Origin of the sequence: Streptomyces sp. NPDC059454, from assembly GCF_042749965.1 — a bacterium.
In the GTDB taxonomy this organism is placed as follows: domain Bacteria; phylum Actinomycetota; class Actinomycetes; order Streptomycetales; family Streptomycetaceae; genus Streptomyces.
Genome location: NZ_JBHYVC010000017.1, coordinates 1 through 55,455, shown reverse-complemented (window position 1 = coordinate 55,455; position 55,455 = coordinate 1). Strand labels below are relative to the sequence as shown.

The 55,455-nt window shown below is 72.8% G+C and carries 52 protein-coding genes and 5 pseudogenes (1 of these 57 only partly in view); 18 read left to right on the top strand and 39 right to left on the bottom strand.

Annotated elements, in window-relative coordinates; translation table 11 throughout:
• Positions 1 to 605: the 5' portion of a (2Fe-2S)-binding protein gene (locus ACFXAE_RS14735; protein ID WP_384713411.1), read on the bottom strand. It extends 133 nt beyond the left edge of the window; only the first 605 of its 738 coding nucleotides appear in the window; the start codon lies at positions 603 to 605; its stop codon lies off the left edge, out of view.
• 228 nt (positions 606 to 833) lie between these two features.
• On the opposite strand from ACFXAE_RS14735, the gene ACFXAE_RS14730 reads away from it, so the two are divergent.
• Complete coding sequence (locus tag ACFXAE_RS14730; RefSeq protein WP_384713408.1) at positions 834 to 1,952, top strand: DMT family transporter; 1,119 nt, start codon at positions 834 to 836, stop codon at positions 1,950 to 1,952.
• On the opposite strand, the gene ACFXAE_RS14725 is transcribed toward ACFXAE_RS14730, so the two are convergent.
• Complete coding sequence (locus tag ACFXAE_RS14725) at positions 1,942 to 3,162, bottom strand: transglycosylase family protein (protein ID WP_384713406.1); 1,221 nt, start codon at positions 3,160 to 3,162, stop codon at positions 1,942 to 1,944. The genes ACFXAE_RS14730 and ACFXAE_RS14725 overlap by 11 nt on opposite strands.
• 365 nt (positions 3,163 to 3,527) lie before the next feature.
• Here ACFXAE_RS14725 and gndA point away from each other — a divergent pair, with 365 nt between their 5' ends.
• Positions 3,528 to 4,967, top strand: coding sequence for an NADP-dependent phosphogluconate dehydrogenase (gndA, locus tag ACFXAE_RS14720; RefSeq protein ID WP_384713403.1), 1,440 nt, complete (start codon positions 3,528 to 3,530; stop codon positions 4,965 to 4,967).
• Positions 4,968 to 5,464: 497 nt separating this feature from the next.
• On the opposite strand, the gene ACFXAE_RS14715 is transcribed toward gndA, so the two are convergent.
• From ACFXAE_RS14715 to panD, 6 genes are all read right to left on the bottom strand, one after another.
• On the bottom strand, positions 5,465 to 6,229 hold the full coding sequence (locus ACFXAE_RS14715; RefSeq protein ID WP_384713400.1) for a DUF899 family protein: 765 nt from the start codon (positions 6,227 to 6,229) through the stop codon (positions 5,465 to 5,467).
• 32 nt (positions 6,230 to 6,261) lie between these two features.
• Entirely contained in the window at positions 6,262 to 6,597 is a 336-nt protein-coding gene (locus ACFXAE_RS14710; RefSeq protein ID WP_384713397.1) for an ArsR/SmtB family transcription factor, read from the bottom strand.
• Positions 6,594 to 7,091: an SRPBCC domain-containing protein gene (locus ACFXAE_RS14705; protein WP_384713394.1), complete on the bottom strand. Its 498-nt coding sequence runs from the start codon at positions 7,089 to 7,091 to the stop codon at positions 6,594 to 6,596. Before ACFXAE_RS14705 ends, ACFXAE_RS14710 begins: the two co-directional genes overlap by 4 nt.
• 133 nt (positions 7,092 to 7,224) lie before the next feature.
• Complete coding sequence (locus ACFXAE_RS14700) at positions 7,225 to 7,908, bottom strand: aspartate/glutamate racemase family protein (protein ID WP_384713392.1); 684 nt, start codon at positions 7,906 to 7,908, stop codon at positions 7,225 to 7,227.
• Positions 7,909 to 7,915: 7 nt separating this feature from the next.
• The gene (locus ACFXAE_RS14695) at positions 7,916 to 8,260 is read right to left on the bottom strand and encodes a GNAT family N-acetyltransferase (protein ID WP_384713389.1); all 345 of its coding nucleotides are present in this window, start codon (positions 8,258 to 8,260) and stop codon (positions 7,916 to 7,918) included.
• Positions 8,261 to 8,295: 35 nt separating this feature from the next.
• Positions 8,296 to 8,718 (bottom strand): aspartate 1-decarboxylase, encoded by a 423-nt coding sequence (gene panD, locus ACFXAE_RS14690; RefSeq protein WP_384713386.1) that lies wholly within the window; start codon positions 8,716 to 8,718, stop codon positions 8,296 to 8,298.
• 561 nt (positions 8,719 to 9,279) lie between these two features.
• Here panD and ACFXAE_RS14685 point away from each other — a divergent pair.
• Together ACFXAE_RS14685 and ACFXAE_RS14680 are read left to right on the top strand one after the other, a co-directional pair.
• A complete protein-coding gene (locus tag ACFXAE_RS14685) occupies positions 9,280 to 10,674 on the top strand; it encodes a hypothetical protein (protein WP_384713383.1) in 1,395 nt (464 codons plus the stop codon).
• A 65-nt stretch (positions 10,675 to 10,739) separates the two neighbouring features.
• A pseudogene (locus tag ACFXAE_RS14680) lies at positions 10,740 to 11,189 on the top strand (5-methyltetrahydropteroyltriglutamate--homocysteine S-methyltransferase); the annotation flags it as partial.
• Positions 11,190 to 11,258: 69 nt separating this feature from the next.
• On the opposite strand, the gene ACFXAE_RS14675 reads toward ACFXAE_RS14680, so the two are convergent.
• The gene (locus ACFXAE_RS14675) at positions 11,259 to 11,969 is read right to left on the bottom strand and encodes a (2Fe-2S)-binding protein (protein ID WP_384713381.1); all 711 of its coding nucleotides are present in this window, start codon (positions 11,967 to 11,969) and stop codon (positions 11,259 to 11,261) included.
• Between the two features lie 33 nt (positions 11,970 to 12,002).
• Here ACFXAE_RS14675 and ACFXAE_RS14670 point away from each other — a divergent pair.
• Both ACFXAE_RS14670 and rpsR read left to right on the top strand, forming a co-directional pair.
• Positions 12,003 to 12,560 (top strand): annotated as a pseudogene (locus ACFXAE_RS14670) (GTP-binding protein); the annotation flags it as partial.
• A gap of 65 nt (positions 12,561 to 12,625) precedes the next feature.
• Positions 12,626 to 12,832 (top strand): 30S ribosomal protein S18, encoded by a 207-nt coding sequence (rpsR, locus tag ACFXAE_RS14665; RefSeq protein ID WP_384713606.1) that lies wholly within the window; start codon positions 12,626 to 12,628, stop codon positions 12,830 to 12,832.
• Between the two features lie 117 nt (positions 12,833 to 12,949).
• Here rpsR and ACFXAE_RS14660 read toward each other — a convergent pair whose 3' ends face one another.
• The 3 genes and pseudogenes from ACFXAE_RS14660 to ACFXAE_RS14650 all read right to left on the bottom strand — a co-directional run.
• A complete protein-coding gene (locus tag ACFXAE_RS14660; RefSeq protein WP_384713603.1) occupies positions 12,950 to 13,261 on the bottom strand; it encodes a hypothetical protein in 312 nt (103 codons plus the stop codon).
• Between the two features lie 237 nt (positions 13,262 to 13,498).
• A pseudogene (locus ACFXAE_RS14655) lies at positions 13,499 to 14,315 on the bottom strand (chorismate-binding protein); the annotation flags it as partial.
• Positions 14,316 to 14,382: 67 nt separating this feature from the next.
• Positions 14,383 to 14,472 (bottom strand): annotated as a pseudogene (locus ACFXAE_RS14650) (ATP-binding cassette domain-containing protein); the annotation flags it as partial.
• Between the two features lie 395 nt (positions 14,473 to 14,867).
• Between ACFXAE_RS14650 and ACFXAE_RS14645 the strand changes: the two are divergent.
• From ACFXAE_RS14645 to ACFXAE_RS14630, 4 genes are all read left to right on the top strand, one after another.
• Positions 14,868 to 15,329, top strand: a complete 462-nt coding sequence (locus tag ACFXAE_RS14645) for a Fur family transcriptional regulator (protein ID WP_384713378.1) — start codon at positions 14,868 to 14,870, stop codon at positions 15,327 to 15,329.
• Positions 15,330 to 15,520: 191 nt separating this feature from the next.
• The gene (locus tag ACFXAE_RS14640; RefSeq protein WP_384713375.1) at positions 15,521 to 16,546 is read left to right on the top strand and encodes a permease; all 1,026 of its coding nucleotides are present in this window, start codon (positions 15,521 to 15,523) and stop codon (positions 16,544 to 16,546) included.
• Positions 16,543 to 17,295, top strand: a complete 753-nt coding sequence (locus ACFXAE_RS14635; protein WP_384713372.1) for a TIGR03943 family putative permease subunit — start codon at positions 16,543 to 16,545, stop codon at positions 17,293 to 17,295. The genes ACFXAE_RS14640 and ACFXAE_RS14635 overlap by 4 nt, the downstream gene beginning before the upstream one ends.
• Positions 17,296 to 17,347: 52 nt before the next feature.
• A complete protein-coding gene (locus ACFXAE_RS14630) occupies positions 17,348 to 17,908 on the top strand; it encodes a GNAT family N-acetyltransferase (RefSeq protein WP_384713369.1) in 561 nt (186 codons plus the stop codon).
• Between the two features lie 60 nt (positions 17,909 to 17,968).
• Here ACFXAE_RS14630 and ACFXAE_RS14625 read toward each other — a convergent pair whose 3' ends face one another.
• The 15 genes from ACFXAE_RS14625 to ACFXAE_RS14555 all read right to left on the bottom strand — a co-directional run bounded on the left by ACFXAE_RS14625 (position 17,969) and on the right by ACFXAE_RS14555 (position 35,690).
• A complete protein-coding gene (locus tag ACFXAE_RS14625) occupies positions 17,969 to 18,769 on the bottom strand; it encodes a class I SAM-dependent methyltransferase (protein ID WP_384713366.1) in 801 nt (266 codons plus the stop codon).
• Between the two features lie 80 nt (positions 18,770 to 18,849).
• A complete protein-coding gene (locus ACFXAE_RS14620) occupies positions 18,850 to 20,073 on the bottom strand; it encodes an aminotransferase class V-fold PLP-dependent enzyme (RefSeq protein ID WP_384713363.1) in 1,224 nt (407 codons plus the stop codon).
• On the bottom strand, positions 20,070 to 21,407 hold the full coding sequence (locus ACFXAE_RS14615) for a pyridoxal-phosphate dependent enzyme (protein ID WP_384713360.1): 1,338 nt from the start codon (positions 21,405 to 21,407) through the stop codon (positions 20,070 to 20,072). The genes ACFXAE_RS14620 and ACFXAE_RS14615 overlap by 4 nt, the downstream gene beginning before the upstream one ends.
• The gene (locus tag ACFXAE_RS14610) at positions 21,404 to 22,900 is read right to left on the bottom strand and encodes a Y4yA family PLP-dependent enzyme (RefSeq protein WP_384713357.1); all 1,497 of its coding nucleotides are present in this window, start codon (positions 22,898 to 22,900) and stop codon (positions 21,404 to 21,406) included. The genes ACFXAE_RS14615 and ACFXAE_RS14610 overlap by 4 nt, the downstream gene beginning before the upstream one ends.
• A 118-nt stretch (positions 22,901 to 23,018) precedes the next feature.
• The gene (locus tag ACFXAE_RS14605) at positions 23,019 to 24,779 is read right to left on the bottom strand and encodes an ABC transporter ATP-binding protein (RefSeq protein WP_384713354.1); all 1,761 of its coding nucleotides are present in this window, start codon (positions 24,777 to 24,779) and stop codon (positions 23,019 to 23,021) included.
• Positions 24,776 to 26,515 (bottom strand): ABC transporter ATP-binding protein/permease, encoded by a 1,740-nt coding sequence (locus ACFXAE_RS14600; RefSeq protein WP_384713351.1) that lies wholly within the window; start codon positions 26,513 to 26,515, stop codon positions 24,776 to 24,778. Before ACFXAE_RS14600 ends, ACFXAE_RS14605 begins: the two co-directional genes overlap by 4 nt.
• Positions 26,512 to 27,645 carry a SagB/ThcOx family dehydrogenase gene (locus ACFXAE_RS14595; RefSeq protein WP_384713348.1) on the bottom strand — a complete coding sequence of 378 codons (1,134 nt, stop codon included), beginning with the start codon at positions 27,643 to 27,645 and terminating at the stop codon, positions 26,512 to 26,514. Before ACFXAE_RS14595 ends, ACFXAE_RS14600 begins: the two co-directional genes overlap by 4 nt.
• An 8-nt stretch (positions 27,646 to 27,653) precedes the next feature.
• Positions 27,654 to 29,033, bottom strand: a complete 1,380-nt coding sequence (locus ACFXAE_RS14590; RefSeq protein WP_384713346.1) for a YcaO-like family protein — start codon at positions 29,031 to 29,033, stop codon at positions 27,654 to 27,656.
• Positions 29,030 to 30,511 (bottom strand): CocE/NonD family hydrolase, encoded by a 1,482-nt coding sequence (locus tag ACFXAE_RS14585; protein WP_384713343.1) that lies wholly within the window; start codon positions 30,509 to 30,511, stop codon positions 29,030 to 29,032. The genes ACFXAE_RS14590 and ACFXAE_RS14585 overlap by 4 nt, the downstream gene beginning before the upstream one ends.
• A complete protein-coding gene (locus ACFXAE_RS14580; protein WP_384713340.1) occupies positions 30,508 to 31,362 on the bottom strand; it encodes a hypothetical protein in 855 nt (284 codons plus the stop codon). Before ACFXAE_RS14580 ends, ACFXAE_RS14585 begins: the two co-directional genes overlap by 4 nt.
• 92 nt (positions 31,363 to 31,454) lie before the next feature.
• Positions 31,455 to 31,568: a streptamidine family RiPP gene (gene amiA, locus ACFXAE_RS14575; RefSeq protein WP_240449383.1), complete on the bottom strand. Its 114-nt coding sequence runs from the start codon at positions 31,566 to 31,568 to the stop codon at positions 31,455 to 31,457.
• 57 nt (positions 31,569 to 31,625) lie between these two features.
• On the bottom strand, positions 31,626 to 32,447 hold the full coding sequence (locus tag ACFXAE_RS14570) for an ABC transporter ATP-binding protein (RefSeq protein ID WP_381220779.1): 822 nt from the start codon (positions 32,445 to 32,447) through the stop codon (positions 31,626 to 31,628).
• Between the two features lie 20 nt (positions 32,448 to 32,467).
• The gene (locus tag ACFXAE_RS14565) at positions 32,468 to 33,475 is read right to left on the bottom strand and encodes a FecCD family ABC transporter permease (protein ID WP_384713335.1); all 1,008 of its coding nucleotides are present in this window, start codon (positions 33,473 to 33,475) and stop codon (positions 32,468 to 32,470) included.
• A complete protein-coding gene (locus tag ACFXAE_RS14560; protein ID WP_384713600.1) occupies positions 33,472 to 34,608 on the bottom strand; it encodes a FecCD family ABC transporter permease in 1,137 nt (378 codons plus the stop codon). Before ACFXAE_RS14560 ends, ACFXAE_RS14565 begins: the two co-directional genes overlap by 4 nt.
• 104 nt (positions 34,609 to 34,712) lie before the next feature.
• Positions 34,713 to 35,690, bottom strand: coding sequence for an ABC transporter substrate-binding protein (locus tag ACFXAE_RS14555; protein ID WP_384713332.1), 978 nt, complete (start codon positions 35,688 to 35,690; stop codon positions 34,713 to 34,715).
• An 85-nt stretch (positions 35,691 to 35,775) separates the two neighbouring features.
• Here ACFXAE_RS14555 and ACFXAE_RS14550 point away from each other — a divergent pair, with 85 nt between their 5' ends.
• Complete coding sequence (locus tag ACFXAE_RS14550; protein WP_384713329.1) at positions 35,776 to 36,975, top strand: hypothetical protein; 1,200 nt, start codon at positions 35,776 to 35,778, stop codon at positions 36,973 to 36,975.
• A gap of 564 nt (positions 36,976 to 37,539) precedes the next feature.
• Here ACFXAE_RS14550 and ACFXAE_RS14545 read toward each other — a convergent pair.
• Both ACFXAE_RS14545 and ACFXAE_RS14540 read right to left on the bottom strand, forming a co-directional pair.
• Entirely contained in the window at positions 37,540 to 37,935 is a 396-nt protein-coding gene (locus ACFXAE_RS14545) for a (2Fe-2S) ferredoxin domain-containing protein (protein WP_384713326.1), read from the bottom strand.
• Positions 37,932 to 39,911 carry a heavy metal translocating P-type ATPase gene (locus tag ACFXAE_RS14540; protein WP_384713323.1) on the bottom strand — a complete coding sequence of 660 codons (1,980 nt, stop codon included), beginning with the start codon at positions 39,909 to 39,911 and terminating at the stop codon, positions 37,932 to 37,934. Before ACFXAE_RS14540 ends, ACFXAE_RS14545 begins: the two co-directional genes overlap by 4 nt.
• A 134-nt stretch (positions 39,912 to 40,045) precedes the next feature.
• Between ACFXAE_RS14540 and ACFXAE_RS14535 the strand changes: the two genes are divergently transcribed.
• Together ACFXAE_RS14535 and ACFXAE_RS14530 are read left to right on the top strand one after the other, a co-directional pair.
• A complete protein-coding gene (locus tag ACFXAE_RS14535; protein WP_384713319.1) occupies positions 40,046 to 40,492 on the top strand; it encodes an ArsR/SmtB family transcription factor in 447 nt (148 codons plus the stop codon).
• A gap of 574 nt (positions 40,493 to 41,066) precedes the next feature.
• Positions 41,067 to 41,477, top strand: a complete 411-nt coding sequence (locus ACFXAE_RS14530; protein ID WP_384713316.1) for an FKBP-type peptidyl-prolyl cis-trans isomerase — start codon at positions 41,067 to 41,069, stop codon at positions 41,475 to 41,477.
• A 261-nt stretch (positions 41,478 to 41,738) separates the two neighbouring features.
• On the opposite strand, the gene ACFXAE_RS14525 is transcribed toward ACFXAE_RS14530, so the two are convergent.
• The 9 genes from ACFXAE_RS14525 to ACFXAE_RS14485 all read right to left on the bottom strand — a co-directional run bounded on the left by ACFXAE_RS14525 (position 41,739) and on the right by ACFXAE_RS14485 (position 48,488).
• The gene (locus ACFXAE_RS14525) at positions 41,739 to 42,101 is read right to left on the bottom strand and encodes a hypothetical protein (protein ID WP_384713313.1); all 363 of its coding nucleotides are present in this window, start codon (positions 42,099 to 42,101) and stop codon (positions 41,739 to 41,741) included.
• Positions 42,102 to 42,734: 633 nt separating this feature from the next.
• The gene (locus ACFXAE_RS14520; protein ID WP_384713310.1) at positions 42,735 to 42,923 is read right to left on the bottom strand and encodes a hypothetical protein; all 189 of its coding nucleotides are present in this window, start codon (positions 42,921 to 42,923) and stop codon (positions 42,735 to 42,737) included.
• Positions 42,920 to 43,291: a hypothetical protein gene (locus tag ACFXAE_RS14515; protein WP_384713307.1), complete on the bottom strand. Its 372-nt coding sequence runs from the start codon at positions 43,289 to 43,291 to the stop codon at positions 42,920 to 42,922. Before ACFXAE_RS14515 ends, ACFXAE_RS14520 begins: the two co-directional genes overlap by 4 nt.
• Before the next feature lie 106 nt (positions 43,292 to 43,397).
• Positions 43,398 to 43,727 (bottom strand): SDR family oxidoreductase, encoded by a 330-nt coding sequence (locus tag ACFXAE_RS14510; RefSeq protein WP_384713304.1) that lies wholly within the window; start codon positions 43,725 to 43,727, stop codon positions 43,398 to 43,400.
• Complete coding sequence (locus ACFXAE_RS14505; RefSeq protein WP_384713301.1) at positions 43,636 to 43,878, bottom strand: DUF5302 domain-containing protein; 243 nt, start codon at positions 43,876 to 43,878, stop codon at positions 43,636 to 43,638. The genes ACFXAE_RS14510 and ACFXAE_RS14505 overlap by 92 nt, the downstream gene beginning before the upstream one ends.
• A gap of 210 nt (positions 43,879 to 44,088) precedes the next feature.
• Positions 44,089 to 45,498: a DEAD/DEAH box helicase gene (locus tag ACFXAE_RS14500; RefSeq protein ID WP_384713299.1), complete on the bottom strand. Its 1,410-nt coding sequence runs from the start codon at positions 45,496 to 45,498 to the stop codon at positions 44,089 to 44,091.
• A 265-nt stretch (positions 45,499 to 45,763) separates the two neighbouring features.
• Positions 45,764 to 46,108, bottom strand: coding sequence for a hypothetical protein (locus tag ACFXAE_RS14495; RefSeq protein ID WP_384713296.1), 345 nt, complete (start codon positions 46,106 to 46,108; stop codon positions 45,764 to 45,766).
• A gap of 527 nt (positions 46,109 to 46,635) precedes the next feature.
• Entirely contained in the window at positions 46,636 to 47,274 is a 639-nt protein-coding gene (locus ACFXAE_RS14490) for a response regulator (protein ID WP_384713293.1), read from the bottom strand.
• Positions 47,271 to 48,488, bottom strand: a complete 1,218-nt coding sequence (locus tag ACFXAE_RS14485) for a sensor histidine kinase (RefSeq protein ID WP_384713290.1) — start codon at positions 48,486 to 48,488, stop codon at positions 47,271 to 47,273. Before ACFXAE_RS14485 ends, ACFXAE_RS14490 begins: the two co-directional genes overlap by 4 nt.
• Positions 48,489 to 48,658: 170 nt before the next feature.
• On the opposite strand from ACFXAE_RS14485, the gene ACFXAE_RS14480 reads away from it, so the two are divergent.
• The 4 genes from ACFXAE_RS14480 to ACFXAE_RS14465 all read left to right on the top strand — a co-directional run bounded on the left by ACFXAE_RS14480 (position 48,659) and on the right by ACFXAE_RS14465 (position 53,531).
• Positions 48,659 to 49,747, top strand: a complete 1,089-nt coding sequence (locus ACFXAE_RS14480) for an ABC transporter permease (protein WP_384713287.1) — start codon at positions 48,659 to 48,661, stop codon at positions 49,745 to 49,747.
• Positions 49,744 to 50,442 (top strand): ABC transporter ATP-binding protein, encoded by a 699-nt coding sequence (locus tag ACFXAE_RS14475; RefSeq protein ID WP_384713285.1) that lies wholly within the window; start codon positions 49,744 to 49,746, stop codon positions 50,440 to 50,442. The genes ACFXAE_RS14480 and ACFXAE_RS14475 overlap by 4 nt, the downstream gene beginning before the upstream one ends.
• A gap of 645 nt (positions 50,443 to 51,087) precedes the next feature.
• Complete coding sequence (locus ACFXAE_RS14470) at positions 51,088 to 52,029, top strand: oxygenase MpaB family protein (protein WP_384713282.1); 942 nt, start codon at positions 51,088 to 51,090, stop codon at positions 52,027 to 52,029.
• Positions 52,026 to 53,531 carry an aldehyde dehydrogenase family protein gene (locus tag ACFXAE_RS14465; protein WP_384713279.1) on the top strand — a complete coding sequence of 502 codons (1,506 nt, stop codon included), beginning with the start codon at positions 52,026 to 52,028 and terminating at the stop codon, positions 53,529 to 53,531. The genes ACFXAE_RS14470 and ACFXAE_RS14465 overlap by 4 nt, the downstream gene beginning before the upstream one ends.
• Before the next feature lie 56 nt (positions 53,532 to 53,587).
• On the opposite strand, the gene ACFXAE_RS14460 is transcribed toward ACFXAE_RS14465, so the two are convergent.
• Positions 53,588 to 54,214 (bottom strand): TetR/AcrR family transcriptional regulator, encoded by a 627-nt coding sequence (locus ACFXAE_RS14460; RefSeq protein ID WP_384713277.1) that lies wholly within the window; start codon positions 54,212 to 54,214, stop codon positions 53,588 to 53,590.
• Positions 54,215 to 54,340: 126 nt separating this feature from the next.
• Between ACFXAE_RS14460 and ACFXAE_RS14455 the strand changes: the two are divergent.
• Positions 54,341 to 55,418 (top strand): annotated as a pseudogene (locus tag ACFXAE_RS14455) (acyl-CoA dehydrogenase family protein).
• The last annotated feature ends 37 nt before the right edge of the window (positions 55,419 to 55,455 follow it).

The following is a 55,455-nucleotide window of genomic DNA, read 5'->3' as shown; positions in this document are numbered from 1 at the left end:
GTCCCGGCGAGCAGGGGGTGCGCGAGGAGTGCGGCCGTCAGGGAGCCGACGCGGGCGACGACGTCCGTACGGCCGTGGCGGCGCCCCCAGCGGTCCAGTTCCCGGGCGGCGCCCGCGAGCGCGGAGGCGGCGTTGCCGCGCAGCAGGCCCGGTGCGAGGCGGTGGCGGGAGCGCAGGGCCGCGGCGAGGGGTTCGAGGTGGCCGTGCAGCACCAGCTCCGCGATCGTCGCCGCGTCGCCGGGCAACGGCCGTACTTCGGTCAGCCACAGGTCGTCGGGGGCGACGCCCTCCGGGTCCCAGCGCAGCAGCGACGGGGCGAGGTCGGGGACCGCGCCGTAGAGGGCGGCGGAGCCGAGGGCCACGGACCACAGGCGGGCGGCGAGCCCCTGCTGGGCCACCGACGCGGCGACCCGCGCCTCGGGGGTGCGCAGGGCACCGGCGACCCGGCGGACCCGCGAGGCCAGGAAGTCACCCTGAACATCCGGGGGCCGCGGCCCGTATGCCCGGGCGAGCGTGGGCAGGCGGCGGTCGGCCGTTCCCGCCGTGCGCAGTACGAAGAAACCACCGAGACGGTGAAGGGCGGTGAGAGACGGGTCGAGGTCCACGACGTGCAGGAGTACCAGAACCCTTAGGGGTGGCAACCAGGGGACCTCCGTCCGCGGACACCCACCCTGGGGATGACGGGGTCGTCGCCGTACTCCATCGGCAGTAGGACTCATTGAGTGCTCAGGGACGACGACGGGAACACTCTGGCACGGCATCGTGTTGGTTATGGAAGCCGACCGTTCGCCGCGCCGGGTACACCGCCCCGGCCTCACGCAGAGGAGCAGCCGATGAGCGCCCTCGCGTTGTCCGTGCTGCTGTCCTTCGTCTCTGCCGTGGCGTACGCCGGCGGAGCGATCGTGCAGGAGCAGGTCGCGGTGTCCTCACCCGGCGCACAGCAGTACGCACCGCTGCGCCGGCCGGGCTGGTGGGCGGCGGTCGCGCTCAACGGCTTCGGCGGAGTACTGCACGTGGCGGCGCTGGCCTACGGCCCGCTGAGCCTCGTCCAGCCGCTGGGCGCGCTGACCATCGTCTTCGCCCTGCCCATGGCCGCGCTGTTCGTCGGCCGGAAGGCCGGGGCGACCGCGTGGCGCGGCGCCGTCATGGCGACGGTGGGCCTCGCGGGACTGCTCTCCCTGGTCGGCGCGTCCGACGCGCAGTCGCTGGACACCGCGCAGCGGGTGGCGGCGGCGCTGGGGACGGCCGGGGCGGTCGTGGCGCTGATGATCGCGGCCCGCGCCGTGCACCGGCATCCCGCGGTGCGCAGCATCCTGCTGGCCACCGCGTCCGGCGTCGCGTTCGGCATGTCCTCCGTCTTCACCAAGACCGTCGCGGTCGACTGGACCGGCGGGGTCTCGGCGGCGGACCTGCCGTCCCTGGCGGTGATCGGCGTCCTGGCCACGGCCGGCATGCTGCTCTCCCAGGCCTCCTACCGGGGCGCCGGCCTCGCGGCACCGCTGGCCACGCTGACGGTGGTCAACCCGATGGTGGCGGCCGCGGTCGGCATCACGATGTTCGGCGAGACCTTCCGCTACGGCACGACGGGCACGGCGCTCGCGCTGAGCTGTGGCGTGGTGGCGGCCGGCGGTCTGATCCTGCTCACGACGGAGCGGCTGGCACGCGAGCACCAGGAGACGCGGGCGGCGGAAGCCTCCGCGCCGGAGCCCGCGCCCGAGGTGGTTCCCGCGGGGGCCGACGAGCAGCCGGCCGCCGACCCCGCCGAGCGACTGCTGGCCGCACTCGAACTTCCCGCGGACGTACGGGTGCCGGCCCCCGTGCCGGCACCGGACGGGGCGCCGGACGACGCGGATCCCGTCCCGGTGCCGCTGGTGTCGTACGCGCCCTTCTACGGCGGCCCGTACATGCCGGCGGCGGTGGTGGACCGGCACCGGACGCGCGTCAAATCCTGACGCCGCCCGCCCTCAGGTAGGCGACCGGATCGACGTCCGATCCGAAGCCGGGCCCCGTCCGCACCTCGAAGTGCAGATGCGGGCCCGAACTGTTTCCGGTCGAACCGGAACGGCCGATGCGCTGGCCCGCGCCGACGGACTGCCCGCTCTTCACGGAGATCGCCGACAGATGCGCGTACTGGCTGTAGCGGCCGTCGGCGTGCCGGACCACCACCTGGTAGCCGAACGACCCCTCCCAGCCCGCGCCGACGACGGTGCCGGCCCCGACCGACTTCACGGACGTGCCGGTGGGGACGGGGAAGTCGACGCCCGTGTGGTAGCCCTTCGACCAGGCGGATCCGGCCTTGTGGTACGGCGTGCCCAGCGCGGCGCTGACCGGGGCGACCAGATCGCCGGTGGTCTTGGTGGCGCGGTCCGCACGGTCCTCGGTGCGCTGGGAGGATGCCTTCTTCTCGGTCTTCTTCTCGCTCTTTTCGGCTTTCCCGGCCTTCTTCCCGGCCGACGCGGCCGGTTTCTCGACCGCCCTCGTCGTCCCGTCGGGCAGGGCGAGCCGCTGGCCCGGCATGATCAGGTCGGGGTCGCCGCCGATGGTGGAGCGGTTGGCGTCGTACAGCTTCCGCCAGCCACCGCCGACCCGTTCGTCCGCCGCGATGCCGGAGAGGGTGTCGCCGCGGACGACGGTGTACATCTCGGCGCGGCCCGCGCGGGACTGGGGTGTGGTGTGCGGTTTGACGTCCTCGACGGAGGACCCACCGGTCTTCTTGCCGCTCGTGCCGCCCTTTTCGTTTCCGTCCGGCTTGTCGGCGGCCGGCCGGATGTCGGGGGTGTCGCCGCCCCGGGTCAGTCCGGCCCGTACCGAGCACACCGGCCAGGCGCCGGGCCCCTGCCCGTCGAGGACCTTCTCGGCGACGGCGATCTGCTGGTCCTTGGTGGCCAGATCCGCGCGCGGCGCGTACCGGGTACCGCCGTACGCCTCCCAGGTCGACCGGGTGAACTGGAGCCCGCCGTAGTACCCGTTGCCGGTGTTGATGTCCCAGTCGCTGGTGGACTCGCAGGCGGCGACCTTGTCCCAAATCTCCACGTCGGCCGCCTGGGCGGCTCCGGTGCCCAGCAGCGGGAGCGCCATTCCGGCACCGCCCGCGGTGACGGTGAGCGAGGCCCGGTTGATCCTGTTCGGCTGATACCGGCGGTGCCGGCCGCGCACGGCCATGGAAATCCCCCTCGACAATGCGTCAGGAGGGGCAAAAGTAAGCGGTGCGAACCAGCCGTGACAAGACGGCTATCGGCCGCACGGATGCGCCAAGTGGCCGGGATTCTTCGCCCGTTGCGCCCCCGTCGGCGCCACGGGCGGAGCGTGCGCGGGCGGGTGCGTCCGCCCGCCGGGGCACGCGGGTGCGTGCGCCCGGTGAGTCCGCGAGGGGCATCCGCGCGTATGTGCCTGAGCGGTGTCGTACGACCCGCGCGTGCACACGCGAGTACGGCACGTCAGGATGGTCGATGGCAGGACTGGCGGGCATCGACCGGCAGCACCGAGACTCGGCAGTACCGATACCAAGGTCACTAGGAGCCACCCCAATGAGCAGTTCAGCGCAGATCGGCGTCACGGGGCTCGCGGTCATGGGCCGCAACCTCGCGCGCAACTTCGCCCGCAACGGCTACACGGTCGCGGTGCACAACCGGACGGCGGCACGCACGCACGCGCTGGTGGAGGAGTTCGGGCACGAGGGCGGCTTCGTGGCGGCCGGGACGGCCAAGGAGTTCGTGGCGGCACTGGAGCGGCCGCGGCGGCTGGTCGTCATGGTGAAGGCCGGTGAGCCGACGGACGCGGTGATCGAGGAGTTCGCTCCGCTCCTTGAGCCCGGCGACATGATCATCGACGGTGGCAACGCGCACTTCGCGGACACCCGCCGCCGGGAGAAGGCGCTGCGCGAGCAGGGCATCCACTTCGTCGGCATGGGCGTGTCCGGCGGCGAGGAGGGCGCGCTGAACGGGCCGAGCATCATGCCGGGCGGCCCGAAGGAGTCGTACGACTCCCTGGGGCCGATGCTGGAGAAGATCTCCGCGAAGGCGAAGGACGGCTCCCCCTGCGTCACGCACGTCGGCCCGGACGGCGCCGGACACTTCGTGAAGATGGTGCACAACGGCATCGAGTACGCCGACATGCAACTGATCGGTGAGGCGTACCAGCTGCTGCGCGACGTCGCCGGCTACTCCCCCGCGCGGATCGCGGAGATCTTCCGCACCTGGAACACCGGCCGGCTGGACTCCTACCTGATCGAGATCACGGCCGAGGTGCTGTCCCACGTGGACGCGGCCACGGGCGAGCCGTTCGTGGACGTGGTGGTGGACCAGGCGGAGCAGAAGGGCACGGGCCGCTGGACCGTGCAGATCGCGCTCGACCTGGGCGTGCCGGTGTCCGGCATCGCCGAGGCCGTCTTCGCGCGCTCCCTGTCCGGTCACGCGGCGCTGCGCGAGGCCTCGCGCTCCCTGGCCGGTCCGAAGGCCGCGCCGCTGGGCGAGTCGGAGGCGGCGGCGTTCGCCGACCGGGTGGAACAGGCGCTGTACGCGTCGAAGATCGTGTCGTACACGCAGGGCTTCCACGAGATCGCGGCCGGCAGCGAGGAGTACGGCTGGGACATCGACCTCGGCGCGGTCTCCGCCCTCTGGCGCGGCGGCTGCATCATCCGCGCGGCCTTCCTGGACCGCATCCGCGCCGCCTACGACGCCCGCGCCGACCTGCCGAGCCTGCTCTCGGACGAGACGTTCGCCCGCGAGATCGCCGACGCCCAGGACGACTGGCGCGAGGTGCTGATCGCCGCGACCCGCCAGGGCGTGCCGACCCCCGGCTTCGCCGCGGCCCTCGCCTACTACGACGCCCTGCGCGCGGAGCGCCTGCCGGCCGCGCTCACCCAGGGCCAGCGGGACTACTTCGGTGCGCACACCTACCGGCGCACGGACCGCGAGGGCTCGTTCCACACGCTGTGGGGCGGGGACCGGTCGGAGGTCTCGGCGTAGGACCGCTGTGACAGGACGGTGGACGGCCGACCGGCCGTCCACCGTCCTGCTTCCTTTCTCGTTGTCTTGTGCGGATCAGCTCAACGGCGGGCCGGGTTCCGGGTTCGGCACCGGCTCGGGGCCCGGCGGGATCGGCGACGGGGACGGCTCCGGCGGACCCGGATGCGGCGGGGGCGGCTGCGGGGTCGGCTCCGGGCCGGGGCCCGGTGGCGGGGGCGGAGGGGTGGGGGCCGGGTAGGGCTCGGGGTGCGAGGGGTCCGGGCCCGGGGTGGGGCCCGGCGGGACGGGGTCCGGGTACGGGTTCGTCATGGCGCGTGTCCTCCGGCCTGTCGCTCGACGTCGGCTCTGGACTATTCCCCCGCCTACCCGGGGGCCGCTTCCCCAGTCACCCGTCCGGGTGACGGCCCGGGGCCGGTCGGCGCCACCTGCCCGGCCGGACACGCGGTGTGCCTCCGACGCCGAGCCTCAGGAAGGAACCGGCCCGGCCGGCTGGAGGATCAGGGGCGCGGGGTGAGGGTGTCGGAGCGGCCGGCCTCGAGGCGCGACCACTGGGGGATGGGGCGTCCGTCGCTCCGCAGCCGCACCTCATCGACGGGCGTGCCCTGTACGGTGGGCCAGTCGGGGGGCGAGTCCTCCCACAGCTCCTGACGTCCGTACACGGTGAGGTCCATGAGCGCGTAGCTGTAGTCCATCGCCTCCACGCCGCGCCGGGTCGTCCAGTACGTCTCGAACACGCGGTCGCCGTCCCGCAGATAGCACACGATGTGCATCATGCCGACGTGGCGCCCGGTCAGCAGTTCGTCCTGCGACGGGAGGGCCGAGTACCACGGCACCTCCCAGCCCATGAAGTCGCGGTAGCGGCGGCTCTCCTCGTACGGGCCCTGGCAGAAGACCGCGTAGGTGATGTCGCGCGAGTGCAGGTACGACAGCTCCTGGACCTGGGTGGTGACCCAGGTGCAGCCCTCGCACTGCCCGGCCGCGTCGTGGCCGGGGTGCCACATGAAGTAGTACGCGACGAGCTGCCGGCGCCCTTCGAAGGCTTCGAGCAGGGTGACCGGCCCGTCGGGTCCGGTCAGTTCGAGGTCGGCGGCCACCTCGACCATGGGCAGGCGCCGCCGGGCGGCGGCGATCGCGTCACCTTCCCGGGTGTGCGCCTTCTCCCGGATCCGCAGGCGGTCCAGTTCGGCCTGGAAGGTGGCACGGTCGGCCGTCGGAGGCAGCGCCGGTGCGTGGTCCGTGGGCCTGTTGTCGTGGTCGGTCATGGTTTCGCCCCATCCTGGTGAGTCGCTGTCCGTCAGGTGGCCGCGTCGGGTCCGGGGCGCTCCGCCAGTCCCTTGAGGCGCAGCAGACGCGTCTCCCAGGAGCGGCCGATCCGGTCGAGTTCACGGGCCAGCGCGCCGAGCCGGGCGCCGACAGCGAGGTACACGACCTCACGCCCGCGCTGCTCGGACTCGACCAGCCCGACCTCGCGCAGCACCTCCAGGTGCTTGCCGATCGCCTGCCGGCTCACCGGCAGGACCCTGGCCAGCGCGGACGCCGACATGGGGCCCTCGCCGAGCCGGGTGAGTATCTCCCAGCGCGTGGCGTCGCCGAGCGCGGCGCACATGACGGGAAGAGCGGAAGCGGTCACAGCCGCCCCGCCGGGGCCGACGCGTTCTTCTCGACGAACGTCTTCGCGGCCGCCAGCTCGGCGAGCCAGCCCTTGTCGTTGCCCTCGCGCTCCTTCAGCCACGCCGCCGGGTCGTCGGCGAGACCGGAGAACCCGCTCTCCACGACGCGCAGGGTCACCCCGCCGCCGTCCCTCTCGTCGATCCAGAACTCGACCAGGGTCGAGGGCGTCGAGCCGTCCCGGTGCGGGGTGCCGATCCAGCGGAACGCCGCGTAGCGCGGCTTGTCCAGCTCCACCGTCCGGAACCGGAACTCGCCCAGCGACGGATGGCGCACCACGGTCACCTCGCCCTCGTGGCGCAGGTCCGGCTCGGCCTCGACCACTCCGTCATTGATGTACCAGCCGGGCCGTACGACCAGCTCCCATACCCGCTCGGCGGGGGCGTCGATGTCGATCTGCCGCGCGATCCGGTCGAGCTCGGCCAGCTCCGCGTCGGTGTGGGTGGCGTTGTTCACGGTGTACCTCCATCGCCCATCAGTATGCAACTGAACGATTGCACATCTCGGCAGTACATACAACCCGAAGGTTGCATCGAAGGGTCCGTGTGCGGCGCACGCGTCCGTCCGCATGACACGTGCCGGCGAAGTCTCACGCCTCCGGCCGGAGCGCCTCCCGGTCCGGCGCGGCCCCGCCGGGGCCCTTCCGGCACAGGCGGGCCGCCGCCGCGAGTCCCGCACGGGGACTGGACAGCACGGGCACCGGCGTGGCGGTGAGTGTTCCGGCCGGGGCCATGGACGCCTGGGCGAGGACGATGACATCCGCACCGGTGACCGCGTCCGCGGCCTCGGCGACCCGGCGGACGTACCCGGCCGGATCGCCCGCCTCGAAACACTCCCAGGCACCTCGGACCAGTACGGTCCTCACCTCGGCGGACCGCCCGGCGCGACGGGCCTCCTCCTCGATCAACGCCACCGTCGGCCGAAGCGTGCTCTCCAGGGCGGCGAGGACGACGACACGCGGCCCGGCCGCCACGGCCTCGGCCGCCATCGGCCGGTCGACCCGCAGCACGGGGACACCGGCCCCGGCGGCGGCCGCCTCCGCGACCCCGCCGATGGTCGAGCAGGTGCACAGCACGGCCCGGGCGCCACGGTCGACGGCCTCACGCACCCTCGCCCGTACGTCGTCGGCGACCGCCGCGGGGCCGTCGGCGCGGGCACGCTCCAACAGGTCCTCGGCGACCAGGTGCCGCAGCTCCAGCCCGGGATGGGTCTCGTCGCGCAGCGCGTCGAAGACGGGCACGTGGACGGGTGAGGTGTGCAGCAGCGCGAGCACGTGGACCTCAGAACCGCTCGGGGTGCGCCGCCAGCCACTCCTTCGCCGCCCGGATCAGCTCCGGCCCGGCCGCCGGGGCCTGGTCGGGGTGGCGCTCGGCCCACTTGGCGACGTACGGGCAGAGCGGGACGACGGCGCCGTCCTCGCGGGCGGCGACGGCGTAGAGCTCACGGGCGAGGGAGCCCGCGATGCCCTTGCCCTCGTGGGCGGGCCCGACGACGGTGTGCACGGGCACGAGCGCGCGCCCCGGGGTGTCGAGCGGGAAGTACTCGATCCGCCCGACGACCTCGCCGTCCGCCACTGCCTCGAGCCGGCCCGCCGCCCGGTCGTCACGAATCTCGATGTCACCCATGGCCACCGTCACGCTCCTGCCTCGGTCCGCCCCGGTCAGGCCCTGGTGACGGCCCCCGGGCTGCACTCCTGGTCCGACCCCGGCACCGGCTCGGACGGGTCGGCCCCCAGGGCCACGATGCGGTTGTCGCCGTCCACGTGCACCACCCGGGGTTCCAGCGCCCGCGCCTCGGCGTCGGTCACCTGAGCGTAACTGATGATGATCACCAGATCACCGGGCCGGACGAGATGGGCGGCGGCCCCGTTGATCCCGATCACCCCGGACCCGCGCTCGCCCTCGATGACGTACGTCTCCAGCCGGGCCCCGTTGGTGATGTCGACGATGTGCACCAACTCACCGGGCAGCAGATCGGCCGCGTCGAGCAGCTCGGCGTCGATCGTCACGGATCCCACGTAGTGCAGGTCGGCCTGGGTGACGGTGGCTCGGTGGATCTTGGACTTGAACAGAGTGCGCAGCACTGTGGACTCCTCTAAGACGGCTCCCTGCCTGCTTTGTGCAGGTCAAGGGCGGTCTCGACTTTACACCGACACGCCCGTCCGATGTTTGTGAGGAACATCGCTCCGGCCTGGCTGGACGGCTTCCTGCCTGGGGTTTCCCTTCGCACCGGCGCCTGTTGGGGCGACCGTCCCGGAACGCGCGGGGACTCATGCTGACCGAATGCTGACTTACCTGATGATCTATCAGGTAAGCGGGAGACCACTCTGCACACACGGACGACGTACGCACGCACACCACCGCCCTGCCGAGCACGGCATCGCTCCGGTTCACGGAACACGGCTCCTTCGGCCATCAGCCGGTCGACGCTCGGCCGCCTCGGAAGCCAGCTCGCTGCCTGCCACCCGACCAAGGCCCCTCGGCAGCGCGGAACTCGCGAGCGAGGCGGGTCCAAGGCGCCCACGCCAGCCCGCCCGGCACGAAGCCAAAGTCACACGCCCCTGCGCACTCGCGTGCGCCGCTCCTCCCTTCCATACGGTCTAGCCCGATGGCGAACCGCCCGCGCACACCGTGAAGGAGAGCTGTTGAAGCCGACCGAGGAAGTGCTCCAGGACCTGACTCAGCCCTCGAACGTCTCCGTGCACTCCGATGACGCGCTCGTCGGAAAGGTGAAGGCCGCCATCGCGGCGGACGACGAGAAGCGCAAGGAGAACGAGAACGAGCCGCTCCGCCGGAAGCCCGCCCTCGTCCCGATCCTGCCGACGGAGCTGCCCCGGCAGTTCAAAGTGACCCTCTGGGACGTGCTCCACACCCTCGCCCGGGCCACTGCCCTGTCGTGGCGTGGTGCGGGCCGGGGGCTGGCTGAGCACTGGGGCGCACTCAAGTACGCCCAGGCCCTGTCCGGCGGTCGTGACTCCTTCCTCGGCCTCACCGACGAAGGCCACCGCATCGCGGACCACTACAAGTCGCTGCAGTCCGGCGAGCTCGGCATCGGCTTCGCGCTCACGCTCACGCTCACCGAGCACATGCTGCGCAGCCGTTTTCCCGACCATTCGGTGACGATCGTCCCCGCCGACACGGCGTTACGCGCAGGCTGGGCCCTCACCAGCAGGGACAAGGGCGAGAAGGTGAAGTACCGCTATCGTCCCCAGTACTTCGCCGAGGTCTGGCGGCCGGGCGAGCCGTCCCTTGCCATCCCCCTCGCCTGCAAGGGCAACCACAGCGACTCCGCCACCTCCGCCGAGCAACTGGCCTCCGCCTCGGCCCACGCCGAAGCGGTCCACATCGGCGCGTGGAACGAGACCCCCAGCCTGCTGTTCAGCACGCAGCTCCCGACGGACGGCGGCACGATGACCGTCCACGCCCTCCAGGCACCGGGCAGTGGTGGGCGGCTGTCCCCGGCAGAAGGGCGGGGAGTGAACCGGAACGCCCCGCCGTTCCAGGCGAACGTGATGCCGGACATCCACCCGCCGGCCGAGGGCCTGGTGGCACCGGAGCCCGTACGGGGCTGCCACGTGCAGCCGAAGGACTACGCCTGGTTCCAGGAGTCCCTGGCCCACACCACCGCGGCGAGCCTCATGGCTTTCACCGGCTCCGGTCACGCCACGGCCCGCCACCTGACCGACCGGCAGGGCCGCAAACGCTTCACCGGCCTCGAACACGCGGCCAGCATGAGCATCCAGGACGCCGTCCACACCCTCCTCGGCAACGAGTACGTCGGCACCGACCACGTCTTCCGCCTCAACGGCCCCCGCGTCGAGGCGTTCTCCGGCGTGGACGAGGAGGTCTTCCGACTCCTCGCCAGGGGCGACATCGAGGAGTACCGCGCCCTCGTCCACGCGAGCCGCCACGTCCGCCCCCGCCTCACCTTCGACAAGGACTGGGGCGGTCCGGTCTCCGTCCACGCCGACGGCTCTGTCTTCGCCCTGCGGCTGTTGCCGGGACAGGGCAAGGAACCTCGCCCGGGCTCGGGCCGGTGACCCGCCCCTGAGGACAAGGTCGTGGCACAGCGCAGCCGAGACACGGCGCCGGAGCTCGCCCTGCCATGCGCACCGCCGATCGGGCCGGATACCTGGCCTGGGCCACCGAAGCCTTCCGGCTCACCACGTCCGGCGTCCGTCCGGACACCCAGATCCACACCCGCATGTGCTACGCCGAGTTCGGCGACATCGTCCAGGCCATCGATGACCTCGACGCCGACGTCATCAGCCTGGAGGCGGCCCGCTCCCGCATGCAGGTCGCCCGTGAACTCGCCGCCCACGGCTACCCGCGCGAGGCCGGACCCGGCGTGTACGACATCCACTCCCCGCGCGTCCCGAGCACCGACGAGGCCGCGGAACTGCTGCGCACCGGCCTCAAGGCCATCCCCGCCGAACGGCTCTGGGTCAACCCCGACTGCGGTTTGAAGACCCGCGCCTGGCCCGAGACCCGGGCCTCGCTCGAACACCTGGTGGCCGCCGCCCGCACCGTCCGTGACGAGCTGTCCCTCTCCTGACCCCCGGCTTACCGGGCCGGGCGCACGGCTTCCGGCCCGGTGAGCGGCACAGCCCGGAACGGATGTACCTCATCGCAGGGCTCCGTGGCGTACGCCGCCGACCAGCCCGCAGTCACCGCACTTCGAGCCGTTCGGCGCGCGGTAGTAGAGGCAGCAGCTTCGACGGCGGAACGCGAGGTCAGGGCCGGTGAGCACTCCGGTGCCCGCCAGGCGCCCGGTGCCCAGCAGTGCGATCGTGAGGTCGGTGAGCGGCCCGCGTACGGCGGGACGGAGCGCGAGCAGGGCGTGGGCCGCCCCGGCGAGCGCCGACGCCGAGTTGCCGTCCAGCAGACGCGGGGCGACCTTGACGCGCAGTCCGTCGGCCAGTGCCGACAGGTGACGGGTCACCTGCTGGTACAGGGCGCGGGCGGGGCCGTCGTCGAGCCGGTCGGCGTACCAGCCGGCCGGGCGGGGCGCCCGGAGGGCCGGCCCGTCGTCGGCCCGCTCCAGCCCCTCCAGGTCGGGGACGATCCCGTGCAGGACGACGCAGGCCAGGGCCGGTGACCAGAGGCGGGCGGCGTGGCCGAGGTGGGCGATGGAGACGTCGACGCGCGGTTCCCGGGTGCGGTGGCGGCGTGCGACGGCTTCGGCTAGGTCGGTGAAATCCGCCGCGTAGGAACGGGCGATCGGATGCCAACCGTCGTCCCGTCCGCCGACGTGCAGGGCGAAGAAGCCGCCGAGTCCCGCCACGTCGTGCAGGGCGGCGGTGACGGACGCGGTCGAGGCACGGGCTGCGCGCACGGTTCCTGTCCTCCCTCCAGTTCTCCGTTCGTGGTGAGCGCCGGCTCTCCGGAGCTCGCCCGGCTGGCCTTCGCCGGCTTCGACGCCGAAGCGGCCGCCGCAGCCCAGCACCCCGCCTGCGCCCTGCTCCCCCAGGAAGCCGACGAGGCAGGCGTCACCACATTCGTCTGGCGTCGGCACCGCCCGTTCCACCCCGAACGCCTCTACCAGGCGCTGGAAGACCTCTGCTGCGCCGCGCCCCGCAGCCGCGGACGGTTCTGGCTCGCCGACCGCCCCGACACCCTGCTCGCCTGGGACGCCGCGGGCGGAGCCCTGTGCGTGGAGAGCGCCGGCCCGTGGCTCGCCGCCCTGCCGGACGCCGCCTGGGAAATGGTCCCACCCGTGCGCCGAGCGGCTGCCGCGCTGGACTGGCACCCCGAACACGGGGACCGCTGCCAGCACCTCGTCTTCACCTCGCCCGGCCTGGACCGTGACGGACTCGCGCGGATGCTGGAGTCCTGCCTGCTCACCGACGCCGAGTACACCGCAGGCCCCGATGCGTGGAAACAACTCCCGGCCGCGTTCGGCTCTCTGCTCGACCCCGTTGCGTAGAACGGGCCCCATCCGCCCCACCACAGAAGGAGCACCATGCCCCCCGCCAAGGCCCCCGCAAGCCGCTGAAGTCCCGTCCCAACCCGCTGGACGCGGCCGGGATCACCTACGTCGACTACAAGAACACCGATCTGCTGCGGAAGTTCATCTCCGACCGCGGCAAGATTCGCAGCCGCCGTGTCACCCGCGTCACGGCCCGGCAGCAACGACGGATCGCCACGGCGATCAAGAACGCCCGTGAGATGGCGCTCCTTCCGTACTCGAGCCGGTGAGAAGCGACCACTCACCCCCTGCGCAAGCCTTTCTGCGGGAAATTCGAAAGCGCACAGAATGCACCCCTAGGAGCAGGGGTGCATTCTTTATTTCTGGGAGGGGTGTCCGTGAAACAGTCAGTGGTCGTCCCAGTGGCCCTCGTGAGCCGCGTGACGGTGGCCGTCGTGCACGTAGTCCATGTGGTCACCGTGAGGGACCGCCACGTGCCCACAGCCCTCACCGTGCGCGTGGGCGTGTTCGGCGTGCTCACGGTGCTCGCCCACCTCGCACTCATCCGCGTGGCCGTCGTGCTCACGGTGCAGATGCCCATCGTGCACGTAGTCGACGTGATCATCGTGAGGGACTGCCACGTGGCCGCAGCCCTCGCCGTGCGCATGGTCGTGCCCTGAATGCGGCTGATGTTGCAGGGATGTCGCCACTTCACTCATCTCCATGAATTCAGACCACCGCCCATTCGCGACGGCAGCTTCCAGTATCCTTCCCGTTTTCTACCCTCGCGGACAACGCTGCCCTGGAGAACACACATCGGCAAACAGGTTAATTGCACAGCGTGCTGCCGATAATGATTTCCGATGCCATACCGGAGAATTCGTTCCACGGGTCACGGTGTGCACAGTCGGCTCCGGGACCTACTGAACGGCAAACCTCAGATGCGGGGCGACGCTTCAGAGCTTCTCGGAGGTTTCCTCGATCTCGCGTTCGGGGCTGGACTGGGCGGTAACTCCCGCGCCCGCGCGCAGGTACGTCTCCTCGCCCCTACCGATGAGGGTGCGCAGGACGAGGGCCGCGTCGAGAGCGCCGCCGGTGCTCCCCCGGAAGACCGGTCGCCGTACAGGCCGCAGGGTCCCTCCTCGTGGCGGGCCAGGGTCCGGAGGGCGGAGCGCTCGGAGACACCGGTAACGGCGATCGCGGGAAGAGGGAGGCGAAGGCGTCCCACGGTCCCTCGTCGGGCCGCAGCCGGCCTGTCACCCGCGAGGCGAGGCGCTGTACCGAACCGCGCGGCCGGACCGCCATGGACTCCTCGACCGCCACGGAATCGGGCCGGCACACCACGGCCATCTCGTCCCAGGCCAGGCGTACGGACACGGCGTGCTCGTGTATCTCCTTGGGGTCGGTTGGCAGTTCCGCGCGTAGGCACTCGTTCTCCGCCGGGTCCGTACCGCGGGCGCGGGCGCCGGCGAGCGGCTGGGTGCTGACGCTGCCGTTCTCCCCGGCCTCCAGGACGATCTCCGGGCTGAACCCGGCTGCCCGATAGCCGCCGAGATCCAGCAGGTAGGAGCGAACAAGGGTGTTGGCCCGGCGGCCCGCGAGATAGGTCGCGGGGAAGTCCATGGGTGGTCCGGCGGGCAGCGGAACCTTCCGGGAGACGACGGCCTTCTCCAGGAGCCCCGCACGAATGTCCTCGACCGTTCGGGACACCACGCCGCCATAGGCGGCGGTGCCGGCCGCGATGATCCGCTCGGTCATCTCCGGAGTGGTCCCGTCCGAGGGAGACATGGGCAGCCAGGTCGTCGGCGGCGATCCCACGGACGCCGACGCCGCCGATGCGGACGGTGCCCTCCGTGGTGTCCCGGAAGCGGGCGATCAGCGCGGCAACCGTGGTCTTGCCGGCGCCGGAGGGCCCCACCAGGGCCGTCATACCGCGCTCGGCCAGGCGGAAGGTCACGTCGTTCAGGACCGGACGTGCCGAAGCTCCGTCGGCCGTTCCGACGCCGTAGCGGAAGCCGACGCCGGTGAACTCCACGCTCGCGTCGCGGGGTGTCTTCGGCTCGGCGGTCTGCGGGAACGGCGGTTCGTCGAAAACGACGCCGAGCCGTTCCAGGGCGTTGCGGGCGATGCCTATGCCCGCGCCGGCCTGGGCGGCGGACGACACGCTGTCGATGAAGCGGACGAGCAGGACCAACCCCCCAGGACCGCAACCTCTTTGACTCTATATTGGAAATGATTACCATGCGCGATACCTCGCTGCGCCACCAGAGACGCCCGGTCCACGCGAGGACGTTCCGTCGTTGAAACCGACCCCCACGTTGGGAGGTGGGCGTCCTGCGCGACGCACCGGCAACGCAGTCACCAGCCCTCTGGCGCCCGACACGGCAGCGGATGGCCGTGCTGAGCGCCCTGTACGAGCGCGCCGGCTTCACCTCCACACAGGAACTGCACGAGGCCCTCGAAGCCAAGGGCATCACCGTCGGCCTGACCACGGTCTACCGGACCCTGCACGCCCTGAACCGCTCAGGGCAGGTCGACGTCGTGCGGGACAGGACCGGGGAACGCCTCTATCGCCCGCGGCCCGCCGACGGGCACCGTCACTACCTCGTCTGCCGCGATTGCGGCTCCAGCACGGCGGTCGACGCGGACCCCGTGGAACGCTGGGCGGACAACCTGGCCGAGACCAGGGGATTCACCGAGGTGGAACACACCATTGAACTGACCGGCGTCTGCGACCGCTGCCGCGTCGGCCCGACCGCGCAGAACCCGGCCGGACAGGACGCCTGAGCGGCGTTTCACGCCCGGCCTGCGGCGTGGGTTCCCGTCCATCACGCTCGCCCAACCCCCCACCGTGCGAAGGACGCTCCGGCACCACGCCCGTGTCTCGCTAAGCTGCTCCGGGCGGGCACCGCGTGGTAGCCGCCCGCAACTTCCTGTGGGCGGTGCGTTCGGGTGATCGTGCGGTGAGGCCGAGTGGTGTGAACACCAGGAATCACGCGTTGGTGCGAGGCGGGCTCACCGATGCCGTACGCCTCGTCGCGCGGACGGTCGTGTATGTCGTCCTCGGCGGATCCGCACTCGTCACCGTCGTCACGGTCGCCGGTCTCCTCGGCCCCGCACTCGCGCTCGACCTCTACACTCCGCCCGTCGCTGCCTGGTGGACGGTGTTCACCGCCGTCGTCGTCCAGGGCATCCCGTTCCTCCTGCTCGGCGCGCTGGTCTCAGCGGCCATCGGTGCCTTCGTGCCCGAGCGCGTCTTCACCCGGCTGTTGCCGCGCAGCCAAGCCCTCGCCGTACCCGTCGCGGGCGCCGCGGGCGTGGTGCTGCCCGGATGCGAGTGTGCGTCGGTGCCGGTGGCCGGCAGCTTGATGCGGCGCGGCGTCGCACCGGCCGCCGCACTCGCGTTCCTGCTCTCCGCCCCCGCAATCAACCCCGTCGTTCTCGTCGCCACCTCCCTGGCGTTCCCCGGTCACCCGCAGATGGTGGTGGCCCGGTTCGCCGCCTCGCTCGGTACCGCCGTCGCGATGGGCTGGCTGTGGGCGCGCTTCGGCCGCAGTGGGTGGCTGCGGCTGCCCAAAGCGCCGTCGGCCGGACCGGGGACTTCCCGCGCGGGGTCGTTCATGGCGGGGATCCAGCACGACTTCCTGCACGCCGGGGGTTTCCTGGTGCTGGGTTCGGCGGCAGCGGCCACCTTCAACATCACGGTGCCGCGGTCCCTGCTGGACGTCTTCACAGTGTCCATCTGGGTCTCGGTGCTCCTGCTGGCCGTCCTCGCCGTCGTGCTGTGCGTGTGCAGCGAGGCGGACGCGTTCGTGGCGGCGTCGCTGAGCCAGTTCGGGCCTGTCGCGCAACTGGCGTTCATGGTGGTCGGCCCGATGGTCGACCTCAAGCTGTTCGCGCTGCAGACGGGCACCTTCGGGCGTTCGTTCGCCGTCCGGTTCTCGTCCGCGACCTGGGTGGTCGCCGTGGTCAGCAGTGTCCTCGTGGGGTGGTGGGTGCTGTGAGGCGGTATGGTCCCGCCGTCCTGCTGATGCTGGTCGGTGCCGCGGCGCTGCGGATCGCCTTGTTCAGCGACCTGTACCTGCGGTACGTGCAGGGCGGACTGCGGCCCTACCTGGTGGCCTCCGGCGCGCTGCTGGGGCTGCTCGGTCTGGTGCGTGCGGTGCTGACCGCGCGAGCGGCACGGTACGGCACCGACGCCGCCGACCGCGGCGCGCACCTGGTCGCGGAGGGGCACGACCACTTCCACTCCCACGAGGGCAGCCCTCGGGTGGCGTGGCTGCTCGTGCTGCCCGCCGCCGCGCTGCTCCTCTTCCCGCCACCCGCACTCGGTTCGTACAGCGCCGCCCGCGACGAGGCCGGACGGGCCGCGGAGAGCGTCGGCACCTTCCCCGCTCTGCCCGCGGGGGACCCGGTGGACCTGAGTGTGAGCCAGTTCGGTTCCCGGGCCGTCTACGACAGCGGGTACTCGCTCAGGGGCCGCACGGTCCGGCTGACCGGGTTTGTCACACCCGGGGACGGCGGCGCCTGGTACGTGACCCGGCTGCGGGTCGCGTGCTGCGCGGCCGACGCCACGACGACCAAGGTGGAGATCCGCGGGCCGGACGCCCCGGAGACCGACACATGGGTGACCGTGACGGGCACGTGGCGTCCCGAGGGCGAACTGGGTTCCCCCTCGGCCTGGCCCCCGGTGCTGGACGCCACGACCGTCGAACGGGTCGCGGAGCCGTCGGACCCGTACGAGGAACGCTGACAGGGGCAGCGGACGGCGCACTCGGAATCGCGCGCCTGGCAAGCTACCGGGTATGACAGCGCCTGAGGTGTCACCTACTCCCGTGATCGCACAACTCAGCCGACCCCATGACGCCACCGCAGCCGTCCGACGGGACCTCACCGCGTGCTGGACGGCAGTCGTCAACGCCGGAGGGGCCGTCGTCCCCATGGACTGCCCGCTCCCGCCGGTGACCGAGGCGGCGCTCCGCCCGGCGGTCGGGAGAATCACTCGTGGACTGTCCCCTGAGCACAGCAGGCTCCTCCTGGCGACCGTGGACGGCGCGCTCGCGGGCTGGCTGCTGCTTCGCCGCGAGCCACATCCCCTCGTGGCGCACTGCGGCGTGGTGAACCACGTCCAGACACATGCGCACTTCCGTGGCCTGGGCATCGGTGCTGCGCTGATGCGACGCGCCCAGGGCGTCGCGCGCGACGAGATGGGGCTGGAGCGGCTGCAGCTCGCCGTACGGTCCGGTCTGGGACTGGAGGAGTTCTACCGCAAAGCGGGCTGGACGGAGATCGGCAGGTGGCCGGGCGCGCTCCGCGTGGCACCCGGTGACGACCGGGACGAGATCCTGATGAGTCTGGCTCTGTGAAGTGCTTCGGCTTCACCGTTCTCCGCAACGGTCTCAAGCGGCTTTCTCCCGCTGCTGACTTCAGGTCCCGACGGGAGCGGGGAGTCCGCGCGTGTCGCCCATGATCGCCACCAGGACGGTGCTGTCGCCGAACTGCCAGACCGGCGCGACGTGGGCGAAGCCGGCCCGGCGCAGCAGTGCGGCGTGGCAGCTCACCGTGACCTGCTCGTCGCCCCTGCTCCCGGCCCGGGCCGCCTGGCGCCGACTGCGTTCGTCGAGCAGGTCGGCCAGTTCGGGATCGCGGGCCGCAGCGTCCCACCAGGACCGCCAGTCCTCCTGTGCGCGACCGCCCGTACGCTCCGCCCTGCGCCGGCCCACATGGGCGGTGAGGTCCGCGCACGGTGCCGCACCCGGCGGGAAGTGGTCTCCGTTGACGAGGACGCCGCCGGGGCGGAGCAGGGACGCGAGGGAGCGGTACGTGCGCAGCAGCGCCGACTCGGGCAGGTAGTGCAGCGCGGTCGTCGAGAGGGCGGCGTCCAGGGGACGTCGCAGTCCGAGGGCCCGGGTCCAGCCCTCCTCACCGATGACGGTGTCGACGTAGCGGGCGGCGTCGGCGTGGTGGGTGCGCCCCAGCTCCAGCAGCAGGGGGTCCATGTCGGCGGCGACGATCTCCGCGTGCGGGAAACGGGCGGCGAGCCTGGCGGCCAGAGAGCCGGGACCGCATCCCAGGTCGAGCAGGAGAGGGTGGGCACGGCCGGCGGTGATGTGCTCGACGACGTCCGCGATCACGGTGAACCGCTCCTCGCGGTCCACCGCGTACCGTTCCTGCTGCCTTTCCCAGCGCTCCACCCATGCCCTGGCCGTCCCCATGCTCACGCCCATCGCTCGCGCCACCTCATCCGTCTCTCGTCCATCCGTGGGCACGGACGAATCTACAGGTGGAAACGGTTATCAGTTGCCGTTTACGTCAACGACGCGAGGACGGTCAGCAGGCGGTCGATCTCCTCTGTCGTGTTGTAGGCATGCAGGCTCACCCGTACGGATCCGTCCCGCTCGTCGGTGCCGGCCTGGCAGAGGCTGTCGGCACGCACCATGAAACCGTGGCTGAAGAGGATGAACCCGAGGTCGTCGGACGGGATGTCGCGGTGGCGGAAGGTGACGATGCCGTGGCGGCGCTGGGCCGCGGGCAGTGGGGAGTCGGCGGCCAGGCTCGCCGGGCAGCCGAGGACCTCGTACGGGCCGAGTTGTCCGAGCCGGTCCGTCAGCCGGGTGGTGAGCGTGGTCGTCCAGCGCGCGATCCGCTCGACTCCGGCCGCGTCGAGCCAGTCGAGCGCGGCCCGCAGCGACACGATGCCCACCGTGTTGGGCGTGCCCTGCCAGCCGCCCGGCCGGAACACGGGCCCCCGCGCGTTGCGCGCCCACACCGCGCCCGAGCCGGGCAGGGCCATCGCCTTGTGCCCGGAGAAGACCACGAAGTCCACGTCCAGCGACGGATCGTCGAGGTGCACGGGCAGATGACCGACGCTCTGTGCCGCGTCCAGGCAGATCGGCACGTCCGGGCCGACCGCTTCGCGGATGCGGTGCACGTTCATGTCGCCGCCGTAGACGTGGTGGACGTGGGTGGCGGCCACGAAGCGGGTCCACGGGCCGATGGCCTCGGCCAGGGCCCGGTGGTCGTAGTCGCCGGAGACCGCCTGGTACGGCAGCGCCCGTACGCGGACCTCGACACCGCGCTCGGCCAGCAGCCGGCGGGCCTCGAGCCAGGGGTCGAGATTGGCCCGGTGGTCTGCGTACGGCACGAGGATCTCGTCCCCGTCCCTGAGGTACGACACGAGCCAGTCACAGGCGACGGTACGCAGACCCTCGGTGGTGCCGCTGGTGAAGTGGACGCCGGAGCGGCCCGGTTCGGGGTCGTGGAGGAACTCCTTGACCCGCTCCCGAGTCGATTCCACGAGTTCCGTGGTCCGGTTGGCCCAGGGGTAGGTGCCGCGGCCGGCGTTGGCGTTCGACGTCGTGAGGTACGTCTGGACGGCCTCCAGTACGGCACGTGGCTTCTGTGACGTGGCCGCGCTGTCGAGGTATGCCAGCTCCGGATGCGCGGTGACGATGGGGAACTGTTCCCTCACTTCCTGCTGCCAGAGCGGGTTTTCGGGCTCCACGGCGGGAAGCGGGCGCGCCGGGCTCATTCGCGTACCAGCGGTGCGCCCGCGTCCCGCCAGGCGACGATCCCGCCGGCCAGACTGCGGACGTCCGGGTGGCCCATCCGGGACAGCGCGGCAGCGTAGCGCAGTGACTTCTCGCCGACGGGACAGGCCAGCAGCACGGGTGTGCGTTTGCTGAAGGGGAGCCCGCCGCGGAGCAGGTCCTCGAACACCTCGTCGACGATGTTCACCGAGCCCTCGATGTGCAGGGCGGCGTAGGCGTGCGGGCTGCGCAGGTCGACGACGAGGGGCCGGGGGTCACCCTCGGCAGACCAGCGCCGGGCGTCGTCCACGTCGATGGCGCGGGCCTCCGCGCGGGCCTCGGCGTCGGTGACGGCCGCCGCGGAGTGCCCGCGGTCGGTCCGGCCCAGGAGCTGGGGGCGTCGCTGACGCACGTAGCTGAGGTAGCTCTCGGCCCGGTCGCACACGATGAACACCGCCGTCCGGCGCTGCCCCGTCCCGTCCAGCTCGGCGTCGGCGTACCGCAGCTGCCGCACCGCCCCCTGGTAGGCGGCGCCGCCGGTCGGTCCGCTCAGCATTCCGCAGCGGCGGATCAGGGTGATCATCCCGTCGATGGCCTCGTCCGAGGTCACCGACTCGATGGTGTCGTACGTCGCCGGGTCGAACAGGCCGACCTGGTGGACCTCGTCGATGGTGCGGATGCCCGGTATGAAGTCCGACTTGTGGGCGACCAGGCCGAGGACCCTCACGCGCGGGTCGTGCTCGCGCAGGACCCTGGCGACACCGGTCGACGAACCCGCCGTGCCCACGCAGGCGATGAACCAGTCCGGCACCCGGCCGTCCAGGTCCTTCACTATCTCGGGACCGGTACCCTCCGCGTGGGCCTCGACATTGCGCGGGTTGAAGTACTGGTCGGTGTGCAGGTACGTACTCCCCGGGTCGGAGAGCGCCCGGTGGAAGTGCGTCAGCGGGTCGTCCGTGTCGGTCGGATCAAGGCACTCGCTACGCCCGGGAAGTTCCTCGATCTCGGCGCCGATGAGCAGCAGTAGCTCCTTGATCTCGGGTACGCGCATGCGGTTGGTGACGCTCTTGAACCTCGCTCCGCGCATACCGGCCAACAGGGCCAGTGCCTTGGCCGTGTTGCCGCTGGAAAGCTCCACGACCGTCCCGTCACGGTCGGTGTCAGCCTCCAGGTGGGGCCGGACCATGTGCCAGGCGGGCCGGTCCTTGACGGACCCGAACGGATTGAGCATCTCCAGCTTGGCATAGAGGTCGATGTTGCGCAGACCGTGCACGGCGGGATCGATGCGCACCAGAGGCGTGTTGCCTATGGCCTCGGTGATGCTGTCGTACCTCATCCGGCTGTTCCCCCCATGGGTGTGATCGGCCAGTAGTCCTCGTCCGGGCACCAGTGCCAGGAGTCACCCCGCCGCTCCACCGCCACCGTCCGCGCGACGGGCTGGCGCTGCGCGTGGTGGGCGTGGAAGTCCATGGCGTATCCGGTGGTGTTGGCGAAGGCCAGCAGATCCCCCGCCCGCGGCAGCCGGGGCAGGAAGACCAGGCGGCGGGTGATGAGATCGCCTTCCAGGCACAGATTGCCGGTGAGGTAGACGCCGACCGGTTCCTCGTCACCCGACGCCGCTTCGCCGCGCGGCAGCAGGACGGGGTCCACCAGGACCCCGTGCTCCTCCAGGCTCATGTCACCCGCGTTCATGGCGAGATGCACCAGGTACTGCCCGGCGTCCATGTCCGCGGGCCGTACGTCCAGCACGCGGGCGAGCGACAGCCCGCACTGGTCGACCAGGGAGCGGCCGGGTTCGATGTACAGGTCGTGGAGGTGCTCCAGCAGGAGGGTGGCGGGCGGGCGGCCCAGCACCGGCGCAGGCAGGGAGAGAAGCTCGTCGAGGTAACCGGGGCCGGCGGTGGGGCGGTACGCGGGGTACAGCGCGGCGGCACCACGCACCGTGCCGCCCTCGTTGCGCAGCCCGTATCCGTGACCGCGCCAGGTCAACGGCGGGCGGACACCGAGCACCGCCTCGGTCAGCGCGGTGGTCCACCGCTCCCATTCCTCCGCCTCGGCGACGTAGCCGACACCGAATCCGCCCCCGATGTCGAGGGCGCGCGGCGCGAGTCCCCGCGCCCGGCATTCGTCCATGAACAGCACGCACTGCTCCAGCGCCCGTGCCTTCTCCTCCACGCCGGTGGTGTCGAGGTGGTAGGCGGCGCCGGCGAACTCCACGGTGTCGGTGTTGCGTTCGAGCGCCGACAGCAGCTCCTCCGTGTCACATACCGGGGTGCCGAAGCGGCTGCGCCGGGAGAGCAGCCGGGTGCCCGCTCCCCCGTGGCCGGTGGCGTGCTCGAACCCCGACAGGCGTACCAGCACGGTGACGCGGCCGAGCCCGTGCGCGCGCACCAGTCCGGAGAGACGTTCCAGTTCCCCGGGCGAGTCCAGGTTGACCGTGGCTCCGACGCGCGCGGCCAGCCAGAGGAACGCGGCGTCCTTGGGTCCGGTGGCCATGATGCGGTCGCCGGTGAACCCACACCCCAGTGCGTGCCTCAGCTCCTCCGTGGAGGCGACGTCGACGCCGACGGTGACCGGGTCCTCCGCCGCCAGTCGCCGCAGCAGGGCGCTGGACCGGTTCGCCTTGTGCGCGAAGTACACCCGCCCGGTGAGATGGTGGCGGCGGTAGACGGCACGGAAGCGGGCGGCGTTCTCGGCCACGGCCTCGGGGAGCAGCACGTTGAGCGGCGACCCCAGCGCGTCGGCGAGCGAGTGCAGGAAGGGCCGGTCCGTCAGCAGTGCGGCGAGCGGCGGCTCCACCCTGGGCCTCAGATACAAGGGTGCGTCCACGTGAGACCCCTCCCGGTGCCGGTCGACCGCCGACGCGACGATCGTTCGGGAGTAGTCGTTTCCAGGTGCACCCGCCCCTAAGCGTCACTGGTCCGGTTCCCGGGGTGAAGTCCCGTGCTCAGGAGGGGGTGGTGCTGCTGAGGACGCGGTTGAGCGCGCTGCCGGGGATGCTTGTGAGTTCCTCCCAGGTTCCCTCTTCCGTGATGAGGCCGTCCTCCAGAACTGCGATGCGGTCGGCGCGGCGGATGGTGGCCGGGCGGTGGGCGATGAAGACCGTCGTACGGCCCTCCTCCTGCAGCGCGGTGGCGAGTTCGGCGTCGCCGGTGTTGTCCAGGTGGGCGGTGGACTCGTCGAGCACGAGGACGCGCGGTCCGGCCAGCAGCGCGCGGGCCAGGGCGATGCGGGCCCGCTGACCGCCGGAGAGCGTGGCGCCCCGCTCGCCGACGAGGGTGTCCAGGGGGGCGATCCGGTCGACGCCGCACAGTCGTGCCGCCTCGGCCAGCGCCCGGTCGTCGGCCTCGGGCGCGGCGAGCCGCAGGTTCTCGGCGAGGGTGCCGTGGAAGAGGGGGGTGTCCTGTCCCACCAGCACCACCGCCCGCCGCAGTTCCGCGTCGTTCACCTCCCTCACGTCCACGGGATCACCGTCGGCGGGCAGCAACTGGACCTCACCGGCGGACGGGTCCCAGAAGCGGGCCAGCAGATGGGCACAGGTGGACTTGCCGGCGCCGGAGGCGCCGACGAGGGCGAGGGTCCGGCCGGGGTGGACGGTGAGGTCGACGCCGTCCAGCACGGGCCCGCCGCCGTAGTCGAACCTCACTCGGTGCAGCCGGACGCCCAGTGGTCCGGGAGGCAGGGGGCGTGGTGCGGTGGGCGGCGGTGCGAGGGCGGGGGCCTTGACGGCCGCGTCGACGCGGGCGGCGGCGGCGCGCAGGGCCACGGCCTGGCTCAGGGCGCGGGCCGACTCCGCGACCGGGCCGAGGACGGACAGGGCCAGCGCCATCGCGGCCGGCGCCCAGGCACCGTGCAGCCGTCCGGAGGTCACGGACTGTGCCGCCGCGGCGACCACGCCGAGGACCGCGACCACGATGAGGAGGTCGCGGACGGCGGCGGCGACGGCCTCCCAGGTGGCCTCGGCGCGCTGGGCGTCGCCCACCTGCCGCCCCCGCTCCGCCAGCTTGCGGCGGCGTCCGGCCAGAGCGCCGAAGGCAAGCAGTTCGCGCAGCCCGTCGACGGTCTCCACCGTGTCGGCCGACAGCGCGGCCACGGCCGTGCGGGTGCGGCCGCCGCGTACCGTGCGCGCGCCTGCGTCGGCGAAGGGCGCCGCGGCAAGCAGGGCCGCGACCGGCAGCACGGCCACCAGCAGCCACGGCTCCACCAGGGCCAGAAGTACCGAGCCGCCGGTGAAGACCGTTCCCGACGCGAACAGTTGGGCGGTGGTGTGGGCGTAGAAGAACTCCAGCGTCTCCACGTCGGCCATGGCGGTGGCGGCGAGGTCGCCGCTGCGGCGGCCGGCGACCCGGGCGGGCGCGCTGCGGGCCAGTCCGTCGAAAACGCGGACCCGCAGTGCGGCCAGCACCCGGTAGGCGAGGTCGTGGGAGAGGTCCATCTCCCGCCAGGTCATCAGGGCGCGGGTCACAACGAGGGCGACGAGCGCGGTGACGGTGCCGGCTGTGGGGGCGCGTCCTTCGATGACGGCGGTGCCCACGATATGCGCGGCCAGGGTCACCAGCGCGACGAGGGAGCCCTGTTCGAGGAGCGCGGCGGCACAGGTGCGGGCCGTCATGGCGCGGTGTGCCGCGAGGGCGGGCAGCAGGGCGCGCAGCGCGCCCCGCGCGGGGACGTCCGCCCCGGTGGCGGCGGGACCGGTGACGGTGCTCATGCGGCGAGTTCCCCTCGGTGGGCGCGGCCGGCCTCGACGAGCCGGGTGTAGACGCCGCCGGCCTCGACCAGGCCGGTGTGGTCGCCGACGGCGTCCACCCGCCCCGCGTCGAGGACGACGATCTGGTCGGCGTGCCGGACGGCCGCGAGCCGGTGGGCGACCACCAGGACGGTCCGCCCGCCGACCGCCTTCGGCAGCTCCCGGACGATGTCCGCCTCGCGTCGCTCGTCAACCGCGCTGGTGGCCTCGTCGAGAACGAGGACCGGGGCGTCGGACAGCAGGGCCCGGGCGAGGGCGAGCCGCTGTCGCTGGCCGCCGGAGAGCGTGGCGCCCCGTTCGCCGAGGACGGTGGCGTAGCCGTCCGGGAGGACGGCGATCTCGTCGTGGATCCCGGCGGCGCGCGCCGCCCGGGTGAGCTCGTCGTCCGTGGCGCCGGGCCGGGCCAGACGCAGGTTGTCGGCGATGGTGGCGTGGAACAGGTACGTCTCCTGCGAGACCACGGCGACGCCCTGCCGCAGCGAGTCGAGCGCGCACTCGGTCGTGGGGCGCCCGTCGAGGGTGATCCGCCCTTCCTGCGGGTCATGATGGCGCAGGAGCAGGGCCAGCAGGGTCGACTTGCCCGCGCCGGACGGCCCGACGATCGCGGTGGTCCGTCCCGCTCGCGCGGTGAAGGAGACACCGTCCAGGGCGGGTGCGGGAGCACCGTCGTAGGTGAACCGGACGTTGTGAAAACGGAGTTCGGGCGGAGTGTGCCAGTGCGCGGGCGCCGTTGCGGTGTCGGGGACCGCCGGCTCGGCCGTGCGCAGGGCCGCCAGCCCGTCGGCGGCCGACACCCCCAGGTAGCCGGCGTGCCATTCCCGGGCGAGGTCGCGGACCGGGCGGAAGCACTCGGAGGCCAGCAGCAGCACCAGATAGGTGCCGGCCGCGGTGGTGGATCCGGTGACGGCCGACCAGCAGGCCAGGAGCGCTGCGGCGGCGGTGCCGCCCTGGATGGCGAGGTCGGTGATGCCGGTGTCGACCAGGGACACGCGCAGTTTGGCGACGGTCGCGCGGTGCAGGGCCGCGGACCGCTCCTCCAGGCGTGCGCGGGTGCGGCCGACGGCACCCGCGGCGCGCAGGGCGGGCATGCCCTGGAGTGCCTCCAGGTAGTCGGCGCCCAGTCCTTCGTAGGTGTCCCAGTGCTCCTTTCCGCGGGTGGCGAGGAGCCGGTCCCAGGCGCGCGGGCCCAGCAGGGCCAGGAGCAGGGCGGGGACGAGTCCGAGGAGGGCCCGGGGTTCGACCACGGCGAGGACGGCGAGGACCAGGGGTGGTACCGCGAGGGTGACCAGGAGCTGGGGCAGGTAGCGGGAGACGTAGGCGTCGACGCCCTCCACCCCCTCGACCAGGGTGGTGCGGACGGCTCCCGCCCGCGCTGTGGTCAGGTACGCGGGCCCCAGCCGGCCCAGGTGGGCGAGGAGTTCGTCGCGCAGTGCCACCCTGACCCGGGCCCCGGCGCGGGTGGCGGTGCGCCGCTGCCACAGGGCGAGCCCGGCGCGGGCGGCGACGACGGCGAGCACCGCGGCCAGCAGCCACGGGAGTTGGCCGGTGTCACCGCGGGCCAGGCCGGCGAGCGCGAGGGCCAGCAGCGCGGCCTGCGCCAGGTGCGTGAGGGTGACGGCTCCCTGCAAGAGGGTGGCCGCGAGCAGGGGGCGCCGTGCGCGCCGTGCGGCGCGGCGCAGCTCGGGGTGGACGATCATGTGGAGTTCTCCTCGTCGGCGTGGCGGGTACCGAGGGCCAGGGCGTGCACGACCCAGTCACGGCCCGGCGCGGCGCCGAGGGCGGCGCCGAGATCCGCCTGCTGCCAGGAGCCGACGGGCCGGGCCGCCAGCCCGTGGCGCAGAGCTGTGACATGGGCCAGGTGGACGGCGAAGCCGGCTCGCAGGTGGGCGCGGCGGATGCGCGCGGTGTCGGCGTCCGTGGGGCAGCCGTGGGCAAGCAGTACGGCGCCGGCGTCCGCGAGCCACGCCTGGCTCGCCGCCCAGGCCGCGAGCGTCGGACGGGCCTCGCCGGACGCATAGCGCCGCAGGGTCGTGCCCTCGGGTGCCAGTTCCATGAGGCCGGGCCGAGGCGGGCCGACCGCGGCGCACCAGCGCAACAGGTCACCACCCCCGGCTCGTTCGGCGGTGGCCAGGACTGCCCGCAGTGCATCGCGGGGTGGAAGGCCCGGCAGCGGTGGCGGGGTACTGCGGCGCGCCAGCAGGTCGGCCGGGGTGGGCGGGTCCTCAGTCTCTGCAGGGCGCCTCGGGCTCCGCCCGTCGGGCGGTGGGATGCGTACGACGGCCAGGGGGTTCTCGGTGCGTCCGTCCATCCGTACGTCGGGTTCGCCCGCGCCCAGGACGCGGGCCGCCAGGAACAACGCCGCGGCGGCGTGCCCGGTGTCCAGCAACAGGAGGGGCCAGGCCCGGTGGCCGTAGTGGGACACCGTGCGCTGTGCGGTGACGGAGAGTGCGGCGGTCACGCCCGGCGGCGTGCCGTCGACGGGCGGGCCGACGTGGTGGACGCGGTGGCGCAGCGGGTCGTAGCCATAGCGGCCGGGCGGCAGGGAGCAGCCGGTGCCCACGACCAGTTCGGTGTCCACCGGGTGCAGCGCACCGGCGGAGGGGGTGGGCCGGAGGCGTCCGGAGGCGTCCGCGGCCGCCAGGGACAGACGCAGCAGGGTCAGCAGGTCGAGGTCCGCCGGGCCGGCCTCCGGGATCGGGCGCGGCGGGCCCGCCCAGGCCCTGACGGGTGCTCCGGCGGGCGTGTCGGGGCCGGGGTGCTCCGCGGAGCGGGCGCGGGCGAGGGCGGCGACGAGATCCACCGGGCGGTCCTCGCGGAGGTGTTCCACGGCGGCCCTCACATGTGCGGCGGAGGCGCCAGCGTGAAGTCCTCCGGCGCGCTGGGCGCGGTCGTGCGCCATCCGCGCGCGACGGCGGCCTCGGCAAGGCGCGGGCAGCCGAAGTAGCCGAAGGCGGCGGGCGCGTTGGGCAGCAGTCCGGAGACGAGGACCCGGGCGACGCGCAGCGCGGTCTCCGCCACGTCCTCGGTGGTGAGGTCGAAGGTCATGACACGGTGACCGCCCCCGCGCAGCGTGCTCTCCAGCCGCTTCCGGCTTCCGGGCTCGATCTCGTCGACGGACACCGTCCCGAGCGCGGGAGCGGTGAACCGCCGGGCGTCGGCCGCCATCCGTTCGTCCAGCCACACCTGCACGTGGGCTCCCAGGTCCCGCACGTGCTCGAACTGCTCGCCGCACACGTCGAGGTAGCGGCCGTCGGCCCGGTGCTCCAGATACAGCCCGCGGGCGAGCAGCCCGGCCTCGACGGCCTGGAACACCCAGCCGTCGGGGTCGGTCAGGCCCTGGGTGAAGACCCAGGTGTGGACGGCTTCCAGGACGGCCTTGCGGGCGGCTTCGGCCGGATCGTACTTGCAGGCGAACCCGGCGGCGTACAGGCCGAGGCGCGGGTCGTGGACGAGGGCGGCCATGCAGGGGGCGAACTCCGAGTGCATCTCGACGATGTGGACGTCGAGCGCGGAGCCGGCGAGGTCGTCGGCGAGGCCGGGCACGCTCGCCGGGTCGATGCCCCGGGCCGGACCGTCCAGGTGCCACCACAGTTCCAGGGCGTCGCGTTCGACGATCTCCAGCAGGCCGCGCTCGATCGCGTCGTCGAGGCCCTGTCCGGTGGCGATCCCGGCGTAGTTGAGGTGGTGGGTGCGGGGCAGCTCGCACAGGCCACCTTGGCGCCAGTTGAGGTGGGTGAGCGAGACGGGTGCCCAGACCTCGGCGGTGGTCCCGTCGGGCAGTCGTTCGGTTCCCCGTGTCCACAGCGCGGGGGTGTCGGCGGTGAGCAAGCGGTAGGGGAACTTCGCGCGGGCGTACTGCCAGGGCGCGTAGGCGGGCAGATCGGCCGGGCCGTACAGGCGCAGGCCCTTGTCCGCCAGTTCGGCGGCGGTGGCGCGCAGGGGTGCGTCCGGGTGGCCGGGCGGCGGCACACGGTTGCCGCAGTAGCGCTCCATTCCCTCGGCTATCGCGGCGACGCGGGCCTGCTCGGGGTCGCCGAAGGTGGTGCCGAGGGAGACCCGGTCGGCGGGCCACAGGCCGTGTCTGCGGGCGTCGGATATCTCGGCCGTGAGCGCGGTGTAGCGGGGCGGGGCGCCCGCGGGGTGCTCGACGGGCTTGACCTTGCGGACGATTCCGCAGACGGGGTCGACGAGCGCTTCCAGCGGCAGAGCCGTCATCGCAGGATCTCCTCGGCGGGGTCGGTGGGGGCGGGACGGGACGGGAGGACGGGCAGGTTCAGCACCACGCTGTCCGGGTCGACCTCGCGCCGGGAGGCGAGCAGCTGTTCGGCCGTCATCGGGTCATCCCCGGTGTGGGGGTTGCGGGCGTGGGCCGGGAAGTGGTGTCCGGCGATCTCCAGGCGCAGCCGGGTACCGGCCCGGAGCCGACGTGCGAGTCGGCCGAGTCCGACGGTGAACGCGGCTTCCCGGCCGGCCGGTTCGGCACGTCGGACGATACCGACGGCGAGCCGCTCGGCGGTCCCGTCCGGTGGGAGCGCGACGAGCCTGGCGGCCCAGTCGGCGGACGGTGTGTGGGCGGTGGCCCGCAGCCGCACACTGGCGGGGCCGACGAGGTCGAGTGGACGCGGTGACGGCGGTGTGACCAGCAGGCAGCGGTCGGGCGGGCCGTCGACGGGGACGGTCAGGTCGTCGGAGCGAACGGGCCGGGCGGGGTCGGCGGTGAAGGCGGAGCCGTGCAGGAGGCGCGTGTGGTGGGCGCGCGGTTCTCCCTCGGCGTTGGCGGGCAGCCACAGGTCGGCGCCGCCGAGCGCCAGTGCGCCGTGGTGGCCGGGGGCGAGGTCGCCGGTCAGGGCACGGTGGGCCCAGCGCACGTACAGCTCGCCGAGGTTCATCCGGTGGGCGGGTCCCGCGTCCGGCCCCGGAGCAGCGGTCAGAGGGTGCCCCCAGGGGCCGAGCAGCAGACGCGCCGAGGATCCGCCCCAGGCGTGCCACAGAGCGACGGTCTCCTCGGTGAAGTGGTCGTGGTGGCCGCCCACCGCGAGCAGGGGCGGCCCGGCGTGCGCCACCCGCGCCACGAGGTGCCCGCGGTCGGGCTGGTGCCACAACCCCGCCCACGAGGGCAGGGCGCGTCCCAGCCGCTCGGGCAGGGCGGTCAACGGCAGGTGGGCGAGCAGGCCGGGGTCCTCGGCGAGGGCCTTGTTCAGCGCATCTTCGTCGGAGTCGCGCCGGTCGCCGTGGGCGGCCCACCATCCGGCGCGGGACAGCAGCCGTTCCACGCCGGACGCCTCGCGGGCTGTCTCCGCCGGGCCGAGGGCGGGCACGGCCGCGATGACCGCATCCGGCCGGGCGTCCCCGGGGACGTCGAGGGCGAGGACGAGGGCGCAGTGGGCGGCGTAGGAGGCGCCGGCGGCCACCAGCCGCCCGTCGCTCCACGGCTGCCGCCGGATCCAGCGGACGGCCGCTGTTCCGTCGGTGGTCTCGTTCACGTACGGGTGCCACTCCCCTGGCGACGCGAACCGGCCCCGCACGTCCTGGGCGACGGCGACGAACCCGCGGCGGGCCCAGCCGCGCGCCTCGGCCCGGTGGCGTGTCCGGTCGTAGGGGGTGCGGATCAGGACGGCCGGGAAGGGGCCGTCACCGGCCGGGAGACGGACGTCGGTGGCGAGTTCTCCCACGGCCGTCTCGAACGCCGTCATACGCCCTTCCTCGGCGTCGGTGCGACGTCGGGCACCGGGAGGACGGGGTGCTCGGTGACGGTCAGCGTGCGCAGGTCCATGTGTCGGAGCCGGCGCCGTGCCGGGAGGCCGGCCGTGTCGGGGGCGCCGGTGGCCCACCGGCTGAGATCGTCCGCGAGCAGCGCCGCGAGCAGCGTGGCGGCGGGCACGGGGAGCCGGACGGGCGTGCCCGAGGTACGGGGGCCACTCCAGTACGCGGCCAGTTCCCGGTGGGCGGGTGTGGCGGCGAGCCGGCGGGACCGGACGTGCGCCGAGGTGACGTCCCCGGGAGCGGCGGCCACCGGCTCGACGTACGCCTGCCAGCCCTCGCGGTGGCAGCGCAGCCACGCGACACCGTGCTCCGGCAGCCGGTCGGCGGCGTCCCACAAGCCGTCCGGCACGGGTCCGTCCAGACACCACACGACCGCGGAGGGGTTTCCGTCGAGCAGGTCCTCGATGCCCACCGGCGAGCTGCCGGAGGCGGTCACGGCCGGAGTCGTACGGGGCCGCGCGCCCAGGGCGGCCAGTTGTACGGCGAGCGGTTCGGTCAGGACCGGGTCGCCGAGGATCCTGACATCCTGGCGAGCGGCGGGCCACTCCGGGGCCGACGGTCCTTCCGCCAGATAACCGGCTTCTTCGAACGCCCGGACCACGCGATCCAGCCCCTCGTCCACCGGGGCTGTGGTCCCCCCGGCAAGCAGGGAGAGCAAGGCGTCCTCGTCGACGTCTCCTGCCCTGACACTGAAGAACTCCCCCGCGGGGGTGCGGACGGCAAGCCCTCGCCCGGGCACGGCGACGACCTCGGCACCGGGGACGAGTCGGCTACGGGACATGTCGTTCCTCCTGTCGACGGGACCTGGGACGGGCGTGGGCCCGCCCGGAAGGCATCGGGCGGGCCCACGGTCGAGGGTGGCTAGGCCCTCGCTTACTCCTCGGTGTCCTCGAAGGGGTTCTCGACGAGCGCGTTGGAGTGAGAGGCCGAGTCGTGAGCCAGCTGACCCGGGTCGGCGATCGGCGCGAAGACCTGCTCGTTTTCCATGAACTCTCCTTCATCAGCAGGGAGATACGGCGTTCGGATGAACGCCGCGACCCCAATCTAATGAATCTGATTTTCATATTCCAGAGCCGCGATGGGGTGATCTGGGTAACACACAGGCCACCCCCCTTCCGGATCCTCACCGACCCGGCCTGCCACCTGCAGCACCTCCGCCAGCAGCCCCGGCGTGACGACCTGCTTCGGCGCTCCGTCGGCCACCACACGGCCCTCCCGCAGGGCGACGATCCGCTCGGCGAACCGGGCCGCGTGGGCCAGGTCGTGCAGCACCATCACCACCGTGAGCCCGCGTTCCTCGCGTAGACGCACCACGGTCTGCAGTACGTCGAGCTGGTGGTGCAGATCCAGGTACGTGGTCGGCTCGTCGAGCAGCAGGACCCGGGTGTCCTGAGCGAGCGCCATCGCCAGCCGGACGCGTTGCCGCTCGCCGCCGGACAGCGCGTCGACGTCACGGTCGGCCCAGTCCTCCACCCCGACGTCACGCAGCGCCCGGCGCACGACGGGGTCGTCGCCCTCGCGCAGCATGCCCAGCGGGCCACGTGCCGCATACCGCCCCTGACGGACGAGGTGACGCACCGTCATGCCCGGCACGGCCGGAGCCGACTGGTGCAACAGGGCCACCCTCCGGGCCGTGGCGCGTCTTGAAAGCCGCGTGACGTCGTCCTCGCCGAGCAGCACGCGCCCTTCGTCGGGGTGCAGCAGCCCGGCGGCCAGCCGCAGCAGGGTCGACTTGCCGCAGCCGTTCAGGCCGATCAGGGCGGTCAGTTCGCCCGGCCGGACGGTCAGGTCGACGCCCCGCAGCACGGGCCGTCCGGGGTAGCCGAAGTGAACCCCCTCGACGTGGATCCCCACGGACTCGATCATGCTCTGTCCTCAATTCGACGTCAGAACGTACGGCTCGGCGTGCGGCGCACGACGAGCAGCAGCAGCGCGGCACCAAGGCAGGCGGTGAGCGCCCCGACCGGCAACGTGAGCCGCCCGGAGTCCAGCGCCGTCGCCAGCAGCCGCGAGGACAACTGCGCCGCCGCGTCGGCCCCGCACACCACAACCGCGCCTGTCAGGGCGGCGCCGGGAAGGCTCCGGCGCAGGTCCGCACCGAAGACGGCCACGGCCAGATGCGGGACGAGCAACCCGATGAAGCCCAGCGCGCCGACGGCAGCCACGGCGCCGGCGGTCAGGGCCACCGCGCACGTCAGGGCCAGGGTCCGGGCCCGGCGAGCGGAGAGACCGGCGGCGAGGGCGATGTCGTCCCCGCAGCGCAACAGGGTCAACGGCCCCGCCAGCAGCCAGGCAGCAACCCCCCAGACGAGCGCCCACGGCCACAGCAGGTGCCAGTGCTCCCACACCCGGCCCTCCGTGGTGCCCACCAGCCACTGCACGACGCTGCCGAGCTCACCCGGTTCCACGAGCAGCACCATGGCGGTGAGCCCGCCGAGCACTGCCGACACCAGCACCCCGTGCACGGCGGTCTGCGCGGGATCACCGCGCCCGCGGCCGGCGAGCAGCCACAGCAGCGCTGCTCCGGCGCACCCGCCCGCGCAGGCGGCGAGGACCACGGCCAGGGGCGAATCCCACCCGGCGAGCCCCAGGGCGGTCGCGGTGACGGCGCCGAGGACCGCCCCCGGGGTCACGCCCGTCACCTCCGGCCCGGCCAGGGGATTACGCAGGGCGGACTGCAGGACCAGTCCCGCCACGGCCAGACAGGCACCCGCGCCGAGGGCCACCAGCAGCCTCGGCAGACGCAGTTGGAACAAGATGTGGCGCTCCGTCGCGTCACCGCCACCGTTGAGGACTTCCCAGACCGCCCCCGGGGACATGCCGCGCCCGGCCACCACCTCCACTGCGGCGCACACGACGGCCAGTGCTGCGAGGGCCGTGAAAGGCCGGGTCACCGTACGTCCTCCGTTCTGATCGTCCCGAGAGGCGGCGAGGTCGGACCGCCGGGCCCGGGTTCGCCCCGGTAAGCGTGATGCGATGCCCCGGCGGGAGGTACTTCGTCCGCCACACCCGAAGCCGTCTTCCGCGGCCCGGACAGCTGCTCGCGCACCCCGGACGAGGCGGCCGGTCCGCGCCGGACCACCGCCCGGCGACGGCCACCCGACCGCATCAGCGCGACGCCGGCCGGCACCCCCAGCAGGGCCGTCCACGCGCCGGCAGGCGTCTCCACGGGCGCCAACGCCAGCCGGGCCGGGACATCGGCGACCACCACGACGACAGCGCCCCAGGCCGCGGACCAGGGGAGCCAGCGCACCGCTCCCGCCACTGGATCGAACCAGCGGCTCAGGTGTGGGGCGAGGAACCCCACCCACGCGACGGGCCCGCACACGGCCGTCACCGGAGCGATCAGCACCACGGCGATGGCCAGCGCTGCCAGCCGGGCGCGCTGAGCTCGCACACCGAGCGCCTCCGCGTCCTCGTCGCCCAGCCGCAGCACGGACAGCACCGGCGCGCACAGCACGAGTGCGGGCACCGCAACGAGCAGCCACGGCCACAGGCCCGTCACGTCCTCCCACGTCCGGGCGGAGAGGGAGCCGAGCAGGTAGCGGTAGATCAGCTGGAGGTCGAGCTGGTCGGCCATGACCATCAGGACGAGCAGCGCGGCCTGCAGCGCGGCCGCCACCGCGGCGCCGGTCAGCAGCACGGCGGACGGGCTGCGGCCCAGCCCCGCGACGAGCAGCGTCAGTCCGCCGCCGAGGGCGGCGCCGCCGATGGCCAGCAGCGGCTGGACGGCGGCGGGCAGCGAGAGGGTCAGCACCAGCGGCGCGGCCACCCCGAGCGCGGCCCCGGACGACACGCCCAGCATCTCCGGCACCGCCAGGGGGTTGCGCAGCGCCTCCTGGAGCACCAGTCCGGCCGCCCCCAGACAGGCTCCGGCGACGAGCGCCAGCAGCAGGCGGGGCACGCGGAGTTCGGTCACGACGATCCCGGCGAGGGTGGTGTCCCCGTCCAGTACCGCGGCGACCAGCCGGTGCGGGGGGACGTAGGGGGTGCCGAGGCCGAGCGCGCAGACCGAGGAGACTGCCAGCAACACGACCACCAGAAGCGGTTGCCACCTCCGCACACCGCGCGACGGCCGCTCTCCGCCCGCCGCGGCGTGATCGGCTACGGCGGGCACCGGAAGGGACGTCCTCACCGCAGCGCGGCCGTGGCCTCGTCGAGCACGATGCCCAGCGAACGGGTGCCGCGCCCCTTGGCCCACACCTCTGAGTTCACCTCGTGGACGTCACCGTTCCTCACTGCCGGAATCTTGCCCCAGAGCGGGTTCCCGGCGAGCTTCTCGGACAGTTCGCCCTCCGCGTCGCCGAAGCTCAGCGTCTCGACGAACAGCACGTCGACGTCCTTGGCGAGGATCTCCTCGAGACTGTAACTGCCCTCCACACCGCGGGACTTCCACGGGTAGTCGGCGATCTTGGGGAACAGGCTGGCGGCCACGTCACCTTCGGGCGTCGCGACGCCGAAGTTCTCGTCACTGCCGTAGATAATGAGCGCGGTCTTGTCGCTCGGGGTCTTCTCGGCCTCGGCGAGCTTCGTCCGGAAGGTCCTCTCCGCCTTCTCCCCCTGGGCGGTGCGGCCGGTGAGCGCGGCGGTGTCGCGCAGGTAGCCCACGCTGTCCTGCCACGTCTCGGGCTGCATGGCCCAGAACGTGGTCGCTCCCTTGAGCGCCGGGGCGAGCTTGCCGTGGGTGTCCCCGAGGCCGATCACGAGATCGGGCTTGTGGGAGAGGATCGCCTCCACCTCCGGGGCGATGAATCCGCCGGGGATGATGTCCACCTCCTTGGCCTTCGCCTCTCCCAGGAAGTCCGGGTGGGCGAGCAACGCGCTGTTGGTGGCCGCCGGCACGATGCCCAGTTCCGTCAGGATGTCGTCGCACAGGGCGAACAGGCAGACGATCCGCTCGGGCTCCTTCTTCAAGGAGATCTTGACGCCGTTGGTGTCGGTCAACTCCGTCGACGCCTTGATGGGTTCGACGGTCACCTCCGTCTTCGCCGCGGGCTTGGCCTTGTCGTTCGTGCGTTCTTCGGAGGACGAGCCACAGCCGACCAGGAGCGAACCCACCGCCGCTGCGGTGAGCCAACTGCGAACGAATCTCGACGGTGAGCGCAGCATCGATGCCCTCGCTTCTTTTCAGGTACCGGGAACACACTGAAGATACATGATAATCGTTTTCACCAGACCGGTTTCTGGAGGACTCATGCCTGCCGCCACACCCGTCCTGCTCGTCTCCGACCATGTGGCCGGAGCCGTACACCTGCTGTCCGTGCCCGACGGTGCCGTAGCAGGGCGCCTCACCGGCCGTCACCTTTCGGAGCACGCCGGGTTCCTGGCGCTGCCGGGCGGGCGGGTGGCCTGCGTCGACGACCGCCGCGGGGAACTGCTGGTGCTCAACCCCTACGCCGAGGAACTCGTGGAACGCGCGGTTCCGGTCGCCGTGCCGGCCGAGCACCTCGCCTGCGACCCGTCCGGCCGCCGACTGGCCGTCACCACCGGCCTCGGCAAGAACAGCGAACCGTGGTCGGACCTGCTGACGGTCCTCGACCTGGCCACCGGAGAGGCCGCACGGGTGCGGACGCGCGTCGGCGAACCGGGTGTGACCGTGCTGGGCGAGACCGACCCTCTGGTCGTACTGCGGCACCGGGAACCCGGTGCGCTGGCCGTCCACCGGTTCGCGGACCTCCTCGCGGCTCCGCCCGGCTGCCCCCTGGTCACCCCTCACGCGCTCCTGCCGCTGCCGGACGACGGACACGGGGACGCACAGGCACCCGACTCGGAGCAGGTGTTCGCGGCCACGAGCCAGGGAGTGCACCGGGCCCGCAGAAAGGGCGACATCCTCGCTGCCGAGGCGGTCATTCCGTGGGGATCGCCCGCCCGGGGCTGGTACCTCCGGCTCGACACCCGGCGTCAGGCACTGTGGACCACGCTGCGCGGCGGCGACCCGGACCCGCTGCGCTGGCCGGAGTGGACCAACCAGGCATGGCACCATGAGCTGGGAACCGGCCGCACGCTGCTCACGGACCTCGGTCCCGGGCTCGTCTTCCGGCTGGCCCTCGCCCGGCGCCACACCGCCTTCACCCGTGTCCATCCCGACGGCGACGAGCTGATCCTGCTCGGCGCCGACGGCGCCGCCCGCCGCTTCCCCCTGCCCGGTATGGACGGTGCTCCACGTCGCGGCGGCACCCCCTGGGAGAGCGTCCAACGCCGCGCGGTGGCCGCCTCACCGGGCTCCGACTGGATCGCCGTCACCCGGGGCGGCCACAGCGAGGTGCACATCGTCGACGCGGAGACCGGCCACGAGGCGGCGCGTCCGCGGCTGAGCACACCGCTGCATCACGGCGGCCACCTGACACTGCGCGTCCGGAACGACGGTGCCGACGGTGATCCCGTGGGTCGGTGACGGGCCGTGTGGGCCGACGCGTTCCAGGCGGGGTTCTCCTTCTCGCGTGGACTGGACGGGCACGGCGTGGTTGGTGTCGCGGTACTCGAAGTGCATCCACGGCCTCAGGGCAGGACCGATGGAGACCGATCACGGCGTGCTCGCCTCCGCACAAAGGACGAGGCCGAGCAGGTTCTCGACCCTGCCGGCTGGGGGATCGCCCGTGGCCGGACCATTCCCGATCCCGGGCTGTCCGACCTTGTCGTGCCGCTGGGGCAGGATCTCCTGGAGATCTACCACCCTCAACGGAGCCCTTGTCATCGTTCTGAACTCTGACTCTGTTCACCAGGCACCGCGCACGCCGAAGGGGGCGGCGCCCCGGCAGCGGAGTAAGCACGGCGTACTCATCCACCGCTCGGCCCCTGTCCGAGCAGCGAACGTCCGCGTTCGCCGCCCAGTTCTCACACTCCCACTGCTGCTGACTGCTGACGTACCGCCTGGCGGGCTGGCGCAACGCGACGGCGGGTCTCCAGCGGCCGTGGTCGCTCTGGGCGCGATCCACTGATAACGACCACCGTGTGCTTCTCACCCATCGACGGTCCGTCGTACGCGCCGGAGCGGGCCGAACTCGTACAGGCCGAGGATGTCCGGCGGTTCGGCGAGGCCCGGTCCGCCGGAGCGCACCCACGCCACGATGTCGCCCGTCGCGTCAGGGTCGTTGACCAGGCCCAGCCAGACCGGCCGCCCGCCTGCGGCCCGCCCGGGCGAAGACGGCTGTACGACGATGACGTTGGCCTGCTCGCACGCGTCGAGACAGTTCACCGCCCGGACCTGGGCGATCGCCCCCAGTTCGGCCTTGAGCATGGCGAGTTGGGCGGCGTGGTCGGTGCCGGGTACCTTGGCCGTGCCGCAGCAGCACCCCCGGCACACGGTCACCGTGCACCGGGGCGCCGCCTGTGCGGGAGCCTTGCGGCGGCTCACTCGGCGGCCCGCTTCCAGGCCGCTTCGCGCAGCAGTCGCAGTCCGTTGAGGCCGACGATGACGGTGGAGCCCTCGTGGCCCGCGACGCCGAGCGGCAGCGGCAGGTTGCCGGCCAGGTCCCAGATCACCAGGCCGGTGATGAAGACTCCGGCGATGACCAGGTTCTGCACGACGAGTTTGCGGGCGCGCCGAGACAGGGCGATCACGGTGGGGACTGTGGCGAGTTCGTCGCGGACGATGACGGCGTCGGCGGTCTCCAAGGCAAGGTCGGAGCCCACCCGGCCCATCGCGATACCGGTGTGGGCAGCTGCCAGCGCCGGGGCGTCGTTGACGCCGTCGCCCACGACCATCACCTTGCGGCCGGAGTCCTCCAGCTTTCGCACCGCACTCACCTTGTGCTGGGGCAGCAATCCTGCCCGTACGTCCTCGATGCCGACCTCGGCGGCCAGGCGGGCGGCAGCGCGCGGATTGTCGCCGGTCAGCAGTACGGGTGCGGTTCCGGTGAGGGACCTCAGCGAGGTGACGGTGGCGGTGGCGTCGGGCCGCAGCCGGTCCGCAATGCCGAGCACGCCCACCGGCGTACCGTCCACCGTGACCAGGACCGCGGTCCGTCCGCCGTCCTCCAGTTCACCGACAAGCACCGCCGCGAGGGCGGAGTCCGCGTCCGTCGCCCCACCAAGGAGCCGCGCCGGGGCGCCGACCACGACCACGCGCCCGTCTACGGTGGCTGTCACCCCGACGCCGGGCGTGGAGTCGAAGTCCTCTGCCACCGGCAGGGCGAGCCCGCGTTCGCGTGCCGCGTCCACAACGGAGCGGGCCAGCGGATGCTCGCTCGGGTGCTCCGCGGCGGCCGCGAGGACCAGCAACTCACGCTCGTCCAGCCTGGATGCGGCGAGCGGTCGGACGTCGGCGACCCGCGGCGTGCCCTCGGTCAGCGTGCCGGTCTTGTCGAGCGCCACCGCGTCGACCTGCCCCAGCCTCTCCATCACCACCGCCGACTTGACCAGAACACCATGCCGTCCGGCATTCGCGATGGCCGACAGCAGGGGCGGCATCGTCGCCAGGACGACCGCGCACGGTGAGGCCACGATCATGAACGTCATCGCCCGTAGCAACGCATCGGCGAGGTCCGTGCCGAAGGCCAGCGGGACGAGGAACACGGCCAGCGTCGCCACCACCATGCCCAGCGAGTAGCGCTGTTCGACCTTCTCGATGAACAACTGGGTCGGCGCCTTGGTCTCGGACGCCTCCTCCACCATCCGCACGATCCGGGCGACCACCGTGTCGGAGGCATCACGGTCCACACGGACGCGCAAGGCGCCGGTGCCATTGAGGGTGCCCGCGAAGACCTCGTCGCCCTGCTCCTTGGCAACGGGCAACGGCTCACCCGTGATGGTCGCCTGGTCGACGTCGCTCGTCCCGTCGAGGACCCGGCCATCGGCACCGATGCGCTCGCCGGGCCGTACGAGGATGGTGTCGCCGACGGACAGCTTCTCCACGGCGACGGTCGCCTCGCTGCCATCAGCGTCGAGGCGGGTGGCCGTGGCCGGTGCCAGATCGAGCAGTCCGCGCACCGAGTCGGCGGTTCGTGCCGTGGCCAGCGCCTCCAGCGCACCGGACGTGGCGAAGATGACGATCAGCAGCGCGCCGTCCATCACCTGCCCGATCGACGCCGCCCCGAGAGCGGCGACGACCATCAGCAGGTCGACATCGAGTGTCTTCTCCCGCAGCGCCTGCAGGCCCGCCCACCCCGGCTCCCAACCGCCGGCCGCATACGTCACCGCGTACAGCGGCCCCCACGCCCACGCCGGAGCACCAGCCAGCTGCAGCGGCAGCGCGAGCAGGAAGAAGACGGTGGCTGCGGCGGCCCAGCGCGCCTCAGGCAGGGCGAGGACACGGGTACGGCGCCGGGGCGCGCCGCCGTCGCGCGGAGACGTGGCCCGGCCGGGTGGGGCTGGGGTGACGGTGGAGGTCATCGGAGCGGAACTCCTTCACGACGGCATGACGAAACAGCTGCCGGCCGGAATGCCGACACCGCTCCCTCCACTTTACAGGACCACATGAAGAGTCATTCATGTGTTCATGGGTTCCTCTCCGTAGGATGACAACCATGGGCCATGGAGCTGACGCCAAAACCACCGCCACTGCGCGCGAGCGCCTCGAGACCGTGGGCGCCGCCGACGTGGCCGCCACACTCCAGGCTCTGGCCACGCCCTCCCGGCTGCGGATCCTGGCCCGCCTCCAAGAGGGCCCGTGCGCGGCGACCGAGCTCGCCGACGCCGTCGGCATGGAACAGTCCGCCTGCTCCCATCAGTTGCGTCTGCTGCGCAACCTCGGCCTGGTCACCGGCGAGCGCCGGGGCCGCTCGGTGATCTACGCGCTCTACGACAACCACGTCGCCGAACTCCTGGAGCAGGCCCTCTACCACGTCGAGCACCTGCGCCTCGGCCTGCGCGACACCCCGGCCGCCGTGGCCGGGGCTCGCTCTGCGCCGGACAGGCGGCAGTCCGGCAGCGCCGCCACGACTGCCCCCTCGGGGCGCAGGCCGGTGGGCTGAACTCAGAGCACTCCGAGGACTCCACGAGACTCGGGGCAGCTCACTCTGTGGCGCCCGCCGCTTAGACGGAGCCCTCGCCTGCCGCCTGACGGTTTTCCGCTGGACCACCCGCTACAACACCCGCCGACGACACTCGGCGAAGGGACGCCAGGCACCGATCGCCTACGAACAGGTGTCCACTCCCCGGAGACAAGGCCCGATCACTTCTCAAGGACCCTGGCTCGGCGGACAGCCGGAGATGCCCCTGCGGCACGGCTTGGCCGAGGTCATCTCGTCGTTCAGGGACCTGCGGGCGGCGGCGCGACTCGACGCGGTCGACTGAACGGCGCGCGTCGGCCCGGGCCCTCTGCGCCGCTTCCCGCCCGGGCGGCTGCTGTGCAACCCGAGCCACCGCGTCCCGTCCGAGTGTGCGAGGGCTCGTGCGCCGGCCGTGCGACGGACCGCCGTGCGCGGCCATTGATCCGGTGCGCTCCGGAAACCGGCATGCGCGTTAGCGTGATCCTCTGCCGCATGGAGTGTCCATGGGCCGGGTCGGCCCGCACGAGGGTCTGCGACGGAGAGTGACGGAACTGCGATGAGTGAACTGACGAAGCCCGAGGTCGACGTCCCAAAGGGTGCTGCGCCTGCCGAACTGACCGTCCGGGAGCTGGTCGTCGGGGACGGGGCCGAGGTGAAGCCGGGCACGGTGGTCAGGGTCCACTACGTCGGGGTGACCTTCGAGACCGGGAAGGAGTTCGACTCCTCCTGGGACCGTGACCAGCCCTTCAAGTTCGCCCTGGGCAGCGGCAGGGTCATCAAGGGCTGGGACCGGGGGTTGAGAGGGATGAAGGTCGGCGGTCGGCGCGAGATCGTCGTTCCCCCGCGTCTCGGCTACGGCAACCAGTCACCCTCGCCGTTGATCCCGGCGGGCTCGACCCTGATCTTCGTGGTGGACCTGCTCGACTCGTACTCCGCCGGCACAGGCGGCTGGAGCAACGCCCGCTGACCCGGACCGTTCCTGTTTCCGCGCCCGCGCCCTCGCCCCAGGCGTTCTCGTCATGGATCCGTGCACCCAGATCCTCCGCCCACTCCAGCGCCCACGCCTTGAGTTCTTCGATCTGCCGGGAGGTGAGCCCGTACACGGTGCAGTCCTCATCCTCGTACCAAGTCCGCACCGACGAGCCGGTCCCGAAGGTCTTCAAGGCTGAACTCGTCGCGGGCGCGACGTATCCGCCGGTGAGGAGACGCTCGTGGAGCGGAGTGAGCTTCACGCGGCGGTCGTGTCGGCCGGAGCGGTGCGGAGCAGCTCGGGGAAGGCGTCCTCCCAGACCTCGCGGATGCAAGGACTGATCAAGCACCGCAGCACGGGCCACTGCTCGATGAGCAGCCGATGGTGCAGGAGGGCCACCAGGTCCTCACTCAGTCCTTCGGCCAGGACGGTCCGGTAGAGCGTCATGCGGGACTTCGGACGGTCTGGGCTGTAACTCGACCGCCCGGACCAGACGATGTGGAGCGGCAGGTCCACGTCGCCCTCGACGGGACCGGCCAGCTCCTGCAAGCGCTCGGGCAGTCGACTGCGGTAACGGTCCCGCAGCACCTCGGCGCGGGGGGCGGTGATCGTCGCGTCCATGCATCCAGTAACGCTGCTGGGATGCGGCGGCATGGCGAATACGGGGCGCCCTCACGTACGTACGGGTCGGGCGCCGCCTGCCCTTCCCTCGGACATCTCACTCAGTGGGCGCTCAGCGCATCCTGGCTTACCCGTGCAGTCCCCAGGTGGCGCGGCAACCGGCTGCTCTGCCGGCCCGGGACCGGCCCCGCTCGCGGGGCGCGGGTGATCATGACGCAGCGGGTCCCGCGGAGGGCCGCCGCAGTGGCGTCGGCTGCTGCGGCTTCGGTCTCAGTGTCGGGAATAACGACGGTGCCGAAGCCCATGGCGCCGGGGTAGTGGACGAGAAGGACACCGGGGCGGGCGAGGCCGCGGTAGCGGCCGGAGGGGCAGGCGGCATCCATGAACAACGCCGCTTCGGTCCCGAACTCAGCCCACTCGCTCGGGCCCCATGCCGCGGACGAGCTGTCGAGTCACGCAGCGAACCTCCCGAGCGGGAGCCAGGCACCTGTGCCCAGGTCCCCCGTCACGGCGGCCATCAGGTCAGCAAGCTGGGACGCTCCCGCGCCCGATACTGACCGTTTATCGTCACGGACTCCGACTGCGCGACTTGCGGGAGCGACGACGGATCGCGGAGGTCGGACGGTGGGGCGATCACGAGGCATGCACCCGCCGCCGAGGGAGCGAAAATTTCCCAGATGGAGATGTCGCCGGTGTGCAGCGCGAATCGGAGATCATGCAGGCCGGCCGCTCGGCTGGATGACCGGGATCGCAGGGGACGTACACCGCGCCGGACTTGAGGATCGCCAGGGCTCCCGTCACGGATTCCAGGCCGTGCGTCATGCAGAGGGCCACTGCGGTGCCGGGGCCGGCGCCCTGCGCGGGACGGACAGCAGGCTCGCGGCGGATCCCCAGGTCGCCAGGCCCGCGATCAGGGCCGGCGCAGTGGAGGCCGACGCCATCAGTGGGGCGTCGACCAGGAGGAGGGCGGCCCCCGCCCAACTCGTGCGGCGGATTCCCGTCTGCCCGATCAGCACGGTGACCAGGGCCAGGGCGACCAGATCGCCGCCCGTGGAGGCGGTGTTGGCCGGCCCTCGGGCAGCCTCCCCCGTACCGACGGTGTGCCGCACCTCGGGGACGCGCGCCGACCGTCCTCCGACGGCCGAACTCACGACCGTGAAGACCAGGCAGACGGAGATCCGGGCCCGCACGGCCTCACGGGATCCGGCGCGCGGTGCGGGTCTGGCTCCCCGGACGCGCAGGTGCCCCGGCCGCCGTACGCGGCCGGGGCACCGTTGCGTGGCTCCGCCCCGCGGCTCAGAAGTCCTCGGGCCCGCGCGGTGTCGCCTCGGCGCCGCCGCCGACGTGGAGCACCTGCCCGGTGATGCGGCTGTTGTCCTCAAAGGCCGGGAACAGGACGGCTCGCGCGACGTCCTCCGGCTGGAGGCAGCCGTTCAGCGGCATGGGGACCGCCGCGTCCATGACCTTCCTCATCTCCGGGTCGTCGAGGAGTCCGGCGCTCGTCGCGGTGAGCACGATGCCGGGACCGATCGGCTCAGCCGCCGCTCTTGCGCCTGAACGACCGCTGGCTCGCGGCCGGACCGTGCGCCGCGCGCACCTTCGACGCACCGGGGCTGGCGGCGGCATCGGCGGCGTCCGCCTGCGCACTGTGCTTGCGCGCCAGGGCTTCGCGGAACTTGCGCTTGAGGTCGTAGTTGCCGTCGCTGTCCGGCGTCAGCGGGGACGTCTCGGGAGCAGCCGGCTCCGAACCTTCCGTGGGTACGGGCTCTGCGGTCATGCTGACCTCCTGGGTTCGGGGGGTGGGCAAGCACAGCTTGTCATGCCGGGCGCGGTGCGGGGCACCGGCGGCGTCATTCTGCTCCGTTTCGGCGGGTGTCCCCTCGCGGCCGAGGGCGTCCGCTCGGTGGGTGAGGCGCACAGGACGGCCTCGGGCCAGGCCGAGAGGTGTCGATCCTGTGGCCAGGACGTCCGCTCCCGGGGCAGCGCCTCAGCCGTTGCGACGCACGAGGGCGGCCTTGCGGGCCTCGGCGAGCTTGCGGGCCTCGCCGGCCCTTCGGGACTTGCCGCCGCCGCGGGAGGCGTCCTTGCTGGTGCCGAGGCCGCGGAAGGGCGCGTTGGTGTTCTTGGGCCGGGGGACGGCGGGCCCGCCGTCGAGCGGGGTGCCGGAGGGAGCCTTGGCGCCGGTGATCCGGCTCAGTTCCGCCTCGCCCGAGCGCACCTTGGTGACGGTCGGCTCGATGCCGGCCTCGGCCATCATGCGGCTCGTCTCGCGGCGCCCGCCCGCCGGCACGAGCGTGACCACGCTGCCGGACTCACCTGCGCGGGCGGTCCGGCCCGCCCGGTGCACGTAGTCCTTGGCGTCGGTGGGCGGGTCGACGTTGACCACGAGATCGAGGTCGTCGACGTGCAGGCCGCGGGCCGCTACGTCGGTCGCCACCAGAGCGGTGATCCCGCCGTTCCTGAACTGCGCCAGGGTCCGTGTGCGCTGGGGCTGGGACTTGCCGCTGTGCAGCGCCCCGGCGTTCACCCCGCTGGTCCGCAGATGCCGGGTGAGCTGGTCGACTGCGTGCTTGGTGTCGAGGAACAGCAGTACGCGGCCGTCGCGGGCGGCGATCTCCGTGATGACGGCGTAGCGGTCGGGGCCGTGGACGACCAGCACGTGGTGCTCCATCGTCGTGACCGTGCCCACGGACGGGTCGACCGAGTGGACCACGGGGTCGTGGAGATAGCGGCTGACCAGCTGATCGACGTCGCGGTCCAGCGTGGCCGAGAACAGCATCCGCTGGCCGTCGGGGTGCACCTGGCCGAGCACGTCGGCGACCTGCGGCAGGAATCCCAGGTCGCACATCTGGTCGGCCTCGTCCAGCACGGTGATCCTCACCCGTCCCAGACGGCAGGCGTTGCGCCCGACCAGGTCGTGCAGGCGTCCGGGGGTGGCGACGACCACCTCGGCTCCCTGGCGCAGCGCGGCGGCCTGCCGTCCGATCGACATGCCGCCGACGACCGTGGCCATCCGCAGCCGCAGTGCCTCGGCGTACGGCGCCAGCTCCTGGGTGACCTGTTGGGCCAGCTCCCGGGTGGGCACGAGGATCAGGGCGAGGGGCTGCTTCGGTTCGGCGCGCCGCCCGGCCGTACGCGTGAGCAGTGGCAGGCCGAAGGCGAGCGTCTTGCCCGATCCGGTGCGCCCGCGTCCCAGGACGTCGCGTCCCTGAAGGGCATCGGGCAGTGTGGCGGCCTGGATCGGGAAGGGTTCGCACACCCCGCGTCCGCTCAGTGTCCGCAGCACCTCCACCGGCAGCTCCAGACCGGCGAAGGAGACGGGGGGCGGTGCCGGGGCCGTGGCCTCGGGCTCGGCGGGACCGCCGTGAGCGATGCCGGAGTCGTCGGGATGCTTCATGAACAGCCTTCCGCAGGGGAACGTACCGAGGAAGGCCCGGCAGGACGGAACGGCCCACGCACAAACGGAACCGAACGGGCAGAATCGCCCACCGCGACGACCACGCAAACACACGACAGTAACACAGGGCACGGCATCGCGCCGTGATACCGATCGTCCCTCCCGCGTCGACGGTCCGGCGCGCCCCGTCAGCCCTTCCGGCACACCCGGTCCAGGCCCTCAGTTCACCGGGCGGTGGACGTCGTCCGCCATGACGTGGTGGTCTTCACCGCCCCGGCTTCGCCGTCGCGCAAGCCGCGGCCCGGTCCTGACCGTCCTGTGACGGGCTCCCCGCTCTCACTCCGCGTCGGGTACGACCACCACCGGGCAGCCGGAGTGGTGCGGTGGGGGCGACCCGTCCGAGGCGGCCGGGACGGCGTCGGCCGACGGTCGGGAGGCCGGCCTCCTGCGAGGCGGCGAGGAGTACCCTGCGGGCAGGGCCCTCCACGGTGTGCCGGCGCGGTTCCACGTCCGCCGGGGCGTCGGAGAGGGCGGCCTCGTCGGCTGCCCGGTCGACGGCCCGCAGGCCGGGTTCGGCCCCGTCGACGCCGGCCACCAGGGACGGATGCATCGTCCCCAGCACACGCTCGCCGGCAGCTCCAGCGCTTCCTTCCCGCCCGCCTCGGCCATGCGCACCCCGGCCCGTGCGCCGACGCTCCGGTCAGCGCTCGTGGCGTCTCCTCGCGCGGGGCAACGGAACATCCTCCGTGCGACCGCGCCTCATCGGCGGGGCGCACCACGGGGGCGCTCACGCTCAGCCGTCCTCTCCTGCCCGACGCGTCCGGCCCTTGTACGGGCACCGGTCCCCGGCTCCGCATCGGGTGACCCGGACGAACCGGGCGCGAAGTGGTTCGCGCGGCGAACCCGAGGCTCAGGCCGGCACCGTACGAGGTGGCCCAAGGGCTCCCGGACGACACGTCCGCGCGACGCACCCCGGTGAGAGGCCCGCCGCGCATCCACCCGCCTGGTCGGCGGAGCCGGCGGTCGCGGACGTGGCGGCGCAGCGCGAGAACGACCGCGCTCCTGCCCGGCGTATCTGTTGTCGCCGTCGCACACCCGGAGACCGGCACGCGGCCTCGGAGTCCGCACGCGCGCGGGTCAGCGGCGGATGAGGCCGAGGCCGGTGGCGGTGGCGACGGCGGCGGTCCGCGAGTCGACGCCGAGCTTGGCGTAGACGCGGGCCAGATGGGACTTGACGGTGCCTTCGGTCAGGTGGAGACGGCGGCCGACGGCCTGGTTGGACAGGCCCTCGGCGACCAGGGCGAGGACTTCGGTCTCGCGCCGGGTCAGGGCGGTGCCCGGCGTGCGCAGCCGGTTCATCAGCCGGTCCGCGACCGTGGGGGCGAGGGTGGTGCGGCCGGCGGCCGCCGTACGTACGGCGGCCGCCAGCTCCTCGGGCGGGGCGTCCTTGAGGAGGTAGCCGGTGGCGCCGGCCTCGATGGCGGGCAGGGTGTCGGCGTCCGAGTCGTAGGTGGTGACGATCAGCACGCGGGGTGCACCCGCTCGGGCGGTGATCCGGGCGGTGGCTTCGGCGCCGCCCATGCCCTTGCCGAACCGCAGGTCCATCAGCACGACGTCGATGTCGCCTTCGGCGGCTCGGGCGACGGCGGCCTCGGCGGTGGCCGCTTCGGCCACGACGACGAGGCCGGGTTCGGTTTCCAGCACGGCGCGCAGCCCCGCGCGCACGACGGGGTGGTCGTCGGCCAGGAGGAGGCGGACGGGTACGTCGTCGGTCACGGGCGGGCCTCGGTCTCGGTCTCTGCGGGCGTGGTGAGGGGGAGGCGGGCGGCCAGGGCGGTGCCGTGGCCGGGGACGGATGTGATGGCCAGGGTGCCGCCGAGGGTGTTCATGCGGGCGCGCATGGCCGCCAGGCCGAAGCCGCCGCTTTCGGGATCGGGGGCGGGCAGCCGTTCGGGGTCGAAGCCGTGCCCGTCGTCGACGATGTCGAGGGCGATGTGGTCGCCGAGGTAGCCGAGGGTGGTCTCGGCGGTGGTGGCGCGGGCGTGGCGGACGGTGTTGGCGAGGGCGGACTGGGCGATGCGCAGGAGGGCGACCTCGTGGGCGGTCGGCAGGGGTACGGGGTCGCCGGTGAGGTGGAAGCGGGTGGTGAGGCAATGGCGGGCACCGGTGGTGGCGCACAGCCGTTCCAGGGCGCCGGCCAGGGTGGTGCCTTCCAGGGCGGGCGGGGTGAGGGCGGCGACGAAGCGGCGGGCCTCGGCGAGGTTGTCCACGGCCGCCTGGCGGGCCGCCTCGACGTGGCGGGCGGCGTCGTCGGACCGGTCCGGCAGGGCGCGTTCGGCGGCGCGCAGCAGCAGCTGGATGCTGGAGAGTCCCTGGGCGAGGGTGTCGTGGATCTCGCGGGCCAGCCGTTCGCGTTCGGCGAGCACCCCGGCGGTGTGCTGGGCTTCGGCCAGGTCGGCGCGGGTGGTGGTGAGTTCCTCGATCAGTCGCCTGCGCTGTTCGCTCTCCCGGTACAGGGTCTGGTATCCCCACACCACCGCGACGGCGACGGCTGCACCGAGCGCCGGGCCGATCGCCATGGCCGGGCCGAAGGAGTGCTGGTGGGCGGCGAAGCCGGTGACGGCCGCCGTCGCGGTGGCCGTCACGGCGGCGAGCCCGGCGCGGCGGGGCAGCAGGTGGAGCTGGAGGAAGTACAGCGGGAAGGCCACCCACACGCCGTCGGGGGACAGGGCCAGCAGCACCAGCCATACGACGCCCACGGCGGCCAGCCACCAGGCGGCGGGGCGGGAGCGGCGCACGCGGGGCAGGAGCGGCCCGGCGGCGTACACCGCGGCGCATGCCGCGGTCACGGCGACGATCGGTCCGGCGTGGGACCGGCCGTCGGCCACGGCCCGGCCGGCGGTCAGGGCGAGCAGGCCGATGACCAGCAGGTGCAGACACCAGGCCAGGGCCCGGGTGGTCGGAGTCGGGGCAAGGGCAGCGGTGTTCACAGTGCGTCCCAGGTTACGGAGGCGGACACCCGAGGGCCTCCATCGAAAGACGGAACCCGTGTGCCGCCTTTCGGCCCGCGAAGTGCCGTCCTGCGCCGGACGCGCACACGGTGGCCGGCGGCGACGGTGGAGTCTTGCCGCTTCCACCACTGGAAAGGACAGCCGAGGCCGTGTTTGTCGCCTGGAGAGATCTGAGGTTCGCCAAGGGGCGTTTCGCCCTGATGGGGACCGTCGTCGTGCTGATCACCCTGCTGGTCGGGCTGTTGTCCGGTCTGACGGCCGGACTGGGCCGGCAGAACGTCTCCGCGATCACTTCTCTGCCCGCCGACAGGATCGCCTTCCAGGCTCCCGGTGGCGGTCAGGACCTGTCGTACTCCGACTCCACCGTCGCCGAGCGGCAGTGGCAGCAGTGGTCCGAGGCCCCCGGCGTCGAAAGCGCCGAACCGCTGGGGATCACCACCACCAGGGCCACCGCCGGGAGCAGAAGCACCGGCGTCTCCGCCTTCGGCGTCCGGCCGGGCTCCCGCCTCGCCCCGGACAGCAGCAAGATCAGTGACAGCGGGGTGGTGCTGTCCACCGCGGCCGCCGACGGTCTGGGCGTGCGGGCCGGTGACTTCCTCACCCTGGCCGGGCGGCGGCTGAAGGTGGCCGCCGTGCGGGGTGACGCCCACTTCAGCCACGCCCCGGTCGTCTGGACCAGCCTCGACGTCTGGCAGAGGACCGCACCGCCCACCGGCACCGGCGCCGGCCCCGTCGCCACCGTCATCGCCCTGGACACCACGTCCGGGGCCGATGTGACGGCCACCGACCGGCGGGCCGGCACCAGGACGGTCACCACCGACGAGTCGCTGTCCGCGATCGGCTCCTACACCTCCGAGAACGGCTCCCTGCAGCTGATGCGCGGCTTCCTGTTCGTCATCTCCGCGCTCGTCATCGGGGCCTTCTTCACCGTGTGGACCATCCAGCGCAGCGGCGACGTCGCCGTCCTCAAGGCGCTCGGCGCCCCCACCGCGGGCCTCCTCAAGGATGCCCTCGGCCAGGCCGTCGTCCTGCTCGTCGGCGGCACCCTGCTCGGCACCGGCATCGCCGCCGCCCTCGGTGCCGCGGTGGCCGGCTCGGCCGTGCCGTTCCTGCTCACCCCCGCCACCGTCCTGCTTCCCGCGGCGGTGACGATCCTGCTCGGCGCCCTCGGGGCCGCCCTGGCCATCCGCCGCATCACCTCCGTCGACCCGCTGACCGCTCTGGGGAGCGCCCGATGAGCCTGACCCTGACCGACATCACCCTCACCTACCCCGACGGCGAGAACCGCCTGACCGCTCTCGACCAGGTCGGTCTCGAGGTCCCCGGGGGCAGTCTGACGGCCGTGGTCGGGCCCTCCGGCTCCGGCAAGTCCAGCCTGCTGGCCGTCGCCGCCACCCTGATCACCCCCGAGGCCGGCACCGTCACCATCGACGGCACCTCCACCACCGGCCTGACCCGCGGCGAGCTGGCCGAACTGCGCCGCCGCAAGATCGGCATCGTCTTCCAACAGCCCAACCTGCTGCCCTCCCTCACCGCAGCGGAACAGCTCCAGGTCATGGCCCGGATCGACGGCCGCAGGCCCCGCACCGTCCGCAGCCGCGCCCTGGAACTCCTCGACGCGGTCGGTCTGGCCGGCCAGGCCGACCGCCACCCCCACCGGCTCTCCGGCGGCCAGCGCCAGCGTGTCAACATCGCCCGCGCCCTGATGAACGACCCCACCGTTCTCCTGATCGACGAACCCACCAGCGCCCTCGACCACGAACGCGGCGCCGCCGTCATCGGCTTGATCGCCCGCCTCACCCACCAGCGGGCCACCGCCACCGTCCTGGTCACGCACGACCACACCCACCTCACCGCCGTCGACCGGATCGCCGAGGTCCACGACGGCCGCCTCCGCCTCCCGGCACCGGCCCGCCGGAACAGCGGCCCGTGAAGGGGGTGGCCCTGGCACGCGCAGCGGCCCGCCCCTGCTCCCGGGCCGCCCACAGTGTGAGACGGCCTTCCGGGCGGCGGCCGGAGCGTACCGGCATGCGCGCACGCGGCGGCAGCTGACCACCGGCGGCGTGCCGGCACCGAGCCCCGGGAGGAGCCCTCCTCGCTCACTGCCCGCACGCGGACCTCCCGCGCCTCGCGAGGGGTCCTTCTGTTTTCCGGCCCCACCATGGCCACGCGGACAGGCCCACCACGCGTGGAACACATCCGGCTCACGGTCACGCTCCGGCCCGGCCACGGAACGCCCGCACGGCTCGCCTCCGCGTCTCCGTCGCGTCCGGAGTATTGACGCCCGATGAAACAACTCAATAGTTTCAGTATCTTCGACTCACAGGGGGTGCTCCCCATGGAATCCAGTACGGCCGGCACCACCGCAGTCCGCTCGGAGAGGGTCGTACGCACGGGAAGCGCCGTGCCGTAGGACACCCGCGCCGTCCGGGCCAGGAGCACCGTCGCCCACGGCCCGCGCGGCACCCCGTCACCCGGCTCACCCGGCTCACCCGGCTCACCGGAGACCGTCCGCTTCTCCGGCATGACCACGCGCGCCGCGAGCCGGTGGCCGCGATTCCGACAGGAGGGACCACCCATGGGCCGTTACAACCGGCTGCGCCGTATCCGGCAGATGGATCCGCAGCGGGACTTCGAGCAGATCTACCGGTGGATCACCCACTACGAGTTCCCCCGCGACTATCTCCACGGGACGTCGATCGCGTTCCTGCGCGACTACGGCGTCCCGCGCATCTCCCGGCTCCTGGACCGCACCCAGGAGTTCGAACGTGCCGGGCAGAAGCGGTACGACGACACGGTGCTGCTCACCTACGAGATGGTCCGCGAGGGGATGGACTCGGAGCACGGCCGGGCGGCGGCCCGCCACCTGAACCGCATACACGGCCGTTACCGGATCCCCAACGAGGACTTCCTCTACGTCCTGGCCACCACGGTGGTGGGGCCGAAGCGGTGGATCGACCGGTTCGGCTGGCGGCGCCTGTCCGAGCAGGAGACCGAGAGTCTGGCGCTGGTGGGCCGGCGGATGGGCGAGATGATGGGCATCTCCGGCGTGCCCGGCACCTACGCCGCGTTCGAACGGCTCCACGACGACTACGAGCGGGAGATGTTCGCCTACGACCCCGCCAACCGCAGGGTCGCCTCGGCCACTCTGCGGATCATGGCCTCCTGGTACCCGGCCCCGGCACGGCGGCCGGTCTCCCGGGCCGTGCTCGCCGTCCTGGACGAACCGCTGCTGGAGGCCCTCGGCTTCCGCCCGCAGCCGCGCCTGCTGCGGGCCGTCGTCCACCGCGCCTTCCGCACCCGGGCCGCGCTGATCCGCCTGCTGCCCGGGCGGCCGGAACGGTTCCCGCGCAAGCCCAAGGCGCGCACCTACCCCTTCGGCTGGACCCTGGACGACCTGGGTCCGCACTGGGCGCACTCCCGTCCGCCCTCGCCGCTGAAGGACGAGACGCTGCCGGAAGGGGCCTCCGTTCCGGCGCGGCCGTCCCTCCCCCCTGCTCCCCGTCAGGAGACCCGATGACCGACACCACCCCGGCCGCCGCACCACGCGCCACGACCTTCACCGCGTACTCCCCCGCGACCGGCAAGCCGATCGCCGAACACCCGGTGAACGGGCCGGAAGAGGTCTCCCGCGCCGTGGCCCGGGGCCGGGCCGTCCAGGCCGGCTGGGCGGCGCTGCCCGCGTCCCGGCGCCGTGAGCATCTGCTGCGCTGGAAGAGGACCCTCGCCACAGAACTCGACGCCGTGGCCCGCACCATCGCCGAGGAGACCGGCAAGCCGGCCGGTGACGCCGCGCTGGAGGTCGTCCTCACGCTGGAGCACCTGGGCTGGGCCGCCCGCAACGCCGGACGCGTGCTGCGCCGGCGGAAGGTGGGCACCGGACTGTTCACCGTCCACCAGCGGGCCTCGCTGGTGCACCGGCCGCTGGGCGTGGTCGGCGTGATCGGTCCCTGGAACTACCCCCTGTACACCCCGATGGGCTCGATCGGTTACGCCCTGGCCGCGGGGAACGCCGTGGTCTTCAAGCCGTCCGAGCTGACCCCGGGCACCGGGGTCCTGCCGGCCGAGCTCTTCGACGCCGCCGTGCCCGGGCACGCCGGGCTGCTCACCACCGTCACCGGCGCGGCGTCCACCGGGGACGCCCTGGCCCGGTCCGGGGTCGACAAGCTGGCGTTCACCGGTTCGCCGGGGACGGCCCGCAAGGTGATGGCGGTGTGCGCCGGGACCCTGACGCCGTTCCTCGCCGAGTGCGGCGGGAAGGACGCGGTGATCGTCACCGCGGACGCGGACCTGGAAGCCGCCGCCGACGCGATCGTGTGGGGTGCGCTGAGCAACGCGGGGCAGACCTGCGCGGGGGTGGAGCGCGTCTACGCGGTGCGTGAGATCCACGCGGAGCTGTGCGCACGGGTGGTCGAGCGGGCCGGGGCGCTGCGCCCGGGTGACGGGGCGGACGCCGCCTACGGCCCGATGACGCTGCCGGAGCAGGTCGCGGTCGTCGAGCGGCATGTGACCGGTGCGGTCGCGGCGGGTGCGCGGGCCCTGCTGGGCGGCCCCGGGTCGGTTCGTGCTCCGTACGTCGCGCCGGTGGTGCTGACCGGCGTTCCGGAGGACGCGGCGGCGATGACGGAGGAGACCTTCGGGCCGGTCGTGGCGATCAACCCGGTGGCCGACGTGGACGAGGCGGTGGAGCGGGCCAACGCCTCGCGTTACGCCCTGGGGGCCGCGGTGTTCTGCCGGAGCGGGCGCGCCGGTGCGGCGATCGCGGCGCGGCTGCGCGCGGGGGCGGTGTCGGTGAACTCGGTGCTGGGCTTCGCGGCGGTGCCGGCGCTGCCGTTCGGCGGTTCGCAGGACTCCGGCTTCGGACGGATCCACGGCGAGGAGGGGCTGCGTGCCTTCACCTCCGTGCAGTCGGTGACGGTGCAGCGGTTCACCCCGCCGATCGCGCTGACCTCCTTCCGGGTTCCGGCCGCCACACGGGAGCGCGCGGTGCGGCTGGCCCGCGCGCTGCACCGGCGCCGCTGAACGGCCGGCCGGCGCCGCGTCGGGCCCGGACCGTCCGAGCGGACGGTCCGGCCCGCTCAGGCGTCCAGCAGCGGGGCCAGGTAACGGCGGGCGAAGGCCCGGGCCTGGTCCTCGTCCTCCATCTCGATGCAGCCGGCGGGGTTGAGCAGGAAGGACACGGCGACCCGCACCATGAGCTCGGCGACCGGACGCGGGTCCTCGTCGAGGCGGCCCTCGGCCTGTTGCGCGCGGCGCAGATGCACCGTCAGGTACTCGACGGTGGCGGAGAGCGCGGAACTGCCCTGCACGGTCAGGTAGGGCAGCACCACCTCGGGTTCGAGGCGCAGCATGCCGCCGAAGAGCGGATGGGCACGGGTGTGGCGCAGGGCGACCACGAAGCCCTCGACGACCCGCTCCTTCATGGTCGGCAGCGCCGCCACCGCCGAGTCCAGCCGCTGGAAGAACCGGCTGAGCTCGCGCAGCAGGGTGTCCTCGACCAGCTTGTCCTTGGTCTGGAAGCGCCGGTAGACGGTGACCCGGGAGACGCCGGCCCGCTTGGCGACGTCGTCCACGGAGGAGCGGCGCAGACCCAGCAGGGTGAACTGTTCCAGCGCTGCGTCGAGGATCCGCCGCGCCGTGTCGTCCTCAGGCTCCGGCCGGTCGAGGGCCCGGTCGAGCCACGAGTCGTTCGTGTCAGTTCTCATGGTGCCGCACACGATACCGGCGAACGACTCCCGAGAGACACTGAAGCAATTACCATACTTTTGTAACTCATCTGTGTGCCCGCACCGGTCGAGCCGCCGACCGGCACCCGGACCCCGGAGGACCTGATGGGCAGCCGACTCACCGAGGAGCAGGCCGCTTTCGCCGCGGCCGTAGGCGATGTCGCCAAGCGCGGGTGCGGCACCCGGGAACAGCGCGACGCTCTGACGGGGGGCGGCCGCGAGGCCCACCACCCCGGGTTGTGCAAAAGGCTCGGGGTGTGCCTGCCGGAGGAGTACGCGGGCTCCGGCGGCGGGCCGGCCGACGCCTGCCTCTTCCTGTTCCTGGAGGAGACCTCGTACGGGATGGTCCCGTGCGGGGGCTTCGTCACCACCGTCATCACCGCGAAGGCGTACGAGCGGTTCGGCACCGAGCGGCAGCGACGCGAGGTGCCGACCGGCGCCGTGCGCGGCGACGTCCTGTCCATCCCCATGTCGGAGCCGGGGGCGGGTCGGACGTCGGCGCGCTGCGCTGCCGGGCCCGGCGGGAGGGGACGGCACGTGGGTGATCGACGGTCAGAAGACCTGGATCTCCAACGCGCACTGCGCGAAGAGCGTTCTGCTGGTGGCCCGCACCAGCGAGGACAAGCACGGCGGCCCGACCATGTTCCCTCTGCCCGCCGACACCCCGGGCGTGGAGGTGCGGGGCATCGAGACCACGCGCGGCCGGGAGGTCAACGACGTCTTCCTCACCGGCGTGCGGCTGCCCGCGGACGCCGTCGTCGGCCGGGTGGACGACGGCCGGCGGCAGTTGATGGCCGGCCTGGACCACGAGCGGCTCTTCCCGGCCGCGAACATGCTGGGCCTGGCGCGCCGCGCCTTCGACGACACCGTCGCCCACGTCCGCGAGCGCGAGCAGTTCGGGCGGCCCGTCGGCTCCTTCCAGGCGCTGCGGCACCGGATCGCCGATCCCGCCACCGAGATCGAGTGCGCCCGGCTGCTGGTGCGCGAGGTGGCCATGGCCGAGCTGAAGGCCACCGAGCTCGCCGAACGGACCGCCCTGGAGGGCATGCAGATGACGGGCGGTTACGGCTGCACCACGGAGTTTGACATGGAGCGCCACCTGCGGGCCGCGGTCGTCTCCACGGTCTACGGCGGGACCGGCGAGATCCAGCGGGACGTCATCGGCAGGACCTACGGCCTCTGAGGCGGCCACGGCGCGGCGGCCACGCCCCGGCTGGGGC

Coding starts and splice junctions, on each gene's coding strand:
- ACFXAE_RS14730 (WP_384713408.1), top strand. CDS start 834: ATGAGCGCCCTCGCGTTGTCCGTGCTGCTGTCCTTCGTCTCTGCCGTG.
- ACFXAE_RS14725 (WP_384713406.1), bottom strand. CDS start 3,162: ATGGCCGTGCGCGGCCGGCACCGCCGGTATCAGCCGAACAGGATCAAC.
- gndA (WP_384713403.1), top strand. CDS start 3,528: ATGAGCAGTTCAGCGCAGATCGGCGTCACGGGGCTCGCGGTCATGGGC.
- ACFXAE_RS14715 (WP_384713400.1), bottom strand. CDS start 6,229: ATGACCGACCACGACAACAGGCCCACGGACCACGCACCGGCGCTGCCT.
- ACFXAE_RS14695 (WP_384713389.1), bottom strand. CDS start 8,260: ATGGGTGACATCGAGATTCGTGACGACCGGGCGGCGGGCCGGCTCGAG.
- ACFXAE_RS14660 (WP_384713603.1), bottom strand. CDS start 13,261: ATGAGTGAAGTGGCGACATCCCTGCAACATCAGCCGCATTCAGGGCAC.
- ACFXAE_RS14630 (WP_384713369.1), top strand. CDS start 17,348: ATGACAGCGCCTGAGGTGTCACCTACTCCCGTGATCGCACAACTCAGC.
- ACFXAE_RS14625 (WP_384713366.1), bottom strand. CDS start 18,769: ATGGGCGTGAGCATGGGGACGGCCAGGGCATGGGTGGAGCGCTGGGAA.
- ACFXAE_RS14620 (WP_384713363.1), bottom strand. CDS start 20,073: ATGAGCCCGGCGCGCCCGCTTCCCGCCGTGGAGCCCGAAAACCCGCTC.
- ACFXAE_RS14615 (WP_384713360.1), bottom strand. CDS start 21,407: ATGAGGTACGACAGCATCACCGAGGCCATAGGCAACACGCCTCTGGTG.
- ACFXAE_RS14605 (WP_384713354.1), bottom strand. CDS start 24,779: ATGAGCACCGTCACCGGTCCCGCCGCCACCGGGGCGGACGTCCCCGCG.
- ACFXAE_RS14600 (WP_384713351.1), bottom strand. CDS start 26,515: ATGATCGTCCACCCCGAGCTGCGCCGCGCCGCACGGCGCGCACGGCGC.
- ACFXAE_RS14590 (WP_384713346.1), bottom strand. CDS start 29,033: ATGACGGCTCTGCCGCTGGAAGCGCTCGTCGACCCCGTCTGCGGAATC.
- ACFXAE_RS14585 (WP_384713343.1), bottom strand. CDS start 30,511: ATGACGGCGTTCGAGACGGCCGTGGGAGAACTCGCCACCGACGTCCGT.
- ACFXAE_RS14580 (WP_384713340.1), bottom strand. CDS start 31,362: ATGTCCCGTAGCCGACTCGTCCCCGGTGCCGAGGTCGTCGCCGTGCCC.
- amiA (WP_240449383.1), bottom strand. CDS start 31,568: ATGGAAAACGAGCAGGTCTTCGCGCCGATCGCCGACCCGGGTCAGCTG.
- ACFXAE_RS14570 (WP_381220779.1), bottom strand. CDS start 32,447: ATGATCGAGTCCGTGGGGATCCACGTCGAGGGGGTTCACTTCGGCTAC.
- ACFXAE_RS14555 (WP_384713332.1), bottom strand. CDS start 35,690: ATGCTGCGCTCACCGTCGAGATTCGTTCGCAGTTGGCTCACCGCAGCG.
- ACFXAE_RS14550 (WP_384713329.1), top strand. CDS start 35,776: ATGCCTGCCGCCACACCCGTCCTGCTCGTCTCCGACCATGTGGCCGGA.
- ACFXAE_RS14540 (WP_384713323.1), bottom strand. CDS start 39,911: ATGACCTCCACCGTCACCCCAGCCCCACCCGGCCGGGCCACGTCTCCG.
- ACFXAE_RS14535 (WP_384713319.1), top strand. CDS start 40,046: ATGGGCCATGGAGCTGACGCCAAAACCACCGCCACTGCGCGCGAGCGC.
- ACFXAE_RS14530 (WP_384713316.1), top strand. CDS start 41,067: ATGAGTGAACTGACGAAGCCCGAGGTCGACGTCCCAAAGGGTGCTGCG.
- ACFXAE_RS14525 (WP_384713313.1), bottom strand. CDS start 42,101: ATGGACGCGACGATCACCGCCCCCCGCGCCGAGGTGCTGCGGGACCGT.
- ACFXAE_RS14520 (WP_384713310.1), bottom strand. CDS start 42,923: ATGACGCACGGCCTGGAATCCGTGACGGGAGCCCTGGCGATCCTCAAG.
- ACFXAE_RS14510 (WP_384713304.1), bottom strand. CDS start 43,727: ATGCCGCCGCCAGCCCCGGTGCGTCGAAGGTGCGCGCGGCGCACGGTC.
- ACFXAE_RS14505 (WP_384713301.1), bottom strand. CDS start 43,878: ATGACCGCAGAGCCCGTACCCACGGAAGGTTCGGAGCCGGCTGCTCCC.
- ACFXAE_RS14500 (WP_384713299.1), bottom strand. CDS start 45,498: ATGAAGCATCCCGACGACTCCGGCATCGCTCACGGCGGTCCCGCCGAG.
- ACFXAE_RS14495 (WP_384713296.1), bottom strand. CDS start 46,108: ATGCATCCGTCCCTGGTGGCCGGCGTCGACGGGGCCGAACCCGGCCTG.
- ACFXAE_RS14475 (WP_384713285.1), top strand. CDS start 49,744: ATGAGCCTGACCCTGACCGACATCACCCTCACCTACCCCGACGGCGAG.
- ACFXAE_RS14470 (WP_384713282.1), top strand. CDS start 51,088: ATGGGCCGTTACAACCGGCTGCGCCGTATCCGGCAGATGGATCCGCAG.
- ACFXAE_RS14465 (WP_384713279.1), top strand. CDS start 52,026: ATGACCGACACCACCCCGGCCGCCGCACCACGCGCCACGACCTTCACC.
- ACFXAE_RS14460 (WP_384713277.1), bottom strand. CDS start 54,214: ATGAGAACTGACACGAACGACTCGTGGCTCGACCGGGCCCTCGACCGG.